Consider the following 56,717-nt stretch of genomic DNA (forward strand, 5'->3'; position numbering starts at 1 on the left):
CTGTTCGGTAAGCCTGCTGACCAACTCCATGGGCGTGGAGGGCACCGCCAGCTCTGCCGAGATCATCAAGGCCGTGCAGGATGCCGGTTACGGTGCCAGCCCCAAGCGTGCAGGCGCGGCGGCTGCCAGCTCCACCAGCGCCGACCTTGACGCGCTGGCCGACCACGAGACCCCCAAGCTCAAGCGGCGGCTCATTGCGTCGCTGGGCTTTCTGCTGGTGCTGATGTACTTCTCCATGGGCCACATGATGTGGGGCTGGCCCCTGCCCCGCTGGTTCGACGGCAACCACATCGCCATGGGCCTTGTGCAGCTGCTGCTGGCGGGCATCGTCATGGTCATCAACCAGAAGTTCTTCATCAACGGCTTCAAGGGGCTCCTCCACGGCTCGCCCAACATGGACACGCTGGTGGCCATGGGTTCCATGGCAAGCTTTGTGTGGAGCACCTACGCCCTGTTCGCCATGACCCGCGCGCAGGTGGACGGCAACAGTGAGCTGGTCATGCACTATATGATGGAGTTCTACTTTGAGTCCGCTGCCATGATCTTGACCCTCATCACGGTGGGCAAGATGCTGGAGGCCCGCTCCAAGGGCAAGACCACCGACGCGCTCAAGAGCCTGATGAAGCTTGCCCCCAAGACCGCCACCCTGCTGCGGGACGGTGCCGAAGTGACCGTGCCCATCGAGCAGGTGCAGAAGGGGGACATCTTTGTGGTGCGCCCGGGCGAGAACATCCCCGTGGACGGCATCGTGCTGGAAGGCACCAGCGCCGTGAACGAGAGCGCCCTGACCGGCGAGAGCATCCCCGTGGACAAGGCTGCGGGCGACAAGGTGAGCGCTGCCACCACCAACCAGTCCGGCTTCCTGCAGTGCCGGGCCACCCGCGTGGGCGAGGACACCACCCTTGCCCAGATCATCCGGATGGTCAGCGATGCCGCCGCCACCAAGGCTCCCATTGCAAAAATCGCCGATACGGTGTCCGGTTTCTTCGTGCCTGCGGTCATTACCATCGCGGTGGTCACCACCATCGTGTGGCTGCTGCTGGGCCGGGAGCTGGGCTATGCGCTGGCCCGCGGCATCTCCGTGCTGGTCATCAGCTGCCCCTGTGCGCTGGGTCTGGCAACGCCGGTGGCCATCATGGTGGGCAACGGGCTGGGTGCAAAGAACGGCATCCTGTTCAAGACCGCCGCTTCGCTGGAAGCTGCAGGCCGCACCCAGATCGTGGCGCTGGACAAGACCGGCACCATCACCAGCGGTGAACCAAAAGTGACCGACATCCTGCCCGCCGAGGGCGTTTCCGAGACGGAGCTGCTCACCCTTGCCGCCGCACTGGAGCGCAAGAGCGAGCACCCGCTGGCAAAGGCCGTGCTGGCCTGCACCGACGCGCAGAAGCTCACCGCCCCCGAGGTATCCGGCTTTGCCGCCCTGCCGGGCAACGGTCTGGCCGCAAAGCTGGACGGTGTGGAGATCTTTGGCGGCAATGCGTCCTTTATCGGCACCAAAGTCACCGTGCCCGCACAGCTGCAGGAGAAGGCCGCAGCCCTTTCCGCACAGGGCAAAACGCCCCTGTTCTTCGGCGGAGCAGGCCGTCTGCTGGGCATCATCGCGGTGGCCGATACCATCAAGGAGGACAGCCCGCAGGCCATCCGGGAGCTGCAGGCCATGGGCATCCGCGTGGTCATGCTCACCGGTGACAACCAGCGCACCGCTGCTGCCATTGGCAGACAGGCCGGTGTGGACGAGGTGATCGCAGGCGTGCTGCCCGACGGCAAGGAAGCGGTCATCCGCCAGCTGCAGGCATCCGGCAAGGTGGCCATGGTGGGCGACGGCATCAACGATGCCCCGGCTCTGACCCGTGCCGACACCGGCATCGCCATCGGCGCAGGCACCGATGTTGCCATCGACGCGGCGGACGTGGTGCTGATGAACTCCAAGCTGTCGGACGTGCCCGCCGCCATCCGCCTGAGCCGCGCTGCCCTGCGCAACATCCACGAAAACCTGTTCTGGGCGTTCATCTACAACATCATCGGCATCCCGCTGGCCGCAGGCGTGTTCATCCCCTTCGGCCTGACGCTGAACCCCATGTTCGGTGCTGCTGCCATGAGCCTTTCCAGCTTCTGCGTGGTAAGCAACGCCCTGCGCCTGAACCTGTTCGACGTGCACAGCACAAAGCACGATCGTGCGGCAAAAAATGCTGCTTCCCTGCCCGCTGTCTCCGCACAGCCCGCAGCGGTTGCAAATAAAGAGAGTACCAAGGAGGACACTGCTATGAAAAAGACCCTGAAGGTGGAAGGCATGATGTGCGGCCACTGCGAAGCCCGCGTGAAGAAGGCTCTGGAAGCCCTGCCCGAGGTGGACGAGGCCGTGGTGAGCCACGAGGCCGGCACCGCCATCGTCACCCTGAACGCCGAGGTCGCCGACGACGTGCTGAAGAAGGCCGTTGAGGATCAGGACTACCCTGTGACCGGCATCCAGTAAACCGCCGCTGAATACGGAAAGGCCGCTGCATGTGAACCGTGCAGCGGCCTTTTGCATTGGGTTATGCTGTTTTCTTCACAGGAACGCTGTTTTCGTACAGCTCATGCGGGGCGATATCCTGCCCCTCTTCCCACTCGATGCCAATACCGCCCGGCAGCAGATGCACGGTAGCAAAGTAACGCTCATCCTGCAGCCTGCCGTACCACGAGCCGGTGGCATAAGGGGCTGCATCAAACAGCTTTACCTCGCCCGTCTCATAATAAAGGCAGAGCTTCAGCGGTTTTACGGGTTCCACCTTTGTCAGCTTCGGCTGTAACATCCAGAATCACTCCTTACTTCAGCGGGTCGATGCGGAAGAATTGTTCACCATTGCTCAGCAGCTTCCAGTTGGCTTCCAGATCCTCATGATGGATCACGATCCATGCCTCCAGCAGTTTCAGCTTGTTCTTCGGAAAGCTGCCTTCCAGAACCGTACCGTCCAGCGCAACCACGATCTCTTCACCGGAATATTCTGCGTGGATATGCGGCATATTATGCTTTCCACCCTGTTCGCGGTACATTCTGACAATGATGCCGTAAAAAATGCTCAGTACCGGCAATTGCACCACTTCCCTTCTCAGTGTCATTTTAACATACAGCAATCAGGTTTTCAAGGCGCATCAACGGCCTTTTTATCGTGTTTACAGGCTTTTAAAATTGATTCAGAATATCATGGTGTCCGATGTCCAACAGCAGAATGATCGTATCACCGTCGTACTGCCAGATGACCCGCACATCCATGTTTACGCTGAACTCGAACAAGTCTACCGTGCCTTGAATACGCTTTGTGCGCAGCGACGGATACAGCGGGTCCATTTCCAGAATTTCCAGCTTCTTTTTCAGCTGCGCCCGCTCCGCTGCGTTCAAACGCTTCAGGTTCTTTATGAATCGTTTGGTGTAGGTGATCTTGTAATTCATTCGTCCGCACCGTCCAGCGCTTCAAACAGTGCGTCCACAGTGTCGAACACCGGCTGCTCCCCTGCCGCAATTTTGGCCTTTGCTTCGTTGATCTCGCTGCGCAGCTCGTCCAGATACTTTTTGGGGTAAACGGCTACCGGCATCAGCTCGATCACGCCATCCTTCTCCACGATCTCCAGCTTGTCGCCCTCACGCAGGCCCATCTTCATTACAATATCCTTTGGAATGGTGATCTGGGATTTTGTCCTCAATTCCGTCAGCATCCTTCATTCTCCTTTGTGCGATTTTCTTACTTTCTCACTTTTATTATACTCTGCTTTTTTCAAAAAGCAACCATGCACCATAAAATTTTACAAAGCGTCGTTTCTGTGGGTTCTTATTGTATTTCGTCAGAAAGTATGTTAAACTAAAAATGCCGCCCCAAAGGGTGGCGTTAAGGTGCTGTCTGCAAGCGCAGGTGGTCATGCTTCCCTCCGGCAAGCGTCCGGGGGACGTAAAAGCTTATTGTTTGTTCCCCCGTTCGCAAACGCGGAAGGGGGGATGCATCATGGTGTTGAACGATGTTCTGCAGCTGTTCGTCATTGTTGGCGGTACAGTTGGGATTACATTTCAGATCGCATGGGCAATCTTCAAAGAGATCCATAACAATAAGAAATGACCGCCCCTGTCTCCAAACGGTAAGCGGTCATTCTTATTGATCCAACCGGAAGGAGCTGACCATTGCGGACAGCACCTTTTCTATTTGTAGTATAGTTATTTTTTGCCGTTTTGTCAAGAGAAGGTGCCCGCCTTCTCTTTTACTTTCCCCATTTTCCTGTGCATTTTCACCCCGGAAGCTGTGGCTTTTTGCGCAAAAACTATTTGTTGACACGTTGTTTTTTCAGAGTTATACTTATAGCAACAACATTTGGTTTTGCTTCCAGTTATAAACCACAGCGAAAGGAGAAATGTATTTTGGGAGTATCCATTCAGGACCGCACAGACTTTCTGAACATGCTGGATGCCTGCAGGACCGAGCAGCAGCTGTTCAGCCGCCTGACCTTTGCGGTAATGTTCCACCAGACCGACCCGGCTGCACGGGAAGACCTGCTGGACGACGTGCGCGGCGCAGCCTGCAACATGCAGCTGCCCGCCGTCAATTACAAGATCGATCAATGGCTCAACACCTGCAAGCAGGCGTGGCAGGCCGACCCCGCAGCCTTTATGGCAGCCGTGAACGCGGACGCAAAGCAGCGCAAGCTTGCGCTGGAGGGCAGCGCGGTGCAGCCCGGCCTGCTGGCCGATGTGCCCATGCAGAGCGTGGCGTGGCTGGTGCCGCAGCTGCTGCCGCTGGGCGAAGTGTCTCTGCTGGGTGCCGACGGCGGCACCGGCAAGGGCATCTGGCAGGCACAGCTCATTGCCTATGTGACGGCGGGCAAGACCTCCGGCTTTTTTCCGCTGCCGCCGCAGCAGACCGGCAAGGTGCTGCTGCTTGCGGGCGAGGACGACCCCGGCAAGGTGCTCAAGGCCCGTCTGCTGGCGGCCGGGGCCGACATGAACCGGGTGCTGGTGCTGACCGCCGACGACTACTTTGGCAAGACCGGCCAGCCCCTTACCCTCAAGGATCAGGCACTGGCGGATTTTGCCGCCAAGGCCGGGCCGCTGCTGCTCATCGTGGACCCGCTGCAGAGCTTTCTGCCCGCCGATGTGGAGATGGCAAGCCGCAACCAGATGCGCAGTGCCCTGCTGCCGCTGCGCGCCATTGCCGCAAAGCAGGGCTGCGCGGTGCTCATCGTGATGCACTCCAACAAAAAGCAGGGCGTTTCCGGCCGCGCACGTCTGGCCGACAGCTCGGATATCTGGGACATGGCCCGCAGCGTGCTGATGATGGGCCGCGCCAAGAACGACGGCAAAATTTATCTCAGCCACGAGAAAAACAGCTACGCCCGCCCCCAGCAGACGGTGCTGCTGCACATCGACGATGTGGAGGTGGAGGGCGTAAAGACCGCGCGGGCCGTGTTTGACGGCTACACCGACAAGAAGGATGCCGACTTCATTGAGGAGCGGCGGGTGCGCACGGCGGAGACCCGGCAGGACACCCGCAGCGCCATCCTGAACGTTCTGTCCGAGAGCCGCCTTGGGTCGATGCCCAGCAACGAGCTGCGCGCCGCCGTCCTGCGGGAGATTGGGTGCAGTGACAGTACATACAACCGTGTGTACAGTGACCTCACGAAGTCCAGCCAAATCGCAAAGCAAGCGATACGTGGAAAAGATGGCAGGAATCGCTGGTATACCTGCTACTGTGGAGAAACATCTGACAAAGTTCCATTTTAAATACTTATCTACGTTATAAATTTGATGTTTGTCAGCTTGACAAAGTTCGGATATTTGACAAAGTTGGAACTTTCTCAGAACAATGGAACTTTCTCACCTTGACAAAGTTACTTTTCAATCGTTGTATCATTTAAAAGTTTAAACTTGCTCAGATAACGCTCCTACAGTAGCACCTGATAAAGTTCCCTGAAACCGCAGGCTGCGTGCTGGCAGCTTTCTCCGCGAACAGCCCGGAACCCACGGTTCCGCCCCTGTGCTTACGCACGGGGCCCCACTTCCCGGACATTCGCTGGAGAAACTCCCAGCCCACAGCCCAGCACGCGGCCCGCACCTTAACTTCTCGCCAGCTCCTCCACCGTGATGCAGCACACGGCAAAGGCCAGCAGGGCGCAGTCCAGCGGGACACGGCGCAGCACCACCACCCGTTCGGTCAGGGTGGTAAAGGTCTGCACGGCCTGCACCGGCACGGTGCTGCCCAGCCAGAACAGCGCCACCGAAAGCGGCAGATGCACCGCCCGCGCTGCCAGCAAAGGCCGCAGCGAGATCTCGGCCGGGCAGATGGTGCGCACCTGCAAAAGTACCGACACCCCCTGCACACTGAGCGCCGCACAGCACAGCGTGCTGGCCCACAGCCCGGTGCGGGCGGCCTGATCGCAGCCGGAACACACTTCCAGCAGCATGGCGGGCAGCGCCGCCCACGGCTGTGGCAGCAATGCCCCGCACCCTGCCGCCAGCAGCCGGAAGTACAGCACAAAGCCGCAGAGCTTCAGGTAGGTCACTGCCGCCTGCGCGATCACCGCGTCCAGTGCGGGCAGCTGAATGGTTTCCCCCTGCGCGGGTGGAGCCTGCCCGGCCCCGCCCTGCATCCTGCACAGCAGCGCCGCCGTGAGGTATCCCGCCAGCAGCTGGGCCGCAAACAGCCGCACCCCCACCGCGCGGCTGCCCAGCATCTGCTGCCCTACCGTGAGGATGACAAAGGACGGCCCGCTGCACACACAGGCGGGCAGCAGCGCCGAGGCCTGCCGGGAGGTGAGCTGACCGGTGCGCACGGCTTCGGACGCAGCCACCGCCGCCGGTGCAAAGCCCCCCAAGGCCCCAATGAGCAGCACGCCGCCCGCGCCCTTTGCCCGGATGCCCATGAGCCGCGCCGCAGGCCGGAACACAAAGCCCAGCCACTGCCCGGCCCCGCAGCCTGCCGCCAGCGCCGATACGATGAGGAACGGAAACAGCGATACCAGCAGCGGCCCGCCGCACAGCCGCAGCCCCGCCTGCAGGGCATCGGCACAGCGCTGCGGCGCGGCAAACACCAGAAACGCCGTGTACCCTGCCAGCGCCAGCAGCACGCCCCGCCGGAAATTCCAGCTTCGATTCATAACTCAGCCCTCCGCATCCATATATATGTAGCAGCGCGCCGCGGGCAGAACTGCGGGATGGGAGGGAATGGGATGTGTGCCAAGCGCAAAAAGCGGCTTTTGCTGCAAAGCTGGCTGGCCCTGCTGTTCCGTCAGCCGCCGCAGGGCTTTTACCACGCCCCTGCCGTCTACCTGAGCGGGGGCCGCATGGAGGTGGAGCACTTTTGCCGCATCCTGACCTACAGCCCCGACCGGCTGTGCCTGCAGATGCCCCATGGCCGGTTGACCATCTACGGCGACGGGCTGAAGATCGTCACCCTTACCGCCAGCCGCCTGACCTTGCGGGGGCGGTTCGTGCGCACGGACTTTGCGGATGACTAGGAGGTGCTCATGGAACCGGTAAGCCTTTGGGCCGCGGTGGAGTTCACCGCATGCAATGGCAGCACCGAAGCCCTGCTTACCGCTGCCGCCCGGGCCGGGCTGCATCCCTACGGGGTAACGGCCCTGCCGGGAGGGTTTGGCGGGCGGTGCGCCGCGTGGCAGTACCCGCGCCTTGCCGCGCTGGCCCGCAAGCACCGGGTGCGGCTGCGCATCCGCCGGAAGCTGGGGCTGTATTTCTGCCTGCGCCCCTTGCTGCGCCGGGCCGGGCTTTGGGCGGGGCTGGCGGTGTTTGTGCCGCTGCTGCTCTTTGCACAGCAATTCGTCTGGTATGCGGACACCTCTTCCCTCACCACCGGACAGGCTGCGCGGGCCTGCGCCGTCCTGCGGGAAGCGGGCCTGCAGCCCGGTGCGGCTGTGACCGAGGCAAAGCTCACCGCCGGGGAGTACGCCCTTTTGCACAGCGGCGAGTTCTCCTGGGCCAGCCTGAATTTTGCCAAAGGGCGGCTGGTGGTGGAAGCCGCCGCGGCCAAGCCCAAGCCGGACATTGCCGCCGGAACGCTGCACGGCATCCGGGCAAAATGCGGCGGCACTGTTCTGCGCACGAACCTTACCAGCGGCACCATGCTGGTGCAGCCGGGCCAGCAGGTGGAAGCCGGGCAGGGCCTCATTGGCACAGCCCGCGCCGAGCGGGACGGCACCCTGATCTTTGCGCCCGCCGCCGGAACGGTGGTTGCGCAGTTTGAGTGGAGCGACACCCGCACCGTGCCCTTGGAAGAGACGGTGCAGCAGTACACCGGCGCGTGCACCCGCACATACCGGGTGACAGCGTTCGGGCACACCTTCTCCCTGCCCGCCGTGCCTGCGCCGGAACATGCGGCGGTGATCCTCCGGCACTTCCAGCCGGAGGTGCCGCTTCTGGGCCTTGCCCTGCCCTGCTCTGTGGAGGAGACCTGCCGCTATGTGCAGCAGCCGGAAACGCTGCACCGCACCGAAGCGCAGGCCGCTGCGCTGGCCCGGCTGCAAAGCCTGCAGGCGCTGTACGCCGCATGGCCGGACGCGGAGCACATCGCCCGCAAAGAGGACTGCACCGTGAACGGCAATGTACTGGACTATACCGTCACCTACACCGTGGCAGCGGACATCTGCGGGTGAAAGGATTCCCATTGTAATTCGCCAAAAAGTATGTTAAACTAAAAATACCGCCTGAAAAGGCGGTGATTAGGTGCTGTCTGCAAGCGCAGGTGGTCATGCTTCCCTCCGGCAAGCGTCCGGGGGACGTAAAAGCTTATTGTTTGTTCCCCCGTTCGCAAACGCGGAAGGGGGGATGCATCATGGTGTTGAACGATGTTCTGCAGCTGTTCGTCATTGTTGGCGGCACAGTTGGGATTACATTTCAGATCGCATGGGCAATCTTCAAAGAGATCCATAACAATAAGAAATGACCGCCCCAATCTCCAAACCGTGGCGGTCATTCTTATTGATCTAACCGGAAGGAGCTGACCATTGCGGACAGCGCCTTTTCTATTTGTAGTATAGTTGTTTTTTAGCGGTTTGTCAAGTCCCCTGCTCTGCAGCGGCACGTTCCGCCGCCTGCGCATCGTACTCGGCAAGCAGGTCGTTGAGGTCGTACTGGTACTTGCTGTGGCAGAAGTGGCACACCACCTCGCAGGCGGGGTCCTCGTCGCGCATCCTCACCAGCTCCTTGCGGCCAAGGCTGAACAGCATCTCCTTGGTGCGCTCGGCGCTGCAGTCGCACTGGTAGTGCACATCGCGCTCGTCCAGCACGTTGGGGTCAAAACCCGCCAGCGCCAGCTGCATCATGTCCTCGGGGGTCTTGCCCTCGTGCAGCAGGGTGGTGACGGACGGCATGGCCGCGATGTTCTTTTCCAGCTGATCGATCTCCGCATCGGTGGCACCGGGCAGCAGCTGCACCATAAAGCCGCCTGCGCACAGGATGGACAGGTCTTTGTCCACCAGCACGCCCAGCGCCATGACGGTGGGCACCTGCTCGCTGTAGGCGTAGTAGGCGGTCAGGTCCTCGGCGATCTCGCCGGAGACCAGCGGCACCTGCCCCACGGTAGGCTCCTTCTGCAGGCGGTTATCCCGGATGACGGTGAGCACACCGTCTTTGCCCACAGCGCCGCCCACGTCCAGGTGACCGTTCGGCTTTGCGGGCAGCTCCACCAAGGGGTGATCGATGCAGCCCTTCACGTTGCCGGTGCCGTCGGTGCAGGCAATGACCACGCCCGCCGGGCCGCCGCCGGACACACGCAGGGTGATCTGGTCACGGTCGTCCTTGAGCATGGAGCCCATCAGGGCCGCGCCGGTGAGCAGACGGCCCAGTGCCGCGCTGCAGGTGGCGCTGGTGGTGTGCAGCTTTTCGGCCTTGCGGACGATCTGGGTGGAATCCACGCCGCAGAACACGACCCCGCCGTTCTCCGACAGGCCGCGGATCAGATTTGCCATAAAGTTATCCCTCCAATTGTGTATACTGCTTGACTGCGCAGAAGAAATAGCGCTGGCTGTCCTCGGTCAGCGGGCCGAAGGTCTCGCCGTCGCAGACGCTTTCCAGCGCAAAGCCGTGCTTTTCCAGCGCGGTGCGGATGGTGTCAAGGTCATAGGTGTACTCGCAGAACTGCTCGTGGAAGTGCTCGCCGGTCTCGTGGTAGTCGATGTCCACGGTGATCTCCACGCGGCGGTTGGCGGCATCGTAGTGGTTGCGCCACACACAGGCGGCATCCTCTTCCTCAAAGGTGAACGCGTTGTCGCCCAGCACGTTCCGGTGCTTGTAGGGCGTGTTCATATCGAACAGGAACACCCCGCCCTTCTCCATGAAAAAGCCCGCGTTGGCAATGGCGGTGTCGAGGTCCGGGATGTGGTTGAAGGTGTCAAAGGTGGACACCGCGCCCCGGATGGTGCCGTACAGATCCAGCTTGAGCAGATCCTGCCGGAGCAGCAGCAGCCTGCCGGATAGGCCCAGCTGTTCGGCCTTATCGCGCACAACGCAGAGCATCTCCTCGGACTGGTCAATGCCGATCATATCATAGCCCGCCTGCGTGAGCATCAACGTCAGCTCACCGGTGCCGCAGCCAAGGTCGGCAAGGATGCCGTCGTGGATGCCGTGCTCCTTGAGCTTTGCATGGATGTGGGCATACAGGGCATCGTAATCGGCCTCGCCGTTGAATTCATCGTAGAAATAGGCAAATTCGTTGTAGGCCATGGTTTACTCCGCTTCCTGTTCCCCGGCCACAGCGGCATTGAGCACCGCCTGCAGCTCCGGGATGCCGTAGCCGTTCTCGCCGCTGGTCAGCACCACCTTCTGGCAGCCATAGGGGCGGCAGAGGTTCTCAAAGTCTTCCAGCGTCTTGGCCAGCTGGCTCTTTTTGAGCTTGTCGGCCTTGGTCAGGGCCACCACGTAGGGGATCTGGTGATAGTGCAGGTAGCGCAGCATCTGCTCATCGTCGGCGCTGGGGGCGTGGCGGCAGTCCAGCAGCTGCACCAGCAGGGTGTGGTGGCGGGGTGCTTCAAAGTAGCTGTTGATGAGGTCGTCCCAGCGCTCACGGTCGGCGTTGCTCACCTTGGCGTAGCCGTAGCCGGGCAGGTCCACAAAGTAGCAGTCGTCCACCGAATAGAAATTGATGGTGGCCGTTTTGCCCGGTGTACTGGACACGCGGGCAAGGTTTTTGCGGCTGCACAGCTTATTGATAAGGCTGGATTTGCCCACGTTGGACCGCCCCGAAAAGCTCAGCTCCGGGCGGTCGCTCTCGGGCAGCTGGCTGGAAATGCCGTAGCTGGCAATGAAATCAGCTTTGTTGTAATTCATGGAGCTTTCCTTTCTTTGATAAGGGGATCGTCACCGGACACTCCGTCCCGCCTGCGCTCGCCAGACCACCAGCGAAGGCAAGCCCTCGCACTTCCCGTCGGGCTTTTCTGTCGATTTTAGTCGCAGCCTGCACTTTAGACATGGCTTCGCGCATCTTGCCGGAGTATCCGGTGCCGATCCCAGCAGGGCGGCAGATAGTTTCTCCAGCGAATGTCCTGGGGGTGGGGCCCCGGCGCGCAAGCGTTGGGGCGGGACTGGAGTCCCGGGCTGTTCGCGGAGAAAGCTATCTGCCGCCCTGCCCTATTCTCAGCACACCGCGCCGGGCTGGGGCTTTTCTGCGGTGGGCGGCACGATGGCGGCGTCTGCCGCCTTTTTCTTTGCGTGGGTGCGGCTGGGAGCCTTGGCCTTCTTTGCGTTCTGGGGCTTGAGCAGGGCCGCGTTCAGCACCTGCGTCAGGCTCTGCATGGGCAGGAAGGTGAGGTTCTTCTTCACCTCGTCGTCCACCTCATACAGGTCGGGTTCGTTGTCCTTGGGGATGAGCACCGTTTTCATGCCCTCGCGGTAGGCCGCCATGCTCTTTTCCCGCAGGCCGCCAATGGGCAGCACGTTGCCGTGCAGGGTGATCTCGCCGGTCATGGCCACATCGCCGCGCACCGGGATGCCGGACAGGCAGGACACCAGCGCCGTGGTCAAGGTGACACCGGCAGAAGGGCCGTCCTTGGGCACTGCGCCCTCCGGGGCGTGGATGTGCAGGTCGCACTTCTTGAGCTTTTCCGGGTCGATGCCGTACTCGGCGGCGTGCACGCGCACCCACGTAACGGCCAGCTGAGCGCTCTCCTTCATCACGTCGCCCAGCGAACCGGTGACGGTGATCTTGCCGCTGCCGTTGTCCATCACCTGCACCTCGATGGGCAGGGTCTCGCCGCCCACGCTGGTCCATGCCAGACCGTTGGCGATGCCCACCGCGTTGGTGCGGTTGAGGAAGTCGGGCTTGACAAAGCGGGGGCCAAGCAGCTGTTCCAGCATGGTGCCGGTAACGGAGACGCTTTCCACCTCGCCTGCGGCGATCTTGCGGGCGCACTTGCGCAGCACGCTGGTGATGGTGCGTTCCAGATTGCGCACACCGGCCTCGCGGGTGTAGCCGTCGATGATGCCGTACAGCGCGCTCTGGCTCAGCGTGACCTTGCCGGTCAGGCCGCAGGCCTTGAGCTGCTTGGGCAGCAGGTGCTTGCGGGCAATGTTGTATTTTTCCACGCGGGTGTAGCTGGGCAGCTCGATCACGTCCATGCGGTCACGCAGCGGGCCGGGGATGCTGCCCAGATCGTTGGCGGTGGTGATAAAGAGCACATGGCTCAAATCGAACGGGATATCGATGAAATGATCGTTGAAGGTGCTGTTCTGCTCCGGGTCCAGCGCTTCCAGCAGGGCTGCGGCCGGGTCGCCGCGGAAGTCGCCTGCCAGCTTGTCGATCTCGTCCAGCAGCATGAGGGGGTTCGCGCTCTTGGCAGAGATCATGGCAGTGATGATCTTGCCGGGCATCGCGCCGATGTAGGTGCGGCGGTGGCCGCGGATCTCGGCTTCATCCCGCACGCCGCCAAGGCTGATACGCACATACTTGCGGCCCAGACTTTCGGCGATGGAGCGTGCAATACTGGTCTTGCCCACGCCCGGAGGGCCTACAAGGCAGATGATCTGTGCCTTCACGTCCGGTGCCAGCTTGCGCACGGCCAGCGTTTCCAGAATGCGGTCCTTCACCTTTTTCAGGCCGTAGTGGTCGCGGTCCAAGATCTGCTGTGCGCGGCTGATATCAAGGTCGTCCACCGTAAAGGTGTTCCACGGCAGGTCAAGGCAGGTGTCCAGATAGGTGCGGATGACCGTTGCCTCCTGATTGGAGCCCTGCATCTTGGCAAGGCGGTCCACTTCCTTGAGCAGCTTCTTCTCGCTGTCCTCGGCAAGGTGCAGCCCGGTGATCCTGCGGCGGTACTCGTCGGCCTCGGCGTGGGTGTCGTCGCCCTCGCCCAGCTCGTCGCTGATGATGTGCAGCTGTTCGTGCAGGTAGTAATCGCGCTGGTTCTTGTCCATGGACTCGTTGACCTTTTCCGCGATCTCCTTTTCAATTTTCATCACCTGACACTCACGGCGCAGCATCTCGATGAGCTTTTTCAGCCGTCCGTTCAGGGTGCCCTCGTCCATCACAGCCTGCTTGTCCTCGTAGCGGAACAGCAGGTTTGCAGGCATGTACTCGCTGAGGAAGGCGGGGTCGTCGCTGGAAACGATGGCAAACACCACGTCCTTGCCAAGGCGCGGGTTCATGCCAAGGTACTCGTCAAACCCGGCCTTGAGGGCGCGCAGCAGCGCTTCGGTCTCCACGGCATCGTCGGCCTTGCCTGCGCGCACCGGGGCCGGGCGCACCTCCGAAAGCAGAAAATCGCCGCTGGCATCCAGTGCACTGAGCTTTGCGCGGTACTTGCCCTCCACCAGGACCTTTACAAGGTCTCCGGAGACGCGCAGCACCTGCTTGACCTCGGCCACCACGCCGTAGCTGAACAGGTCTGCCTGCTGCGGCTCGGTGGTGTCCATGGACTTCTGTGCCACCAGAAACACGTTGGAATTATTTGCCATTGCCCACTCCACGGCGGCAATGCTCTTTTCGCGGCCCACCTCAAAGTGGACGAGATTGTTGGGAAACACCACCAGCCCCCGCAGGGCGATGGTGGGCAGATGCAGCTTTTTGCGCTCCACCTTGATGGTAACTTTTTCACTCATAGTGCAAACACCTCCCGGCTGCCGCGCACTTTCCCACGGCGGCAGCGCTGTATGCAAGAGATTTTATCTTTAAAATAGTAGGTTGTTTCCTTATTATACTGATTTCCGGCCAAAATGCAACTGTGATGCATGGACGGTTGGTTATTCTCCCCGCTTTTCCTGCGTGGAGAAGCCCATTTTGCCAAGAGCGGGCAGCAGGGCCTTGAGGGTGATGGAGGTCAGTGCGCCCATCACAAGGCCCAGCACCAGCATGACCGGCGCATAGTAGAACGAGAGCGACGACGAGATGATCACGCTCGCACCCAGCAGCTGGCCGATGTTGTGGGCCAGTGCGCCGCATACGGAAAGGATGAACCAGGTGGGCCGCACCGGCAGCAGATAGTACAGCACCCACATCACCAAAAGTGACAGCAGGCCGCCGCACAGCGAGAGAAAGCCCGCCGTGAAGCCGGACACCAGAAACACGAACAGCGCCTTGAGCACATCCAGCACCAGTGCCTGCTTTGGCCCCATGAAAAACAGCGCGTACATCACCACGATGTTGGCAAGGCCCAGCTTCATGCCCGGCAAAAGGCCCGGGATGGTGAGCGTGCCCTCAATGAACGAAAGCGCCATGGCCAGCGCAAACAGCAGGCCGGAAAGGGCGATGCGGCGCGTTTTTTCGTAACTGCGTCTGTTTTGGGGCATGCTGCACCCTCCTTTACTCTTCGGTCTGCTGGCTCTGCTCGTAGCTTTCCTGCTCTTCCATGGCAGCTTCCCACGCGGCAAACAGCTCTTCCTGATGGAAGCGCAGGTCGCTCAGCTCGTCGCTCTTCTGGCGCAGCAGGTCGGGGTCGTTGTACACCTCCGGGGAGTTGATCTCGTTGTCCAGCTCCACTTCGCGTGCACCGCAGGCTTCCATCTCGTCCTCGCAGGCCTTGATCTTGGCCCGCAGCTCGGCGCGGCGGCGGCGCTGCTCCCTGCCGTAGCCGGTCTTGGCCGGTTCGGCGGCCTTCTGCACAGCAGGGGCCGGGGCGTTGCGGCCCATCAGGGCGTCGTAGCTGGGGTAGAGGGTGGCCTTGCCGTCCTCAAGGTAGAGGATGGGGCAGGCCAGACTGTTCATCAGGTGGCGGTCATGGGTGACCAGCAGCAGCGTGCCGGTGTAGGCCATGAGGGCCTCGGTAAGGTTTTCGCGGGTGTAGATATCCAGATGGTTGGTGGGCTCGTCCAGAAACAGCAGGTTGGGCCGTTCCAGCACGATCTCCGCAAAGCGCAGGCGGGCCAGCTCGCCGCCGGAAAGCGCCTCGCAGGGCTTGAACACCGTCTCGCCCCGGAAGCCCAGCTTTGCCAGATGGCTGCGCACCTCCAGCTCGGTCATACGGGGGTACTTGTTCCAGATCACATCGATGACCCGGCCCTGCCCCAGACGGTTCTGCTGCTGGGCAAAGATGCTGGGCCGTGCGCCGGTGCCCAGCCGCACCATGCCGCCGGAGGGGCGGCGCTTGCCGTCCAGCACCTGCATCAGGGTGGACTTGCCCGCGCCGTTGGGGCCTGCGATCACCAGCCGCTGGCCGCGGCACACCGTGTAGGTAAAGGGTTCCAGCAGGGTGCGCTCCCCTATTTTGATGGTCAGGTTCTTGAGCAGCACCAGTTCGTTCCACGGTTCTACGTCATATTCAAACCGGAACTTGAGCTGGTTGGTCTCGTCCTTGGGCGCTTCGGTGATCTCCAGCTTTTCCAGCTGCTTGCGGCGGCTCTGGGCCATTTTGGTGGTGGAGGCGCGCACAAGGTTGCGGTCCACGTAGTCCTGCAGCTTTTCGGCCAGTGCCACATCTGCATCGTGCTGCTTCTGGCGCAGGGCGTCGGCGGCTTCCTTCTGGGGCAGGTAGGCCGAGAAGTTGCCCTTGTAGGTGGTCATGGTCTGGTAGGAGACCTCCCAGATCTTCGTACACACGTTATCGAGGAAGTAGCGGTCGTGGCTGACCACCAGCACCGCACCGGAATAGCTTTTGAGGTAGTTTTCCAGCCATTCCATGGTGGCAAAGTCCAGGTGGTTGGTGGGCTCGTCCAGAATGAGCACGTCCGGCTTTTCCAGCAGCAGCTTTGCCAGCCGCAGCCTCGTCAGCTCGCCGCCGGAGAGCACCGCAATGTTCTTCTGCCATGTATCCTGCGCAAAGCCCATGCCGGACAGCACCTTTTTGATGTTCACATCCATGTTGTAGCCGTCGGCGGCATCCACGATGTTCTGCAGCTGGTCGTGCCGGGCCAGCAGCTCCGTGTCGTCCGGCTGCGCGGCCATTTTGCGTTCCAGCACCTGCATCTGGGCCATGGCATCCAGCACAGGGGCAAAGGTGGAGCGCATCTCGCCGTAGAGATCCAGCGTGGCATCCAGCTTTGCGTTCTGTTCCAGATAGCCCAGCGTCACGCCGTGGGTCACGCTGAACTCACCTTCGTAGTCCTGGTACTCGCCGGTCAAAATCTTGAGCAGGGTGGTCTTGCCCGCGCCGTTCTGGCCCACGATGCCGATGCGGTCCTCCCGCTCGACACTGGCGGTCACATCGTGCAGCACGATCTTCTCGCCAAAGCTCTTGCCTAGTTTTTCCAAATGTATCAGCATAGTTTTATGATCCCGTTCTCTATCCGCTTATTGGCTCAGCACTGGTGGCGGCGGTTCTTCAGGCCCACATTGGCCAGCTCTTCCTGCTCCATCACCAGCGGGTACAGCTCTTTCAGGTCTGCGATCTCGTAGGTGGGCACCACCTTGCCGGGGTTCTCGGCGTGGCTGGGGTTATACCAGCAGGTGTCAAGGCCCGCATTCACGCCGCCCTGAATGTCGCTGCTCAGGCCGTCGCCCACCACCAGCACATGCTCGCGGTTCTCCACGCCAAGGGCGCGCAGGGCCGCATCAAAAATTCTGCGGTTCGGCTTTTCGCTGTCCATCTTCTCGGAGACGAACACGTCCTCCATAAAGTTCAGCACACCGCTCTCGGCCAGACGGCGGATCTGCACCTTCTGGAAGCCGTTGGTCACAACGGCCAGCGTTGCCACCTCGGAAAGCTCCCGCAGCACATCCAGCACTTCCGGCCCCATCAGGTCCGGGTGGGTGGAGAGCTGTTCCAGATAGAAGCGGTTCATCTCGGCTCCGTCACCGGCGGCATCAATGGCCTTGAGGAAGCGGGTGAACCGCTCCGCCATGAGCTTTTCCCGCTTGATCTGGCCTTTTTCCAGCTGCCGCCACAGCTCCGAGTTGATGGTGCGGTAGGTCTGCACCGTTTCTGCGTCCGGCTCAATGCCGTAGTTCACCAGCGTTTCGGCCAGTGCCTTGCTTTCGGCTGCGTCAAAGTTCAGCAGGGTGTTGTCTGCATCGAACAGCACGCAATAATATTTTGCCATAAACCTTCCCTCTTTTCCTTCTGCCATGGCCTCAGCTGCCATGCGCTCAACAACAGGCAGAAGCCAGCCCTGCCGTAAACAGAGCTGGCTTCACATCATTCTGTTACAATTTCGTACGGTGGTACGTCCGTCTGCTCCGGGTCGTTGTCCGGGCAGGTGGTTTTGACATCACAGGGGGTGGCAGCACACTTTGCCATTTCCTCTTCCAGCGCGCCGTTGTCCACGTTCTCCCAGTCGGTGCCGTAATCGTCCACGCTGCCGTCGGTCACGTTCTCTTCCCCGGGCAGCGCCGGGATGCGGGGTTCCTCGTAGTACATGCAAACGCCTCCCTTCCTGCCAGCCTATGCGGCACAGCAGGCCGGGGTGACAGCCTCAGGACGCGGAGTCCGTGGATGTGGACTGCTCGTTGGCGGCTTCCTTGCTGGCATTGGATTCCGAAGCCGCATGGGAGCTGCCAGAGCTTGCAGAGCTGCTCTCGCTGCTGGAGCTGCTATGGGAAGCCGAGCTGCTCTCACCAGAGTCCGCGTGGGACGAGCTGGTGCTGTGGGAAGAGCTGGCTGTTCCGTTGGAAGCAGAAGCCGAGCCTGCCGGGGAAGCCGTGCTCTCACTGCTGGAAGAGCTGTGAGATGAGCTGTCGGAAGAGCTGTGAGACGAGCTGCCGGAGGTGGATGTAGCCCCGGAGGATGCCCCGGAGGTGGTGCCGGACGATGCACCGGAAGAACTGGTGCTGCCGGAAGAACTGCTGCCCGACGTGCTGCCAGAGCTGCCGGAGCTGTGAGACGAGCTGCCGGAGCTTACGCCGCTGACCGTCACATTCAGGACGTTGCTGGTAACGGTGCAGCCGTTGTAGCTTGCCACTGCATACACCTTAAAGGTCGCATTGAGCATGGAGGGGTCGATCTCCACCTTGACGGTGGTCTTACCCGCCGCCTGCGGCACTTCCGCACCGTTGGCGTACCAGCGGATGCTGTCGGCAGTGAGGTGCTTGCCGCCCAGCTTTGCGGTAAAGGTGTAGGAATCGCCCAGCACGGCCTTGCCGGTGCTGCTGATATGCACGGAAGCCGCTGCAAACACGGCGGTCACGTCCACGTTCTGCTTGAAGTTCGTATCGGTGCGGGTCTTCTGGGTCACGCCGTCGCTCCACTTGACGAACACATAGCCGTCCTGCGGCACAGCCGTCACGCTGATGGACTGGGCGGCGCTGGTCACTTCATAGGAGAGGGATGTCTTGCCGCTGTCGCTGCCGCTGGAAAGGGTGCCGCCGGTCTTGTCCACCCGGTAGCTGGCCTGATACAGTACACCCTGCTCTTCGGAAGAGCCTGCAGCCTCCGAGCTGCTGGGTGCTGTCACCGCAGAGCTGGGGTTCGGGGTATACTCGGCGCGGGTGGGGATGTTGGCGGTGTCGGGGCGGCGGTCGTCGGTCTGGTAAGCGTGGGTGCGCAGATAGCTCAGCATGGCCTTCAGGCCCACGGGCTTCAGGTGGATATCGCCGGTCTGGTAGTAATCCTCGCGGCCATAGCCGTTGGCATCCTTCAGCGCTTCGGCGCTGTTGAGGAACTTCAGGCCCATCTGCTCACACATGGACAGCAGGGCCATGTTGAAGTCGTCGATCTTGGTCTGGTCCATGTGGGGGTAGTTTGCGTGGTTTGCGGGCACCGGCGGCACCGTGTTCACGATGATGTCGGTGTAGGGGTAGCTTTCCTGAATGGCCTGCACCAGCGCGGTGTAGTTCTTGATGAACTCGTCCACGCTCATGCCGGTATCGTTGGTGCCCAGCATGATGACCACGCGGCGGGGCTTCATTTTGGCCACGGCCTGCGCGATGGTGTAGGTGCTGCTGTCCTTTTTAAAGGTAACGATGCCCTCGTTCAGGGCGGCATGGGTGCCAATGCCCTCCTTGGCGCAGAACTGCTGCAGGCTGATCAGGCCGTTGGCGTACAGGCGCACCGTGTTGGAATCGCCGAGGAACAGCGTTTCCTTCTGGTAGCTCTCGCCCGCGTCGGCGGTCTCCGGCAGCAGGGCGGCAGAGGTCTCGCTGATCTGGTAGTGATCCGAGATATCCTCTTCGCCCGGCACCAGCACCTCGCTGGAGGGCTGTTCCCCCGGGGCTGCAGGGGTCTTGCCGCGCTTGAGCAGCGTCATGGTAATGGCAATGGTCAGAATGGCTGCCAGCGCGCACACACTGCACACCAGCACAGCCTGCTTCTGCATAGGAGTAAGCGATTGCTTTTCCGGTCGTGTATTTCTCATATTTCTCACCATTCACTTAGTTTCCGGCACAGGGCCTTCCGGTCATGCCTGTCCGTTCAGGATCTGGTCTGCAAGGCTGGCGCAGCTTTCGGCCAGCAGCACCGGGTGGAAGGGTTCCAGCTCTTCCCTGCTGCCGTAGCCGTACAGCGCACCGGCGGCATCCAGCCCGCAGTCCGCAGCACCGCGCATGTCGTCGTTGCGGTCGCCCACCATCAGCACCCGCCTGCCCTGCATCATGGGCTGGGCCAGCACATGGCGCACCACGTCGGTCTTGGTGTCGCGGCTCTCGTCCATGGACGCGCCGCCGATAAAATCAAAATAGCCTGCAAGGCCCTTTTCTTCCAGAATGGGCGTGACGACCTGCGTAGGCTTGGAGGTAGCGGTGCACAGCACAAGGCCCGCGTCCTTCAGGCGCTGCAGCATCTCTGCTGCACCGGGGTAGGCGGCGCACTCGTGGCTGCCCTTGACGGCATAGCTGTCGCGGTACAGGTCGGTGGCCTTTTCAATGAGGGCCGGGTCGGTAAAGTGCTCACCAAAGCTCTTGCGCAGCGGCGGGCCAAGGTAGCGGCGCAGGTTCACATTTGTGGTGTCCACGCCCATCCTGGCAAAGACTTCTTTTAATGTATTTATGATACCGGGAGCGGAATCGATCAGGGTCCCGTCCACATCAAACAGGATCGCATCGTAGTTCAGCAATTTGTAAATTTCCTCACTTTCATGGTGATACATTGTATAGTATAGCACAGAATCCCGTTATCAGCAATTCCAACAAATGGTTTTTACAAAAATTATGCATTCAAGCAGAGAAAAGGCCCGCCCGGCATCCGGACAGGCCTTTCCGCATCTTCTTACTTCGCTGCGGCATCCGCAGGCGGATAGTACAGGTTGTTGGAGACGAACTCCAGCTTATCCTTGAGCACCAGCTCCAGGTTTGCCACGGCGTGCACCATGTTGGTGGCCGAATCGTTTACTTCCAGCAGCTTGCACAGGTCCAGACCGTCCAGTTTCATGGCGGCATCCATCTTCCGGCTCTCGGCACACAGGATGTGGCTCAGGGCATTTTCCTGCAGAGCGATGCTCTCCACAAGGTCAATGACCGCCTGCTCCAGCGTCACCTTGGGCAGGCAGGGGCAGGGGCAGCGGGTGGTATCGATACAGTTCTCAGCAGACATGATAAAACCTTCCTTTCGTTCATCCGGTCAGGGGCGGTGTACGCCCCATTCTATGTCTGCCGGGTACGCCGGTGTTACTCCTGCTTTTTAGGGTTCTGGATGCCGCGCACCTTTTCAATGGTCTCGCGGTAGCCGCCGGAGCCGTACTGGATGCAGCGGTTGATGCGGCTGATGGTGGCCGTGCTGATCTCCACCGCCTTCACGATCTGATCGTAGGTTCTGCCGTCCAGCAGCATCTTTGCCGCTTCCAGCCGCTGCGCCATATCCGAGATCTCCTTCACGGTGCACAGGTCTTCAAAGAAGTTGTAGCACTCCTCCCGCGTTTCCAGACTGAGGATGGCATCAAACAGTGCATCGGTGGTCTGGTTTCTTCTGGAATTTTTATCTGCCATGAATGTTCTCCTTGCCGCCGCAGCGGACTGTCCGGTTTTGGGAGCGTTCCCTCTTTTAATTGTTCCGGAAATGTTCAGGTTCTTTCTTGCATCACCACTTTAGCACATCAAAGTGTGAAAGTCAAGCCCTTGGCGTGAACTCTTTTCATTCGTTGACGTGTATAGTTTTCTTCGTTTCACGCATGAACAAAAATCACCTAAAAATTATTGCAGAACGCTTTTCTGAATTAGTGTATCCTCCGAACTTGTTCCAAAGATATTGACAATTTGTGAATTCCGCACTAAAATACGGACAATCATTCGGCAAATGCGATGAACAGGACATGATTCTTTGCAGCACCCTCTCCCAGAGAGCCGCCCATCTGATGCAAGGGCAGCAGTCAGGAGCAAAGCGTTCTCCCCTGCGAGCAGCCTGTGTGAACAAAGGCGCTGACCCCGCCTTCCAGTAATGCATGGCCGTTTTGCCCACGTTACGGGGCTGCGTATGTATGTACGCTGGGAGTGGCTGCCCTGTGCAGCAAACGAAGTGGTATCGCGGAGTATTCCATACACGATGTGCAGTGTATGTGAAGGCCTTCGTCTTCGATGGTTCGTCCCAAATGGAACGAACGCAGGAAGACGGGGCCTTTTTTACACCCTGCCGCCCCCATGCCGCTGACATTTGCCGGATGCCAAAAAAGGAAAGAGGTAAAAACAATGAATACGCTGGTCATCGTATTGATCGCAGCCGTGTGTCTGTTTGGCGCTTATATGCTTTACGGCCGCTGGCTGGCAAACAAGTGGGGCATCGACCCCTCTGCCAAGACCCCGGCAGTTGTCCATGAGGACGGCCGGGACTACGTTCCCACCGACGGCTGGACCGTGTTTGCACACCAGTTCAGCTCCATTGCCGGTGCAGGCCCTGTTACCGGTGCGATCCAGGCTGCTGCTTTCGGCTGGCTGCCGGTGCTGCTGTGGGTGCTGCTGGGCGGCATCTTCTTCGGTGCTGTCACCGACTTCGGCGCTCTGTATGCTTCCGTTAAGAACGACGGCAAGAGCATGGGCATGCTGATCGAAAAGTACATCGGCAAGACCGGCCGCAAGCTGTTCCTGCTGTTCTGCTGGCTGTTCTGCGGCATCGTGATCGCCGCCTTTGCCGACATGGTGGCCGGCACCTTCAATGCCTACGGTGCTGACGGTGCTCTGGTGGAGGCTGCCCAGACCAACGGTGCTGCCGGCATGGTCTCCATCATGTTCATGGTGTTCGCCGTGATCTTTGGCCTGCTGCAGAAGAACCTGCACTTCACCGGCTGGAAAGAGAATGTGATCAGCATCGTATTCATCGTGCTGTCCTTTGTGGTGGGTGCAAACTTCCCCATCATTCTGGGCAAGGCTGCATGGAGCTACATCACCTTTGTGTACATCTTCTTTGCTGCTGTCCTGCCCATGTGGCTGCTGAAGCAGCCCCGTGACCACATGACCACCTTTATGTTCGTGGCCATGATCGTGGGTGCTGTTCTGGGCCTGATCGTCAATCATCCCGTCATGAACCTGCCGGTGTTCACCGGCTTTACCAACGCCAAGCTGGGCACCATGTTCCCCATCCTGTTCGTTACCGTTGCCTGCGGCGCTGTTTCCGGTTTCCACAGTCTGGTGTCTTCCGGCACCTCCTCCAAGACCGTTACCAATGAGAAGGATATGCTGAAGGTCGGCTACGGTGCCATGGTGCTGGAAAGCCTGCTGGCTGTCATCGCCCTGTGCGTGGCCGGTGCTTCTGCTGCTGCAGACGGCACCCCCGCAGACGGCACTCCGTTCCAGGTCTTCAGCCGCGGCGTTGCCAGCTTCTTCGTGGGCTTCGGCCTGGACCAGCACTTTGCCTCTGTGTTTATGACCATGTGCGTTTCCGCACTGGCCCTGACCAGTCTGGATGCTGTGGCCCGTATCGGCCGCATGAGCTTCCAGGAGCTGTTCAGCGTGGACGACATGGAGCATGCTGAGGGCTGGCGCAAGCTGCTGTGCAACGTGTACTTCTCCACCTTCCTGACTCTGGCTTTCGGCTTCCTGCTGACCAAAATCGGCTACGCCAACATCTGGCCCCTGTTCGGTTCTGCAAACCAGCTGCTGAGCGCTCTGGTTCTGGCCACCCTGTGCGTGTTCCTGAAGGTCACCGGCCGCAGCAACAAGATGATCTTCCCTCCGCTGGTCATCATGCTGTGCGTCACCTTCACCGCTCTGGTGCAGCGCCTGATTGCTATGGTCAAGGCCATCAGCAATGCCGCTGCTGTCACCATCCCCGCTGGCGAGACCACTTGGGGTGCTGTGTTCATTGCAAACGGCCTGCAGCTGATCCTTGCCGTGCTGCTGATCGTTCTGGGCCTGAACATCGTGTTCCACTCCTTCAAGGCCTATAAGAATGCTGAGCACAACAGCGAAGCAAAGGTCTGAGTTTCAGATCCTGCTGAACTGAATCTGTAAATGCAAACTGCCGCTGACGGCGTAAAAACCGTCAGCGGCAGTTTTTGTTGCTGTAAGCTTCTATGATTTGAAATGGCCTCCGCGTGCGCTCTGGCCATAAGCAGAGGAAAATTTATTTGATATTGTGGTTTGGAAACGACTGCGGTCGTTTCCAAACCATTTTTTCACAGAAAGAGTCCCAAAGATAAAATGCATAGTCACCACAAAAAATGCAGTGTACGGTCACGACCTTTCCCGTGAAAAAGCAAACCAGCAAAGCCCGCAGGCTTTGCTGGTTTGCAAATATAAAAATAATACTTCCGCTAAAAATAGCCATAGCGCACGCGGCGGCTATTCTAAATCAAAAATCAAAAATTCGTTTCTTCCCACGTTTGAAGGACCGCCATCTGCACCGGGGTATGGAACCAGTGTTCCCCGCCTTCCATGATCGTCAGATGCGCCCCGCTTTCCTGACGGAAGCGCTCGATCATGGTGCGGCTGGTCAGGGCATCTCTGTCACCATACAGCACCTGCGTGCGGCCATGCCAGTGCAGCGGATGTTCCCGCACCCAGCACAGATACGGCCATGAGAGGGTCTCCCCAAGATCCGTGGGGATCTCCCCTGCCCGCTGCAGCTGTTCCTCGGTCACATGGGCATATTGCATCATATTCGTGATGAGCGCTTCCATATCCACCACCGGAGAGACCAGCAGGGTCTGTTCCGGCGCGTCTCCCTGCAGCGCCTGCATGGCAAGCCACGCGCCGATGCTGACCCCATACAGCCGGATATGCGCCCACACCGGCTTCATGCGGGCGTATACGGCTTCTATCTCCGGCACAGCCACCCACGGCAGAAGCCGCTCAGGGCTGTTTTTCCGTGCGCCATGCTCGGGCAGGTCGATAGCCAGCACCTGCCAGCCCGCTTCACAGGCTGTAGCGGCAAAACGTTCTGCTTCTTCCTTGCAGCCGTTCTTGCCGTGGAGATAGAGGTAAACATTCCGGCTCCGGCTGCCGTACAGAATGGCAGGGATGCCCGCAAGAGTCATGGTTTGTTTTTTCATAAGGGATTCTCCTTATCCGATCATGCTCTCCATTCGGAGAGACGTTTTGTTTACACTGCGCATTGCTTTTCGTCCTCCCTTCTTTCCGTTTTCTCTATGATAGCACATCCGCCCGCCAAACACAAACAAAAAGGAGCCGCAGCGCCCTGTTACGGGTACTGCAGCTCCCAATTCAACTTTGGAAGTTAAATTACTTCACCATGCTTGCAACTTCAGCAGCGAAGTCGTCGGCACGCTTCTCCAGGCCTTCGCCCTTCTGGAAGCGGGTGAACTTGACGATCTTGATGTCGCCGCCCAGATCCTTAGCGACCTTAGCGGTGTACTGAGCAACGGTCAGGTCGCTGTCCTTGACGAACTCCTGATCGACCAGGCAGTTCTCCTTGAAGAACTTCTTGATCTTGCCCTCGATCATCTTCTGCTTCACAGCCTCGGGCTTGTTAGCGGTCTTGGGATCGCCAGCCATCTGAGCCAGCATGATCTCCTTCTCCTTGGCCACGACCTCAGCGGGGACAGAAGCCTCATCGACATAGCCGGGGTTAGCAGCTGCGACCTGCATGGCGATGTCCTTGCCGTAGGTAACGAACTCGTCCTTAGCCTCGATGCCGTTGGTGGTCTCGAAGTTGACCAGAATGCCGTGGGTGCCGCCGCCGTGGACGTATGCAGAGCAAACGCCCTCGTAACGAACGAAACGGCGAACCTTGATGTTCTCCTTGATGACCAGGATCAGGTTCTTCAGAGCCTCGTCCACGGTCTCGCCGTTCTCGGTCTTGCAAGCCATCAGAGCCTCAACATCAGCAGGGTTCTGCTTCATGATGACCTGAGTAGCCTCCTTGACGAAAGCAACGAACTTGTCGTTCTTGGCAACGAAGTCGGTCTCAGCGTTGACCTCGATGACAACACCCACCTTGCACTGGGGGCAGTAGTCAGCGTAGACCATGCCCTCGGCAGCGGTACGGCTTGCCTTCTTGGCAGCGGTAGCCAGACCACGCTCACGCAGGATCTCGATTGCCTTCTCGAAGTTGCCGTCAGCCTCAGTCAGAGCCTTCTTGCACTCCATCATGCCGCAGTCGGTCTGCTTGCGCAGTTCCATAACGTCCTTTGCAGAAATAGCCATTTTCGTATTCTCCCTTACACGTTATTTTGTTGTTTGTGGGATGGGAAATCAGGCGTTTGCTGCATCCTCAGCGGGAGCGGCCTCCTGGTTGCCCTGCTTGCCTTCCAGCACAGCGTCAGCCATAGCGCCAGCGATCAGCTTGACAGCGCGGATCGCGTCGTCGTTGCCGGGGATCACGTAATCGATCTCGTCGGGGTTGCAGTTGGTATCAACGATAGCCACGATGGGGATGTTCAGCTTGCGGGCCTCAGCAACAGCGATGCGCTCCTTGTGAGGATCAACGATGAACATAGCCTTCGGCAGGGTCTTCATGTTCTTGACACCGCCCAGGTACTTGTCCAGCTTCTCCATCTCCAGCTCCAGCTTGGCAACTTCCTTCTTGGGCAGCAGCTCGAAGGTGCCGTTCTCCTTCATCTTAGCCAGCTGATCCATACGGTCGATGCGCTTGCGGATGGTGCGGAAGTTGGTCAGCATACCGCCCAGCCAGCGAGCATTGACATAGTGCATGCCGCAGCGCAGAGCCTCGTCACGGATGGACTCCTGAGCCTGCTTCTTGGTGCCGACGAACAGGATGTCGCCGCCCTCAGCTGCAACTTCCTTCACGTAGTTGTAAGCCTCGTCCAGCTTCTTCACGGTCTTCTGCAGATCGATGATATAGATGCCGTTGCGCTCGGTGAAGATGTACTTAGCCATCTTGGGGTTCCAGCGGCGGGTCTGGTGACCGAAGTGCACACCTGCTTCGAGAAGCTGCTTCATAGAAACGACTGCCATAGTAAAAATACCTCCAGATATTGTTTTGCCTCCGCACACCGTGATCCCGGGCCGTATCGGACGGTTCGGGACTGCCCTCCACCCATTTGGGCACAAAAGGGCATAGTGATGCGTGTGTAATGCCTTGTTATAATATCACAAACAAACGCCGGTTGCAAGAGTTTTTCTCTGTTTTTTACAAAGAAATCGTCTGTTTTTCGCTCATTTGCCTGTGTCCACGCCGCTCAGGCCCGCAAGGCCCATGCGCTGCAGCGCATATCCTTTGCCGAACATCAGGTCGTACTGCAAAAGCCAGTGCTCTGCGCACCACCGCTGCTGGAACTCGGTAGGCTCCTGCGTGGTGGTGCCGTCCAGATTCATGGTGGTTCCGCGGGTATTGGTGCGGCTGGCCACACGCAGCTGACGGTTCAGGAACTGGAAGTAGAGCGGCTCTTCCAGACCGTAAATGTCCATCATCACCGGCGAGATATCGTAAGCGGCAATGGTGCCAAGGTCCACCTGCTGCTGGCTGTAGTTGGACCACATCAGCAGCGTGGTCTGGTGCAGGCGGGGGTCTGCGCTGGAATCGCTGGCATAGCCGGTAGTGGTGTAGACATCGTAATTGGAATCGATGGGGTTATAGTGGTCGCCCCAGAACACCAGAATGACCGGCTCGTCCACCTGCGAGAAGTATTCGGTCAGTTTGCCCATCATGGCATCTGCATCCCGGATGCCGGTAGCAAAATCTTCCAGCGCGCCCACGGTGCTGGGCTTGAGGCCCGCCGGGTGGGACAGCACCTTCACCCGCTCGTCGTCCGGGTAGTTGTCCTTGTTATAATTGGTATGGTTCTGCATGGTGACAGCGTGCAGGAAGATGGGCTTGTCCGAGCTAGACTTCATGCTCTCGTACTGCTGGATGATCTGGTCGGCCATGGAATCATCGGTGACAAGGCCGCTGGTCCAGTAGTGCTTGCGCACCTTGGTCACGCCATGCATATCCTCAAGGCTGATAAAATCGTCAAAGCCGAGGTTGGGGTAAGCCTTGTCGCGGCTCCAGTATTTTGCCCAGAAGCAGTGCACGGCTGCGGTCTGGTAGCCCTTGAGCTTGAGGTAATTGGGCATGGCGAACATGGGCTTGGTCACATGCTGCTGGTAGGGCTTGCTGCCGCTGGGCAGGAAGGATACCGAGTAGCCGGTAAGGGCTTCAAACTCCACATCGCAGGTGCCGCCGCCAAAGCTGGGGCTGTAGGCCCGGCCATAGGCGCTGGTCTGCTGCAAGGCGTGCAGGTTCTTGGAGACATCGGTATCAAAGGTGATGCCGTACTGTTCCAGCTCCGAGACATCCCAGTAGGACTCGTCCATCACATAGATGATGGTGGGCTGCTTCACCTGCTCGTCCTTGGGGGTCACGGCGCTGTAGCTGGTGGAGTACAGCGGGCTGGTGGCAAACTTCTGGCTCCCGTCCACATTGTCCAGCAGGGCATCCACCGCTTCCTGCGAGTATTCCTCAGGCTTCGAGATCTCCAGATTGGTGAGGTTGGTCATAAAGCCGGTGATCACGCCGTAGTAGCGGTAGTAGCGGTCCTGCATCCATGCATCCGGCGTAATGCCCAGCACCTGCGTGACCGCGGGCTGCAGGTACACGCCGAACACCAGCAGGCAGAGGGCCGCTATAGTGGCGGCACTGCCCGCCAGCCGGGGCAGCCAGCGCTGTTTGTGACGGCCGCGGAACAGGAAGAAGCTGCCCACCGTCAGTGCCAGCACCACGATGATGGTCACGACCATGCTGGGCTGGATCTTGAGGCCCGCAGCGGATGCCACACCGGCAGCTTCTGACACCTGTGCCAGATCCCATGGCAGGAACGGCTCGCCGCGCAGCTGCAGGGTGTAAAAGTTCACCGCGCAGGGCGCACAGCCCAGCACCGCCATGCCCAGCGTGGACAGCGGCGGACAGCGGAACACCCAGTCCAGCAGCAGCCACACCAGAAACAGCAGCAGCCACGCCAGCAGATAAGCCCCGATGTGCGGGAAGATAAAACTTGCAAAAACATCTGCGCTCAGGCTCCCGCGGGCGATCCCCTCGCCCAGCAGCAGCACGATCAGCGATGCCGCCAGCGGGAATACCATCCGCAGCGCCAAAAGCGGTTTGGGAGTTTTCATAATTCCTGTTCCTTTCCTCATCCGTGAAACCTCAGATCATACGCAAAAGCACATTTCTTTACGCTTTTTGCACAAAGCTTCTGCGATTATTATAGTCACTTTCACAAAAAAGTCCACCCTGTTTTTGCAAAAAATTTACAAACCCAGCTTCACGCGCAGCTTTTGCCACCATTTGAGCTGTTCCGGCTGCGGCGGTGCTTCCGGCAGGGCCGTGTGCACCAGCACCGCATCCGTGCCAATGGTCTCGATCTCCTGCCATGGAATGGTCAGGCTATCGTCCCGGCCAAGCAATCCGAACAGCCTTGGCCGCCCCAGCAGGATCAGGCTCTGCAGCCGGGCGGTGGCAGGGTCAAAGGTCAGGTCGTCGGCCCGGCCAAGGCAGACCCCCTGCTCCAGCTGCACCACCTCTTTTTCACACAGTTCCCGGATGGTCAATGCCCTTCTCCCCTTTCTGCCACAGCTTATGCAGCCACCGGGCACATCATGCAAAAAGCAGTGGAAACCGCATGGCAGATTGTGGTATACTGTGGGCAGAGCATTCCATGAGAAACAGAGGAAATTTTAAATGTATAAAAGCATCGTGTTTGATCTGGGCGGTGTCATGGTGGATTTTGCCCCCCGCGCCTATCTGGTAGACCGCATTTGCAATGAAGAGATCGAAGAGCAGGTGTACGACCTGACCTTTGGCAGCGAGGAGTGGAAGCAGCTGGATGCCGGGCTTGTCTCCCGCTTTGACGGCAATCAGGCCATGCTGCGCAACGCCAAGGCCGCCGGGCGCGAGTTTGAGGTGCAGGGCGTGCTGGACGACTGGCTGCACATCCTGCGCCCGCGCCGCCGGATGCAGGAGCTGGTGCGCCGCCTGAAGAACCATGGCTACAGCGTGTACTATCTCAGCAACATCCCGGAGGACGTGCTGGCCCTGCTCAAGGAGCGCGGCGTGCTGGACCGCTTTGACGGCGGCGTAGCCTCCTGCGAGGTGCACATCAACAAGCCCGACCCCCGCATCTATCAGGCCCTGCTGGATAAATACGGCCTGAAGGCCAGCGAGTGCGTGTTCATCGACGACAATCTGGCCAATGTGCAGGCCGCATTCACGCTGGGCTTCGTGGGCATCCGGATGAAGGAGAGCGTGGGCACCCTGATCCGCAGCCTTGCCACCTGCAATGTGGCCCTGCGCTGACCTCCGTGACCCAAAACAGCTCCTGCCGGAAATGCTCTGGCAGGAGCTGTTTTGCTGCTTTAGGAATTACTTTTTCTCGTAGCTCTGGCAGTAGTGCGGGGTCTCCACCTGCTGCGTATCGCAGGTGCACTGCTCGGTCACTTTGATCTGGGGCAGGTCGCACTTGCAGCCGCTCACATTGTGGCAGCACTCGCAGACATCACAGGTAACGCCGATGTTTTCCATATTTATCACCTCTCTGTCCACAGTATGGCCTGCGGGCAGGGTGTTTATTCTGGAAAACTCAGCCAGCCTTTTTCGCTTCGCGCTTAGACCGGAGTGTGACTGCCGCATGCCGGATGGAAAGCACCGGGTGCACCGGCAGCATCCGCGGGCCTGCCCAGCGCATCACCGCGCGGATCTTCTCCCGCATTTCCGGCTTGTAGCAGTGCACTTTGCAGGCCGAGCAGAAGGTTTTGGTCTCCATGAACGGGCATTTGTCAATGCGGGTCAGGGCGTAATCGTGCAGCTGCCGGCACTCCGGGCACAGGCTGCCTTTGGGTGTTTTGTGCTGCCTGCGGCAGTAAAGAGCGATCATCTCGCTCACCAGCATCTTTTCATCTGCGCGCTTCTGATCCAAGTTCTTCGGGGTATCCTGCATGGGACGGGGCCTCCTGCTGCCTTATTTTTTTCTACGGTCCGACCGCATTGCAGCGCGGCGCACCGCACGGCGCAAAAATGCAAAGCCTACCGTAACACCAATTGCTGCAGCCACTGCCATATACACCGCCTTCTGAAACCAAAGCGGCAGGAGCGCAGACCTTTCCGTCTGCTGTCCCCTGCCGCAGTTTTGATGCATTCTGTACAGAGGCTGCTGCTTTTGCACGAAAGTTAGCATTTACTAACTTTCAGCTTTGCAAAAACACCGTTTTTCGGTGTTCTCATAGTTTATCGCAGCTGTCTCTGTTTGTCAAGAGAAGTTTCTCCTGTTTACCATGCAGCCAGATCTGCACCCAGCTTGCGGCATGCAGCCTGAACATCATCGTCCGGGGCCTCGTTGCAGATCAGGCCCTCACCGTTCAGCACCTGTGCGCCGTCGCCCTGAGCACGCTCCACCCAGTCACGCATCCACTGGCCGTCGCCCCAGCCGTAGGAGCCGAACAGGGCGATCTTCTTGCCGTTCAGAGAACCCTCCAGATCAGAGAACATCGGCTCGAACTCGCTCTCCTCCAGCTGCTCAGCACCCATTGCGGGGCAGCCAAAAGCCACTGCATCAAACTCAGCCAGCTTTGCGGCGTTCATCTCGCTGCAGGGCACGATGGTGCCGTTTGCACCCTCTGCCACGCAGTTTGCCATGGTCTCAGTGTTGCCGGTTGCGCTCCAGAATACGACTGCTACTTTGCTCATAAAGATCGTCCTCTCTCAAATCAATATTAGTTAGATATATCTAACTTTATGTTCCATGAAAATGCGTCCAACCACGCAGACGCATCCCCATTTGGTTAGTATCTTCTAACCACCGATAGAATACCACAGCTTCCCGGCTGTGTCAAGCCTTTTATGCAAAAAGAACTGCCGCGGCTGAAAGTACGCCGTAGATCACCGGCTGGTGCAGCAGATACAGCAAAAGCGAGTGCCGGCCCATCCAGCCCAGCGCCGGGCAGACCGAACGGCGCAGCGGTTCCATCCGCGCCCGGCCCACCACGCCGTGCAGAAAGTACCCTGCCCAGAACAAAAACAGCCACGGCAGCAGGGCAAAATAATCGGTGGAATAAAAATCGAAGGGCAGAAAGCCGAAAAACGCTGTAAAGTAATTCGCGTACCATGCATCCGGCAACGCAAGGCGCAGCCCGCCGAAGCCGAGCCAACGCTCGTCCAGATGATAAGTCAGTGCAAACAGCACCGCCGAAACCGCCAGCCCTGCGGCGGGCGGGATCTTTTTCAGCAGCGGTTCCAGCACACCGGTGAGCAGCATGGCGCTGCCCAGAAAGGTCAGCACGCCAAAAATGACCCGCTCTCCCGGCATGAACACCAGCGTCACCGCCGTTACCAGCGCTCCGGCGGCAAACACGGTAACACCGCGCCGCAGCATATGCCGCCCAAAGGGCGCACAGAAGCCGGACAGCAGAATGAACACCCAGCAGATGGTCTGCTGCCACAGACGCCCCGGCATTCCCGCGTACCAGTCCATCCAGATGCCGAACAGGAACATCATGTCCCAGCAGGCATGGTACAGCATCATGCTGACCAGATCCAGCCCGCGCAGCTCGTCCAGCAGGGCGTAGCGGCCCGCCGGGGTCTTTTGCTGCACTCGTCGTTCGTTTTCCATTTTCCATATTCCCCTTTGCTGTGTTTCGCAATACGATATGACAAATTATAACCCGCCGCCGCTGTGCCTGTCAACGGAATAGTTCCGTAGGTTGAACAAAAAAACCGCTGCACAGCGGCAAAGCCATGCAGCGGTCAGAATGGATAACCGGGGAAACCTTATCAGACTTCGGTGTTGAAGTAGCGCTTCAGCAGGCCCTCAAAGCCGCGGCCGTGACGGGCCTCGTCCTTTGCCATCTCGTGAACGGTGTCGTGGATGGCATCCAGATTCAGGGCCTTTGCCTTCTTGGCCAGATCCATCTTGCCTGCACATGCGCCGCACTCGGCCTCGGCACGCATCATCAGGTTCTTCTTGGTGCTGTCGGTGACAACTTCGCCCAGCAGCTCTGCAAAGCGGGATGCGTGGTCTGCTTCCTCGTAGGCATAACGCTTGTAAGCCTCAGCAATCTCGGGGTAGCCCTCGCGCTCAGCCACACGAGCCATTGCCAGATACATGCCGACCTCGCTGCACTCACCCTCAAAGTTTGCGCGCAGGCCATCCACGATCTCCTGCGGCACGCCCTCGGCCTTGCCGATGCCCACAACATGCTCGGTGACGTAGGTGTTGCCGGTCTTTTCCACAAAAGCGGAAGCAGGAGCCTTGCAGACGGGGCACTGTGCCGGGATCTCGCCTTCAGCAATATAACCACAAACGGTGCAAACGTACTTCTTCATAAGAATAGACCTCCATCATTCTTTTTATATCAGTTAGAAAACAGGCTGGGCGGTGTTGGTACTCACCGGCCCTTGTCATGGCTCTATTATAGCGAATAATTCCTAGTTAGTCAAGGATAATTTTAAGAATAATTCCTATTTATTTTGCCTTACAGATAAATTCCGGCAGGGTCACTAAAAACCATCCTCAAAAACTGTGTGCTTTGCCCTGTGCACCTTAAAAACAGCAAAGCCGCCCTGCACACACAGGACGGCTTCTGCCTTGTTCTTCCTTCTTCTATGGGAGATCAGACCTGCAGGTTGCTGCTGGTAGCGGCTTCGGAGCCGTCGGCAGCATCAAACTCGTAGTCGTTGCCGGGCAGGATAGCGTTCAGCAGGATGCCTGCGATCGCGGCCACAGCCAGACCGGACAGGTTGATGGTGACACCTGCAACGGCAAAGCTGACACCGCCCACAGAGTTGAAGCCCAGTGCGCACACCAGAATGACAGCGGCCACGATCAGGTTGCGGCTGTTGGTAAAGTCCACGCGGTTCTCCACCACATTGCGCACACCGATGGCGGAGATCATGCCATACAGCACAAAGCTGATGCCGCCGATGATGCCGGTGGGGATAGTGTTGATGACAGCCTCAAACTTGGGGCTGAAGCTCAGGATGATGGCCAGGACAGCCGCAATGCGGATGACCAGCGGATCGTAGATCTTGCTCAGAGCCAGCACGCCGGTGTTCTCGCCGTAGGTGGTATTGGCCGGGCCGCCCAGCAGGCCGGCCATGGTGGTTGCAAGGCCGTCGCCCAGCAGGGTACGGTTCAGACCGGGGTCGTTGATATAGTTGTGGCCCACGGTTGCGCTGATGGCGGCGATATCGCCCACATGCTCCATCATGGTTGCCAGTGCAATGGGGATGATGGTGAACAGTGCGCTGATGAACTCCGGGCTGCCGTCGATGGCAAACAGGCCCATGGCCTCCTTGTGCAGAGGGATGCCCACCCATGCAGCCTCAGAAATGCGCTGGAAGTCCACTGCACCGGTCACCAGTGCCACTGCATAGGACACCAGCACGCCGATGAGGATGGGCAGGATCTTGACCATGCCCTTGCCCCAGATGTTGCACACGATCACGACACCCAGTGCCACAAAGGCCAGGATCCAGTTGGACTGGCAGTTTTTGATAGCAGAGGGGGCCAGGATCAGGCCGATGGAAATGATAATGGGGCCAGTGACCACCGGCGGGAAGAACCGCATGATGCGGCGGATGCCGAAGGTGGAGATCAGCAGGCTGGCCACCAGATACACCAGACCGGAAAATGCGACGGCGGCGCAGGCGTAGGGCAGCATCTTGGTGTTGGCAACGGTCAGGTTGCCGTCTGCATCTGCCAGCATGGGGGCCACGATGGAAAAGCCGCCCAGATACGCAAAGGAGGAGCCGAGGAATGCAGGCACCTTCTTTTTGGTAATGAGGTGGAACAGCAGGGTGCCCAGACCTGCGCACAGCAGGGTGGTGGAAACGCTCAGGCCGGTGAGCAGCGGCACCAGCACCGTTGCGCCGAACATGGCAAACATGTGCTGCACGCCCAGAATGAACATGCGGCCTGCGCCCAGCTGGCGCGCGTCGTAAATGCCTTTGGAGTAATCGATCTTTTCACTCATGAAGTTTTCTGCCTCCTACAGAACTCGCAGCCCCAAAAAAAGAGGCACCGCCGTCAGCAAAACGGCAATGCCCCTGAAATTTGGGAACAATGATCCCGCCCGGAAATGAGAAGTGCAATGCAGCGCAGTCGATGATTCTTGTGCAGCATGGTGCGCTCCCCCTTTCATTCAGGCTCTTTCCAAACCGCCGCCAAAAGCCCCGCAAAAGGCCGCAGCGGGCAGTCCTTCAAGAGATTATAGCAGACTTTTTGCCGCCGTGCAACCATTTTGCTTAATTCTCCTGTATTTCCAGCCCGGAAGTTTGCGCCGCTTCTCTTGCAATCCGGCCCAAAGCGCACTATAATATAACCTACCATTGTAATCTGTATTATAAGAGAATTATCAGGAGAGTTTATGATCTATCTGGATTATTCCGCCAATACCCCGGTAGACGAAGCGGTTTTACAGCGCTTTTGCGAGGTGGAGCGCAATTGCCCGGGCAATGCCAATTCCCGCCACGCAGCAGGCACTGCCGCAAAGGCTGCCATCGATGCCGCCACCCAGAGCATTGCCCGCAGCCTGAACGTGCAGCCCGCCGAGATCATCTATACATCCGGTGCCAGCGAGGCCAACAACTTTGCCATCAAGAGCATCGCCCGGCTGGAGCGCCACCATGGCAGTCACATCATTTCCACCCCGCTGGAGCACTCCTCGGTGAGCGGCAGCCTGACCGCCCTGCAGGAGCAGGGATACGAGATCGACCTTGTGGACATCCGGCAGGACGGCACGGTGGACCTTGCCCACCTGAAAGAACTGCTGCGCCCGGACACCATTCTGGTGGCCGTCACTGCCGTGGACAGTGAGCTGGGCGTGGTGCAGCCGGTGGCCGAGATCGCGGAAATGTTGAAGGCCTGCCCCCACTGCCACTTCCATGTGGATGCCACACAGGCCGTGGGCAAGCTGCCGGTCAGCTTTGCGGGCATCGACACCATGAGCCTGACCGCCCACAAGTTCTACGGGCTGAACGGCATCGGTGTGCTGGTCAAGCGGCGCGGCCTTGCGCTGGAGCCGCTCATCCATGGCGGCGAGAGCACCACCCTCTACCGCAGCGGCACCCCCACCGTGGCGCTGGCCTGTTCGCTGGCGCTGGCACTGGAAAAGGCAGTGAGCGAGCTGCCCGCCCGGGTGGAGCACATCCGCGCCCTGAACGCCCGCCTGCGCACCGGGCTTGCCCAATACCCCAAGGTGCGCATCAACAGCCCGGACACCGCCGTGCCGCAGATTTTAAACCTGAGCGTACAGAACGTGAAGGGCACCGTGTTCCAGCGGGAGCTGGATGCCCAGGGCGTATGCGTCTCGGTCAAATCGGCCTGCTCTTCGGACGGCCTGCCCTCCCGCGCCGTGTTTGCCGTGAGCCATGACCGGCGCAACGCGCTGTCCTCGTGGCGCATCAGCCTGAGCCACCTGACCACGGAACAGGAGATCACTGATTTTATGCAGGCGTTCGATGCCTGTTACAACGCCCTGACGCAATAAAAAGGAGTACTATGAAGCAAGATCCCCCCGCCGACCAGCAGCGAGGGGATCTTTTTTACTGTTTTTGAATGCCGAACAGTCTGCGCAGAATGCCGCGCAGCGCCTTGGGGCTTCGGATCACAACTACCTGCATATGCTCCCCGCCTTTCCGTTTTCTGGCCCATCCTATGCAGGCAGGGGCCGGAACGTTCCGGCAAGGGCAGCAGCGCTCAGTCTGCGATGGTCTCCACCACCACCAGCGCACCGCTGCGGGTGGAGATGGTGATGCAGTCCGACCCGGCAGCGTACTCGTTGCTGACGCCCAGCGGGTAGCTGGCGGTCAGCTCCGCATCGGTCAGCTCATAGTAGGAGCCGCGCTCGCACACGCCCTGCGCCCTGCCCTCCATCGGGAAGGCCGAGAAGAAGAAGTACTTCTCCTTCGGGTAGCGGCGGGTCTCGCCGGGCATCACGTAGGTGATGCGGCTGCGCTCATCCAGCAGGGTAGTGCGCACACCGCGCTGTTCCAGCCCAAGGCCGGTGCACAGGTTTGCAAGGGTGTGCTCCACCCGTCTGCCGCCAAGGCCGCCCAGCAGCAGCACCTCGTCAAAGCCCTTTTCCGAGACCAGCTTTGCGGCATACTCGGTGTCGGTATCGTCCTTCACATGGGGCAGCACGATGATATCGTCGTCCTGCTGTTCCGGGCAGGGCGCGGTGTCAAAGTCGCCCACGATGATGTTGGGTCTACGCCCCAGAGGTGCGCAGTTGCGGTAGCCTGCATCACAGGCAATGATAAAGTCGTCCGGCCGCAGGGCCTCTGCCAGCTCCGGAGAAACCGGGCAGGCCGAAATGATCACACAGCGTGACATGAATCTCTTCCTTATCCTTTATACTTTCGGGCGCTGCCAATCCTTCACGTCCTTAACTTCCTCGTACATGGCGCAGTAGCTGTCGTACCGGGTCTGGGAGAGCCTGCCCTCGGCCAGTGCGGCGCGCACGGCACAGCCTTTTTCGCTGCGGTGGGAGCAGCCGGTGAACTGGCACTGGCCCAGATAAGGCCCGAACTCCGGGAACGCATGCTCCAGATTTTCTTTGGGGATGAACCCGGCGCGGTTCGCTTCCAGACTGGCAAAGCCCGGCGTATCCGCAATGCGCCCGCCAAAGGCTTCAAAGATCGTCACCTCACGGGTGGTGTGGCGGCCGCGGCCCAGCTTCTGGCTGATGGCACTGGTCTCGCGCTCTGCTTCCGGCAGCAGGTGGTTCAAAAGGGTGGATTTTCCCACGCCGGAGTTGCCGCAGAACGCACACAGCCTGCCGCTGATCCACTGCTTCACCTCGTCCAGCCCGCCGCCGGTCTCGTAATCGATGCGGATGAACGGCAGGGTCGATTTTTCGTAGGCCTTACGCAGGAATTCCGCCTCGGCCAAGTCGCCCTTGGTGCACACGATCACCGGCTGCACGCCCTTGTCCACCGCAATGGCGGCAAGCTTATCCAGCACCAGCGTGCTGGGCGTGGGCTGGGTGGTGCTGGCCACAAGGAACAGCACATCCAGATTTGCCATCGGAGGCCGCACGAACACATTTTTGCGCGGTGCGATCTCGGCAATGACGGCTGCACCGTTCTCGGTCTCCAGCGTCACCTCATCGCCCGCCACCGGCGTGATCTTCTGTTTGCGGAAAATGCCGCGGGGCTTGCACTCCACAATGCCCTCCGGCGTTTTTACATAGTAAAAGCCGCCGATGCCCTTTGTGATATATCCCTTCATGCATGCCTCCATCAGCTCAGCAGCGAAGACCACCAGTCGGTCAGCGGTTTCTGCGAAGGGTCGCCGCTGCCCGCTGTGCCCTGTTCGGTGCCGGTCTCGGTGCTGGAAGAAGAGGAGCTGCTGCCAAACAGGCCGCTCCACCAGTCGCCGCCGGTGGTGCTGTCGCTGGGTGCTTCCGGTTCCGGTGCAGGCTCCGGCCCTGCGCTTACCACAATGTTCACGCGGCCGTTCAGCTTTGTGGTAGAGCCTGCCGCCGGGTTCTGACTGATGACAGTACCCACCGGCTGGTCGCTGTACTGCTCGGTCTGGCTGCCAAGGCCCAGATGGTTCTGCACCAGCAGGGTGCGGGCATCAGCGGTGCTCATGCCGGTCAGCGAGGGCACCTTGGTGGTGGTTGCCACCTGCGGGCGGCTGATATACATCACCACAGTGCTGCCTGCAGCCACCTGACTGCCCGCCGCCGGGTCGGTGCGGATCACCGCGCCGGATGCCACAGAGGTATCCACAGCCTGCGTTACCAGCACCGAGACACCCAGCTCCTTGAGCTGCTGCTCTGCATCGGCCTGCACATAGTTGGTCAGGTCCGGTACGGTAACGTACTGGGTGCCAAGGCTCACAGTCAGGGTCACATTCTGGCCCTCGCGCACCGTGCGGCCGGACACCGGCGACTGCTTATAGATATAGCCCGCCGCATAGTTACTGTTGTACTCCTGCTCCCAGGTAACGCTGATCTGGCCGGAGACCACCTGCTCGGTGGCAGCAGCCTCGTCCTGCGTCATGCCGATATAATCGCCCAGCGTGATATCGGCCTTGTTGTTCATCAGGTTGGAGGAATCGTTCAGGATCATCCAGCACAGCGCAAGGCACGCCAGTGCAAATGCAATGGTAACGCCGAACAGTGCCGGCAGGAAGATGGTGCGCTTTTTCTTGCGCGGTGCGGCCTTTTTGCCGCGGGGCGCAGGCTTTTCGGCCTGACGGTTTGCACGGTTCTGGTTCATGGTACGTTTCACCACCTTTTCGGGAGCATCTTCTGTAATATACTTGTACTCGAACATCACGGAGGGGTTGTGCACGTAGGTGTCCAGCGCATCCAGCATTTCGCGGGCGGATGCGTAGCGGTTCTGCGGCAGCTTTGCCATGGCCTTTTCGGTGATCTCCACCAGTGCATTCGGCACCTCCGGCGCGATCTCGTGCAAAGACTTCGGCTGATCGGAGATCTGCTTGATGGCAACTTCCACCATGTCGTCTGCATCAAAGGGCAGATGACCGCTGAGCATCTCGTACATCATCACGCCCACCGAGTAGATATCGCTGGTGCAGTCGGTCTCATCGCCCTTGGCCTGCTCCGGGCTGATATAGTGCACGCTGCCCATGGCCTTGCCGCTCAGCAGCTGGTTCTCGGCACGGGAGATGCGCGCAATGCCAAAATCCATCATGCGCAGCTGGCCGTTGTCCAAAAGCATGATGTTCTGGGGCTTGATGTCCCGGTGCACCACACCGTTGGCGTGGGCATGTTCCAGCGCCTTTAAGATCTGGGAGATGAAGTGCACGGTCTCCCGGTTGGTCAGCCTACCGCCGCGCTGGTTAAGGTACTCGCGCAATGTCATGCCGTCCACATATTCCATCACGATATACTGCAGATCATCATTCACCGATACATCGTACACTTTTACGATGTTGGGGTGGTTCAGCAGCGAGATGGCCTTGGATTCATTTTTAAAGCGGCGCACAAGGTCCGGGTCGTGCATATACTCCTGCCGCAGCACCTTTACCGCCACCACGGTACCGGCAGGCACCGGGCCGTTGTGCCCCAGCATGACTGCCTTGTAGACGTTTGCCATGCCGCCGGAACCGATCAGCTCCCGCACCTCATACAGGCCGTCCAGCTTTTTGCCGATCAGGTTGTCCATCAGCGCACCTCCTCCACACACAGCAGCAGCGCGGTGATGTTATCCGGGCCGCCGTTCTCGTTGGCCGTGCGGATCAGAAGGTCCGGCAGGTCGTAGAACCCGCCGGTGCGCAGCAGCTGTTCCAGCTGTTCTCTGGGCACGGCATTGGTCAGGCCGTCCGAGCACAGCAGCAGGATATCCCCTTTCTGCAGCGGTGCGGTGGTGAACTCCGAGTCCAGCCGGTAGTCCACGCCCAGCGCCTTGGTGATGATGTTCTTCTGAGGGTGGTGCTCGGCTTCCTCCACGGTAATGGTGCCGCAGTCCACCAGCTCCTGCACATAGGAGTGGTCGTGGGTGAGCTGGGCAAGCCTGCCGTCCCGGTACAGGTACGCCCGCGAGTCGCCTGCATGACACAGGAACACCTTGCCGCCGCGCACCAGTGCGCACACAGCCGTGGTGCCCATGCCCGCCAGCGATTCCTCACGCAGGGCCTTCTGGAACACAAAGCGGTTGGCGCTGAGCAGGCTCTTTTTCAAAAAGGTCTCCTCTTCGCCGGGCAGGCACTTGGAAGCATACTGCTCCTGAAAGCAGCGCTCGATCACATCGCACGCGCTCTGGCTGGCTTCCCTGCCGCCGCGTGCACCGCCCATGCCGTCGCATACCAGCAGCCATGCGGCATCGCCGGGCAGTTCTCCTGCGCGATAATCGTCCTGATTATCCTGCCGGACCCTGCCGACATCCGTTTTTCCTGCAAGTTTCATAGGCTTCTCCCTTTAATATTTACGCTTTCCCGTTCATTTCGTCACGGCGCAGCTGGCCGCATGCAGCGCTGATCTCGCTGCCAAGGCGGCGGCGCACCGTAGCGTTCACGCCAAGGCTCTCCAGCTTCTGCTGGAAGCGGTGCACGTTGGCTGCATCGGTGGCCGAGTACGGGCTGCCGTCCACCGGGTTGATGGGGATCAGGTTCACATGGGCACCCATGCCCCGGATCAGGTTTGCCAGCTGTCTGGCGCAGGCATCGGAATCATTGACACCGCGCACCATGGAATATTCAAAGCTCACGCGGCGGCCGGTGGTATCCTGATAGCGGCGCACGGCCTGCATCAGCACTTCCACGGGATAGGCATCGTTCACCGGCATCATGCCGCTGCGAATTTCATTGTTGGGTGCGTGCAGCGACACCGAGAGGGTCAGCTGCAGCTTTTTCTCGGCCAGCTGGTCGATCTTGGGCACCAGACCGCAGGTAGAAAGGCTGATGTTGCGCATCCCGATGTTCACGCCCTCGGGCGAGGTGATGTTCTCCAGAAACTTCATCACTTCGTCAAAGTTATCCAGCGGTTCGCCAATGCCCATGAGCACGATGTGGGAAATGCGCTCCCCGATATCCTTCTGGGCGGTGTAGATCTCAGAGCAGATCTCGCCTGCTTCCAGATCGCGCACGCGGCCCGCCTGGGTGGACGCGCAGAAGCGGCAGCCCATGCGGCAGCCCACCTGCGTGGACACACACACCGTGTTGCCGTAGTGGTAGCGCATCACGACGGTCTCGATGCAGTTGCCGTCCGCCATGCGCAGCAGATATTTTACCGTGCCGTCCTTTGCTTCCTGCCTGCGCTCGATCTTGGGCGCGGCAATGTAGAAGCTTTCTTCCAGCTTTGCCAGCAGGGTCTTGGGCTGGTCGGTCATGGCAGAAAACTCGGTGACCAGCTTCTGGTGCACCCAGTGGAAGATCTGCTTTGCCCGGAAGCCCGGCTGACCCATCGCTTTCAGTTCAGCGGTCAGCTCTGCCAGCGTAAAGGAAGAGATACAGCGTTTTTGTTCCATTGTGTTCTCCTATTGTTTTTTACGAACAAGCCGCCTGTTTCATTGCAGCTTTTCCCCGTTTTTCTGCATGGCACACAGGAAAAAACCGTCCATGCCGGTACGGGTGGGCACCGAAAGCGCGCCGTGCTCCCCTGCCGTCATCCCCGCGGGCAGCGCTGCGGCAGGCTCCACCACCGTAAACTCCGGGTGGCGGGCCAGAAATGCCGCGATCTGCTGCTGGTTTTCTGCCGGGTCGATGGTGCAGGTGGAGTACACCAGCCTGCCGCCCGCTTTCAGCAGCTGTGCCGCCGTATCGAGGATGGCCGACTGCGTGGCCAATAATTCAGCTTCGCGGGCCGGTTCCAGCTTTTTGTAGCGCAGATCCGGCTTTTTTGCCAGAATGCCAAGGCCGCTGCAGGGCACATCCGCTAAAATGCGGTCGGCCTGCGGCAGGGCCGGGTTCAGCTTTGTGGCATCGTTGCACAGGGCTTCCACATTAGTCAAGCCCATGCGCTGCACTGCCGTGCGGATCAGGCCCACGCGGTTCTCGGCGGCATCGCAGCTGTAGAGCCTGCCGGTGCTGTGCATCTGCTCGGCCAGCAGGATGGTCTTGCCGCCGGGCGCGGCGCACAGGTCGATGACTGTTTCTCCGGGCTGTGCGTCCACGCAGAGCGCCGCCAGCTGGCTGGCCTGCCCTTCCACATGGAAGTACCCCTGCCGGAACAGCTCATTTTCCGCCGGGCTGCCCTCGAAGCGGGCCAGCACACTGCCGGGCACAATGCCCCGCTTTGCTTCCTTTGCGCCGGAAGCCAGCAGCTTTGCACAAAGCTCATCGGCGCTGCCTTTCAGCGGGTTCGCCCGCAGGCTGGTCATGCCGCCGTCGGCCTTGTAGGTAAGGATATCCAGTGCCTCGTCCGGGTAGTTTTTGTGCAGAAATTCCGCCACATCCCGCCCGGCAGAGCCAAGCACCATGAGCCGCTCCACTTCGTTTTTGAAGCTTGCGGTGCTCAGGTCGTAGCTGCACGCCTTGCGCAGCACGGCGTTGACCAGACCGGATGCGCTGGATTTTTTGAAGGCACGGGTCAGCTTGACGGCCTCGTTCACCGCAGCGGACACCGGCACCTGCATATAGCGGGCCTGCGCCAGCGCCGCGCGCAATATTTCGCGCACCGGTGCATCCAGCTTGGCAAGGCCCTTGGGCAGGAACTGGCACAGGATGTAGTCCAGTGTGCCCCGGTGTTCCAGCACCGTGTAAAAGATGGCGCTGGCAAAAGCTTTATCGCGGCCTTCCAGCTGCTGGCGCTTGAGTTCGGCATCCAGAACAAGGTTGGAAAAGCCATCCTGCTCCTGCCGCACCAGCGCCGCCACTGCCGCCGCGCGGGGATTCGCCGCCATCAGAGGATATCCCCCGTTTTCAGGCGCTGACCGGCCGCAAAGGCGGTGCCGTCCATGGGCTTTTTGCCTTCCGGCACCACATTCAGCAGCTGGACGGCCCCCTCACCGCAAGCCACCGTGAGCGGCTTTGTGGCCAGCACGGTGCCGGGCGCTTCGCCGTGAGCTTCCACGGCACGGCACTCCATCACCTTGAGCTTTTTGCCGCCGGAGGTGACGAACCATGCACCGGGCCACGGGTTCATGCCGCGCACCCAGTTGTGGATGTGGGCAGCCGATTCGGTCAGGCGGAACTCTGCCATCTCCTTGTTCAGCATAGGCGCAAGGCAGGCGTTCTCATGATCCTGCGGCTGGGGTTTCAGCGTTCCGGCGGCGATGGCGGGCACCACCTCGCACAGCACACGGGCACCCACGGCAGTCACGCGGTCAAACAGCTGGCCGCTGGTCTCCTCCGGGTCAATGGCGATCTTCTCGCAGCAGAGCACATCGCCGGTGTCAAGGCCCTCGTCCATCTGCATGATGGAAACGCCGGTCTCGGCATCGCCGTTCAGCACGGCCCACTGCACCGGGGCGCTGCCGCGGTACTTGGGCAGCAGGGAGACATGCAGGTTGATGCAGCCGTACTTCGGCGCTTCCAGCACAGACTTCGGCAGGATGCAGCCATAAGCCACCACCACGATCAGCTCCGGGGCCAGTGCGCGGATGTTCTCGTCCTCGCTGCCGTCCCGCAGGGTGCGGGGCTGGAACACCGGCGTGCCGTGGGCAAGGGCCACTTCCTTGACCGGGGGTGCGGTAAGCACCTGCTTGCGGCCAACCGGCTTGTCCCGCCGGGTGTACACCGCGCAGATGTCATGCCCGGCGGCATACAGGGCTTTGAGGCACTCTGCGGCAATATCCGGCGTGCCCATGAACAAAATGCGCATTACTTGTTTCCTTTCGCTTCGCGGGCAGCTTTTTTGCCCTCTTCGGTATCCTCATAGAAATACTCGCTGGACTGCATGATGGTAATGCCGTCCAGATGGTCGTTCTCGTGCTGGATGCAGCGGCCCAGCAGATTCTCAGCTTCCAGCTCGAACCACTCACCGTGGCGGTCCTGTGCGCGCACCTTGACCGCGGCGGGGCGGGTCACAGCGCCGTTGTGGCCCGGGAAGGACAGACAGCCCTCGTAGGCGGTCTCCTCTTCCTCAGATACAGCCAGGATCTCCGGGTTCACAAAGTCGATAAACTTGTACTCGTAGTTTTCGGGAATTTCTTCCGGGGCATCGGTGGTGTCCCACACCACGAACAGACGGCGCAGCATGCCCACCTGCGGGCCGGCCAGACCCACGCCGTCGGCGGCGATCATGGTCTCGTGCATGTCGTCCAGCAGGGTAGCCAGACGGTCATCAAAGGTGGTGACGGGGCGGCAGACCTTGTTCAGGATGGGATCGCCCTCTTTTACAATGTTACGGATAGCCATTTATGGTACCTCCAAATCAGATGTCACCGTCCGAGTGCAGGTCCACCGCAACGGTGGCCTTGGACGGAAGTTTTTCCTGTTCGTATCTTTCCAGTGTGCTGCGCACGAGGTCGCGGAAGCGGCGGTCGTTGCGGCACTTGATGGTAAGCTTATAGCGATAAGTGTCGTTGATTTTTTCAATACTGCCGGGCGTGGGGCCAAGCACCCGCAGCGGCAGGTCCGGCTGTTTTGCCGCCTGCTGGCCCAGCAGGGCCGCAAAGCGCGCCGCCGCCCGTGCCACCTCAATCTCCTTTGCGCCTGCAAAGCCAATGACGCACAGCCCGCAGAAGGGCGGGTACAGGCCCAGCTTGCGATATGCAATTTCCTGCTCAAAAAAGGCATCGTAGTCCTGCGCGGCGGCAAGGTTCAGCACCGGGTTATCGGGGTCGGTGGTCTGGATGATGGCAAAGCCGGGGTCTCTGGCCCGGCCGCTGCGGCCCACCACCTGCGTGATGAGGCTGAACACGTTCTCATACGCGCGGAAGCCCTGCGCAAACAGCAGCGAGTCGATGCCCAGCACGCCCACAAGGGTCACATCCTCAAAATCCAGTCCCTTGGCCACCATCTGGGTGCCCACCATGATGTCATATTCGTGGTTTGCAAACCTTGCCAGCAGCTTTTCGTGGGCATCCTTTGCGGCAGTGGAATCCTGATCCATGCGCAGCACCCGCGCATCCGGGAACAGCTTTGCCAGCTCTTCCTCGGCTTTCTGGGTGCCGAAGCCCCGGTACTGCAGCTTGCCGCCGCAGGCGGGGCACACAGTGGGCGGTTCCATCTGGCTGCCGCAGTAGTGGCACAATACCTTGTGCGCCGCTTTGTGGTACACCATCGGCACGCTGCATTTTGTGCACTTGAGCACCTCGCGGCAGTCCTCGCACTGGGCCATGGTCTGGTAGCCCCGGCGGTTCAGCAGCAAAATGGTCTGCTTGCCTGCATCCAGATTGCGGCGGATGGCATCTTCCAGTGACAGACTGATCTCCCGCGGGTTGCCTGCCGCCAGCTCTGCGCGCATATCCACGATCTGCACCGTGGGCAGCGGGTTGCCGCCGTAGCGCTGGGTCAGCCGCACCAGCTGGGTGCGGCCATGCTGGGCCGCGTAAAAGCTCTCGGTGCTGGGGGTGGCGCTTGCCAGCAGAAGCAATGCATCGTTTTCCGCCGCGCGCTGCCGGGCCACCTCGTGGGCAGAATAGCGGGGCGCGGATTCCGAGCGGTAGGTGTGCTCCTGCTCCTCATCGATGATGATGAGCCCGATGTTCTCCAGCGGCGAAAAGATGGCGCTGCGGGTACCCACCACGATGTCTGCGCCGCCGTCCTGGATCATCTGCCACTGCAAAAGGCGTTCGGTGTGGTTGAGGGCAGAGTGCTGCACCGCCACCCGGCGGCCAAACTGACTCTTGAGCCGCAGGATCATCTGCGGGGTCAGGCTGATCTCCGGCACCAGCACCAGCGCACGCCTGCCCTGCTCCAGACAGCGGGCAATGAGCTTTAAAAACACCAGCGTCTTGCCGCTGCCGGTCACGCCGTAGAGCAGCGCCGAGTGGGGTGCATCGTCTTCCAGCTTTGGCAGCAGAGCATCGTAAGCCGCCTGCTGCTCCTGCGTGAGGGTGATCGGCTCGTTTTTCAGCGGAATGGACGAATACAGGTCGATGGATTTATTCACCTTGCTGCATTCCAGCACGCCTTTGGCGCACAGGTTATCCAGCACGGCACGGCTGATGCCCTTGTCTTCCAGTTCGTTCAGGGTGCGCGGCCCGCCGCCCAGCAGCGCCACTGCCGCCAATTGCTTGGCTGTCGGCTTCGGCTTTGGCGGCAGCCCACCCACAAGGCGGTAGGAGTTCTCGGTGTGGCGGGTGAGCTGCTTTTGCAGCACCGGCGTTACACCGTCCGCCGCCACGGCAGGCTTGTACTGTGCACCATAGGGAATGACCGCCTTGACCGCTTCATAATAGGTGCAGAAGGTTCGTTCCTTCAGAAAATGCACCAGCCGCAGCAGTTCCGGGGTCAGGCAGGCGGATGCCGGGGCCACGTCGAAAAGATATTTCAGCTTTGCACTTTCCGGCTCGGCATCGCAGGCCAGCACCACGCCCATGCGGGCGCGGCTGCCGCGGCCAAAGGGCACCAGCACCATGCTGCCAAGTTTTACCGCATTCTGCTGGTCCGGCATGACGGCATAGGTATAAAGCTTATCAAAGTGGAAGGTCGCATTGCTGACGGCAACGCCTACCGTTTTGGGCATTCGTCCAGCTCCTTCAAAATGTTATTCTGCGGCACCAATGCGCTGGCAGATGGCCTGATACAGTGCATCAGCGCAGGTATCGACCTGGTCGTTGACCAGCTTCAGGGTGAATTTATCCTGCTGGGCCAGCTCCTTCTGGGCGGTGGCAAGACGTTCCTGAATGCTGTCCTCGGTCTCGGTGCCGCGGCCCCGCAGACGGCGCTCCAGCTCCTCCACCGACGGCGGCAGCAGGAACACGGTGGTCGCGCCCGGGAACATGCGGCGGATGTTCGCTGCGCCGTGCACATCGATGACCAGAACGACCACCTTCCGGGCTGCAAGGCGCTTGTCCACTTCCTCGCGCAGGGTACCGTAGTAGTTGCCGTTGTAGAAGTTGTGCTCCACCACCTGATCGTTCTCGATCAGCTGCTGGAACTGCTCCCGGGTGCGGTAATAATAATCCACGCCCTCCTGCTCACCGGGACGCGGTGCGCGGGTGGTGGCGGAAACAGTCTTTTCGATCTCCGGGTGTGCTTCGCGCAGTGCCTTCACCACGCTGTCCTTGCCGGTACCGGCCGCGCCGGAGACCACAAACAAATATTTATCGTTCGCCATGGGTCTGTTCCTCCTCTGCTGGTGTTTTGCCCTCCTGCCCTGCCGCACGGTTGGCCACCGTTTCCGGCTGAAGCGCCGAGAGCACCACATGATCGGAGTCCATGATAAGCACTGCACGGGTGCTGCGGCCATAGGATGCATCGATCAGCATTCCGCGCTCCCGCGCTTCCTTTACAAGGCGCTTGACCGGGGCGGAATCCGGGCTGACCACTGCCACCACACGGCCTGCACTGACCATATTGCCAAACCCGATGTTGATGAGCTTCATAAACCCCTCCGAATTTTCTGTATCACTCCAGATTCTGGATCTGTTCGCGGATCTTTTCGATCTCCGCCTTCATATCCACCACGATGCGGGTGATATCCAGATCCTGACACTTGGAGCCGATGGTATTGGTCTCGCGGTTCAGCTCCTGCGTCAAAAAGTCCAACTTGCGGCCCACCGGCTCGTCCAGCTTGAGGATATCGCGGTACTGCGCAATGTGGCTGCGCAGGCGCACCGTCTCTTCATCCACAGCGGTCTTATCGCCAAAAATAGCGGCCTCGGTCAGCACGCGGGCATCGTCGATATCGCGGTCCTCCAGAATGACCTTGAGCTTCTCGTACAGGCGGTTGGTGTAGGCTTCCACGCGGCCTGCGCTCAAAGTCTCCACCCTGCCCACGCACTCCTCGAGGAAGTTCAGGCGGTTTTCCACGTCTGCCTTCATCTTGGCACCCTCGGCGGCGCGCATCTCCACAAAGCGGTCCAGCGCCTGTGCGGTAACGGCAGAAACATCTTCCCACAGCTGTTCCTCGTCCACATCCGCGTGGCGGGTGGTGAGCACATCCGGGAAGCGGGTCAGCACACCCGCAGAGATATCGTTCTTGACACCCAGCTGTTCCGAAATATCCCGCATGGCCTGCTGGTAGCTGCGTGCCAGCTCCATGTTGACGGCCACCACCGTATCGGCAGCGTCCACATTCTGCACGGTCATGCTCAGCTCCACCTTGCCGCGGGAAATGCGCTCGTTGAGCTGCTTTTTCAGGCGGCTGTCCAGATAGCTGCAGGTGCGCGGGATGCGCGAAGAATACTCAAAGTAGCGGGAATTCACGCTGCGCAGCTCCACCGTGATCTCACGGCCATTGCGCACAGCAGTCCCCCGGCCAAAGCCGGTCATGCTTAAGATCATAACGCTCTCCTGTTCTTACATTTTCAGTGTTTCAGCTTACAAGTTTCGGTATACGTATCCGCCTTTGGGTACACAAACCCATGTTACGATACATATAGTTTCATTTTACTATTCTTCGGCCCAAAATTCAAGGTGCACTGTTGCGTGCCGCCGCCAAAACCGGCCGCAATACACGGTGCAAAGCAAAAAAGCTCTGATACAAAATCTTCCGATCCTGTATCAGAGCCTGTTTCAGTTGGTTTTATATACGCAGGTCACGCTGTTCTGCAGCAGATTTGCGTTCAGCAGTGCGCGCTCCACCCAGTGGATATTGTCCGCAATGGTATCGCGGGAGACACCGTATTCTGCCGCAATGTTCTCCATGCTGCGGTACTCGCGGCGGTAGAGCAAAGTCAGCACCAGCTTATCCTGCATTGTGATCTTGGTAAAATGCGGCCTGCGCCGGTGCTCCTTGCAATAAGCCGCATTCAGTGCTTCCAGCATCTGGGCAAATTCCTTCCGGGTGATGCCGAAGGTAAATTCATAATCCTGCTCTGTAAATTCCGCAAGGCGCTGTGCCGTGATGCTTCTCATGCAGATCACCTCTTCTTTTTCCGGGGATGCCCGGGTGTCGGCTGCATCCATTTTGATTCATTATAAAATGGATGGATTTTCATGTCAATGAGCCGCCGCCCATTTTTGGGGCCAGATCCGGTGCAAAACACAAAAAGGAGCCTCCCGCCGCAAAAGCGGGAAGCCCCTGAATCCGTTATGAAAGATCAGACGGGATGAGACTGATTGGTGTAGTCCACATGGTCGCCGTCCACGCCCTGCTTCTTGGCATTGCGCTTTTCAAAGAACTTGGGTGCCACCTGCGGGAACATTGCGTAGGTCAGCACATCCTCTTCCTGCGTTGCCCACTTGGCAGCTTCTGCCTTCAGCTTGTCCATCTCAGGAGCCAGAGTATCAGCAAAGCGGCAGGTAATGGGCTGCTCGTCGCCCAGGATCTTCTTGGTGAACTCGGGCTTGATGGGAGCGGGAGTCTTGCCGTAATCACCGTGGACCAGACCCTTGAACTCCTTGGTGACCATCTTGTAGCGCTCGCCCAGGATCACATTGAACACAGCCTGCGTACCAACGATCTGGCTGGTGGGGGTGACCAGCGGCGGATAGCCTGCATCCTCGCGGACGCGGGGGATCTCTGCCAGCACTTCGTCCAGCTTATCTTCCTTGCCGGCATCCTTCAGCTGTTTGAGCATGTTGGAGAACATGCCGCCCGGCACCTGATACAGCAGGGTGTTTGCATCCACGCCGAGGCTCTTCGGGCTGATCTGGCCGTTGGCAATGTACTTCTCGCGCAGCTTTGCAAAGTATGCGCGCACAACGTTCAGCTGCTTCAGATCCAGACCGGTGTCGTAATCGGTGCCCTGCAGGGCAGCGACCAGACTCTCGGTGGGCATGTGGCTGGTGCCCAGGCTCAGGGGGCTCATGGCGGTATCGATGATGTCGGCGCCTGCCTCGATGCCCTTCAGGATGGACATGGAAGCCAGACCTGCGGTGTAGTGGCTGTGGATGTCAACAGGGATGCTGACGGTCTCCTTCAGCTTCTTCACCAGATCGTAGCAGGTATAGGGGGTCAGCAGACCGGCCATATCCTTGATGCAGATGGAGTTTGCGCCCATCTCCTCCAGGGTCTTGGCGTAGGCTGCAAAGTACTCGTTGTTGTGCACGGGGCTGAGGGTGTAGCTGATGCAGCCCTGCACATGAGCGCCTTCCTTGTTGGCTGCCTTGATAGCAGTCTGCAGGTTGCGCGGATCGTTCAGTGCATCGAAAATACGGATCACATCGATGCCGTTTGCAACAGACTTCTGCACAAAGTACTCAACGGCATCGTCTGCGTAGGGGCGGTAGCCCAGCATGTTCTGGCCGCGGAACAGCATCTGCAGCTTCTGGTGGGGCAGCTCTTTGCGCAGGATGCGCAGGCGCTCCCACGGGTCTTCGTCCAGAAAGCGGATGCAGCTGTCGAACGTAGCGCCGCCCCAGCACTCCACGGAGAAGTAGTTGATCTTATCCATTTCCGGCAGGATGGGACGCATCTCATCCATGGTCATGCGGGTGGCCAGCAGAGACTGGTGGGCATCGCGCAGGACGACCTCAGTAACCTTGATCGGCTTTTTGGCCATGATTGTCACCTCTCCCTTAGTTCATGGAAACCAGAACGTCACCGGAGTTGACGGTGTCGCCCTTGTTGACGTTGATGGAAGCCACAGTGCCATCCTGCGGAGCAACGATCTCGTTCTCCATCTTCATGGCCTCCAGGATCACCAGCACGTCGCCAGCCTTCACGGATGCACCGGCCTTGACCTTGACATCCAGAATGTTGCCGGGCATGGGAGCCTTGACGGCAACGGCACCAGCAGCGCCTGCAGCAGCCTTGGGAGCAGCAGCGGGAGCCGGAGCAGCCTTAGGAGCAGCGGGTGCGGCAGGAGCTGCAGCAGCAACCGGAGCAGCACCAGCGGCAGTCTCCTCCACGGAGACGCTGTAAGCAACGCCATTGACGGTAATATTGTAGTACTTCATGGAAGGATCCTCCAAATCAAAATCGTATCAAAAAGATTTATACAGACGATTACAGAGCCATGTTGCCGTGCTTCTTGGGCAGGCGGGCAGCACGCTTGGTGCTCAGCAGTTCCAGTGCGGCAACAACGCTTGCACGCACATTGGCTGCATCGCAGGTCAGGTCCGCAGCGCCGCAGGCAACTGCATTTGCTGCGCTGCACACCTCGGCGGTGTAAGCAGCAGCCTTTGCGTTGGTGGCTGCAATGATGTTGTCGGAAGCATCGATCTCTTCCTTGTACAGGACGCTGACCGCTGCGCTGGGTTCCAGTGCGCTGACGGTGCAGCCAGCCACGGCAATGCGCAGATCGGCAGCAGCCAGAGCGGTGTAAACAGGGCCGACGGCCTTGCCAGCCAGCACAGCCACCTTTGCGGTGGTAGCGTCGGCATAGGTAGCAGCCAGACGGGCAGCCTCACGGATGCCGCCTGCAATGTCATCGGTCGCGCTGGGCACAAAGCCCTCGGTATCCACAATGGTGATCACCGGCACGCTGAAGGCATCGCACAGGCGCACAAAGCGGGAAGCCTTGGCCACGCAGTTGTGGCACAGGGTCTTGCCGGTGGCCACAACGCCCACGGCGTTGCCGCCCACGGTGGCAAATGCGGTGTAAACAGACTTGCCAAAGCCTGCATACAGCTCCACAGCGCTGTCCTTATCGACCACGGCAGCAGCAGCCTTTGCAGGCTCTGCACCGGCAGCCAGAGCAGCAGTGGGCTGCTCGAACTCAAAGATCGCAGGGCCGGTCAGGTTGTTGGCCGGCAGCAGGCCCACGATGTGAGCAGCCTTCTCGGCAGCTTCCTCAGCAGTGGGTGCCACAATGGCGGCCACGCCAGCCTTTGCAGCGGCGGCTGCGGTGCCGGCATCGGCCACCTTGTCGCCCTTGGCAGCAGAGGTGAACGGAGCGGTGAAGAACAGCTCTGCGCCCTCAGCCATGATGCAGACATCTGCATTGGCAGCGCTCAGTGCGCTGGTGCCGCCGCAGACACCCAGAACAACAGCCACCTGCGGGATCACGCCGGAAACCTTTGCGATCTGCGCATTCAGCTTTGCGCTGGCGGTCAGCACGTCCAGACCCTCAGCCAGCTTTGCGCCAACGGAGTTGTAGAAGGTGACGACCGGGCAGCCAGTCTGAGCTGCCATCTCCAGAACCTTGATGTTCTTTTCAACATCCTTTACGGTAACAGCTTCGCCGTTCTGGTAAACAGCGTAAGCCTGCTGACCTGCCGCATAGCCGCAGGCAGCGCTCACTGCACCGTCAGCAAACAGTGCAGTGTATTCCCCGTCATCAAAAAACTTGGCGAGGATTTCTCCCTTATTGATCTTTGAAGCCATGGTAAGACCTCCTGGTTGTCTGTGTGAGCTTTCAAAATTAGTTTTATTATACTGAATTTTCCATAAAAATGCAAGAGATTCTATAAAAGTCCATGCGAATCAACATCTGTCGGCAAAGTTCTACAATTTTTTAACGATTCATCGTTTCTCCGCTTTCTCGCCTTTTTGCGGGCATTTTGCGCCGCATACTCAGCTGCCAAAAATTCTCTTTCAATTTTGTGGATTCTGTCTGTCCCTGCTGCATTTTATTTTATAAGAAGTTATGTTACACTATATTTAATATGTAAATTTTTTTCGCAGAACAGCCCGCCGGGAAGCTTCGGGGCGGGTCATTTTGCAGAATATAAAAGGAAGGCCATGTCAAATTGAAAGATCTGCTCACTTCATTCCGCGCCTCCAACGAAACCTACAACTCCATGAAGCACTCCGCCCGGGCTGTCATCCGCCGCGCCGAGATCCCCCTGCTCGCGGTCATCGTCCTGTATAAGGCTGCAACGAACCTGCTGTTCGTCCCCCTGATGCAGCAGCTCTGGTCGCTCACGCTGCGGTTCGCACCCATGCACTACCTGAGCAACAACAATGCTTCCGATATCTTTTCCTCCCCTGCGATCATCCTGTGCATCACGCTCATTGCCATCCTGACCGCGTTCTGGGCGCTGTATGAGTTTTCCGTCCTGCTGCATGGGCTGGATCTTGCCCGCAAAGGCGAAACGATCCGCCTGCCTGCCCTGCTGCGCACCTCTCTTGCAGATATCCGCCACGCATTCCTGCCGCAGAACTGGCTCGTTCTGGTCTACAGTGCCGTGCTGATCCCGTTCACCAATTTTTTCCTCGCCTATAACTATATCACGCAGCTTGCCGTGCCGGAATACATCATGGGTGTCATCCGGGCAAACAGCCGGTATTACCTGCTCTATCTGGCTGCCGGTGCCGCCTTGCTGTTCCTCTGTGTCAGCTGGGTGCTGGTGCTGCCGCTGTTCGTGCTGGAGCGCAAAAGCCTGTGGCAGTCGGTAAAGGAAAGCTTTTGCTGCATCCGCAGGCGCGTCTTCCGTGCTTTTCTTTTGCTGCTGCGCTGGAACCTCTCGGTCGTCCTGCGTTCCCTGCTGCTGACGGCAGCGGTTGCCGTGCCGCTGTACGGCATCATCATCGCGGTCGGGCTGCAGAGCACACAGGCCATGTTTGCACTGTCCCGCGCGGCGCTGGCCATTGAGATGCCTTTCTTCCAGTTCCTGATCGACTGCGCCATCACCATGGCGCAGTGCACGATCCTCACCATGCTGCACTGCCGCCTGCGGGAATTTCTCCCCTTTGAGCCGGAGCCGGTCCAGAGCGGAAAGCATCACCGTTCCACCGGCAGGCTGCTTCTGGGTGCATCGGTTGCGGGTGCTACTCTGCTCACCTTTGCGCTGGCATTCTGTTACCTTGCCCTGCCCAGAGACGACGAGCTGCTCTCCATGCTGGGCGGCGTTGCGCCGGTAGTCACCGCGCACCGCGGCTACTCCGCTGCCGCACCGGAAAACACCCTGCCCGCTTTCCAGCTGGCCATCGATCAGGGCTGCGAGTGGGCCGAGCTGGATGTGCAGATGACCAGGGACGGCGTGGTCATGGTGACCCACGATACCAGCCTGCGCCGCTGCACCGGCCGCAACGAGAACATCTACGACCTGACCTGTAACGAGGTTCGCAAGCTGGATGCCGGGCGCTGGTTCGGCCAGAAGTACACTGGTGCCAAAGTTCCCACACTGGAAGAAGTGCTGGACCTGTGCAAAGGTAAGATCCAGCTGAACATTGAGATCAAGCCCAATGCCGCCACCCCGGAGCTGGAAGCGGAAACCATCCGCATCATCCGCGAAAAAGGCTTTGCGCAGGACTGCACCATCACCTCGCAGAGTTATGAAACCCTCTGCAAGGTCAAGGAGCTGGCACCGGAGATCCGGACCGGCTATATCCTTGCACTGGGCGTGGGCAGTTATTACGATCTGCCTGCCGCAGATTTCTTCAGCGTACAGTCCACCTTTATCACCTCCGGTATGGTGCAGCAGATCCATAAGCGCAGCAAGACGATCTCCGCATGGACCGTCAACCGCGAAGAGGATGCCAGCGAACTGCTGAGCATCGGCGTGGACGACCTGATCACCGATAAGCCGGATATGATCCAGCAGCTGCTGAGCGAGGATGCCGACCTTGACAACAGCCTCGTCCTCCTGCGCGACTTCATCCGTGACCTGTTCGCTCCGTCCGATGTCGATGAACCCACTCCTGAGGAAGAGACCATCGAAGAAGCCATCGAGGACCCGGACGAATTGCTGGATGCGTCGTAATCGCGGCAAAGATCAAGTATTCTGTTAAACTACCCGTACACACATAAAAAGCCCCCTGCCAGTTCATCACCGGCAGGGGGCTTACAAGTTTACCTGATCCAGTTTTATCAAGAAAGATCATTCCAATTCGGTAAGCTTGGATCTTTACGAAGCAATTTATTTCATAAATCGGTACTGTGAACAAATCACTTACATTCCTTCTTCATAGCAGAATAACCGATGAGAACGGTCCACACATAGGCACAGGTCTTGGGGATCATCAGCATACCGATCATGGGGACGGTATTGGCCCAAAGAACAACGGGAATGTAGAACCCGAAGCTCAGCACGATGGTCATCCACATCCAGCGAAAAGCCGAGTCGTCATGCTCCTTGGCACTGCGGTAGAACAACACGATGATCAGCAGGCCCATCAGTGCAAAAGGAATGTTACGGTAAATGCCCCAGGACAGCGGGGATTCGGCGCTCAGCCACTGGTTCTGCGGCATCATGCACAGGATAACACGCACGGCAGCCAGACCGTAGATGGCGGCAGTCAGGCCATTGTTGCCCTTGACCCGGTAGCGCTCACGCCATACATAGTACAGCAGCACATAAAAGACAGTCATTGTCACAGAGGTGATCCACTTACCCAGACCCAGGGGGACGGTAAAGTTTTCAAAGCCCGTGGTGCATAGAGCCAGAGCACGGGGAATCAGATGGAACGAGTCGCCGGCACCCAGAACGACAGCCATCAGACCGAACAGCTTGAACTGGTGGTTGCCCTTGCAGCCACAAATCATCAGGATACCGATGGTGATGACGGATACCAGATACACCGCATCAAAAACAGTTTCTACGATTGCTTGCATAGTTGATTGCTCCTTGTTGATAGATCAAATTGATTGTAACACTGCATTTTTTGCAGGGTTGGCTTAGTTTTTACGGTCATCAATGGCTTGTTTGGCAAAGTTGCATCCAAAGCGCAGGATGTTGAAGCTTGCATTCCTCCACACAAGACAGGCGAGCAGCAACAGGATATTGCGATGAACTTTCCTATGAGTGTCTCTCTTGAGTGAACACTGTTCATTTTGGACATTATAAAATTCCCACAGCAGTGTGGGAAGAAAATGCAGTCAATATAAAGTTCTGCGCACGATTTCCAGCACAGCGGCGGGGTCGTAGTCCTGCCGCAGCAAGGCAGACAGCATCAGCGAAAATAGAACATCGGCAAATTTTTCAACGGTGAATTGCGCGTTAAAAGCGTCCGGACGGATTTTGGTATCCTGTTGCAGCACCGTACACAGACCATTTAAGATATGGTGCCAGATTTGCTGCATGTGCCGTTTGCCATCGGCCTTGTCCTCCTGCATAAAGCCGAGAGAGTGCAGTGTGAAGAATCCAGGATACTGCTCACAGCCGTAGGCCATACGCTCATACATCCATTTGACACAGGTCTGCACGTCCTGAAATACGGCCTCGTCCTGCGGACGGTGGAAAATTTCGCACCAGACGCTCTCGACCGTGGCGCTGATAAGCTCAGCCTTGGAGTCATAATAATTGTAGATCGAGCCGACCGAGACCCCGCATGCCGAGGCGACAGAACGGATACTGACCGCCGCCCAGCCCTTTTCCCGGATAAGCTCACGGCTGTTTTTTAAGATATCTTCCTTGGAGGTTACGATTGTATTCATGTGGTCACCTTCAATATGAACAACGTTCATTTTCATTATACTGCCCGTTCTCACTTTGTCAAGAGGATTTCATAAAAGATTTATATTTTTGTGGTTCTCCCTTTGAGCCATGTTCACGAATGGAAAATATGAATCAGCTGAAAGTTTACAAACCAAACACAGGTTTTTGCATTGGCTATGAGGTCACAGACACCACCGACCCAGATTTCCCGGAAAAGCACATGGCAGTCAGCTTCCGCTATCGCCTGCTGGATGAGTTCTTAAAGGAGTGGCAACTCCGCAAGAAGCAGCTCCGGGAGGGCGAGATCACCAAGGAAGAGTATCTGGAATGGAAGCTC

55 protein-coding genes (2 of these 55 only partly in view) are annotated in these 56,717 nt (G+C 59.3%); 9 read left to right on the forward strand and 46 right to left on the reverse strand.

The genetic code is table 11. The features are described from left to right. Positions 1-2,476, forward strand: partial view of a heavy metal translocating P-type ATPase gene (locus J3348_RS02400; RefSeq protein ID WP_207698225.1) — the 3' portion only. It extends 89 nt beyond the left edge of the window; only the last 2,476 of its 2,565 coding nucleotides appear in the window; its start codon lies off the left edge, out of view; the stop codon is at positions 2,474-2,476. 61 nt (positions 2,477-2,537) lie between these two features. Here J3348_RS02400 and J3348_RS02405 read toward each other — a convergent pair whose 3' ends face one another. From J3348_RS02405 to J3348_RS02420, 4 genes are all read right to left on the reverse strand, one after another. Then, complete coding sequence (locus tag J3348_RS02405) at positions 2,538-2,795, reverse strand: DUF2442 domain-containing protein (RefSeq protein ID WP_097777914.1); 258 nt, start codon at positions 2,793-2,795, stop codon at positions 2,538-2,540. Positions 2,796-2,808: 13 nt separating this feature from the next. After that, complete coding sequence (locus J3348_RS02410) at positions 2,809-3,075, reverse strand: DUF4160 domain-containing protein (protein WP_097777915.1); 267 nt, start codon at positions 3,073-3,075, stop codon at positions 2,809-2,811. A gap of 91 nt (positions 3,076-3,166) precedes the next feature. Further along, positions 3,167-3,433 (reverse strand): type II toxin-antitoxin system mRNA interferase toxin, RelE/StbE family, encoded by a 267-nt coding sequence (locus tag J3348_RS02415; RefSeq protein WP_097774883.1) that lies wholly within the window; start codon positions 3,431-3,433, stop codon positions 3,167-3,169. After that, a complete protein-coding gene (locus tag J3348_RS02420) occupies positions 3,430-3,696 on the reverse strand; it encodes an AbrB/MazE/SpoVT family DNA-binding domain-containing protein (RefSeq protein WP_097774882.1) in 267 nt (88 codons plus the stop codon). Before J3348_RS02420 ends, J3348_RS02415 begins: the two co-directional genes overlap by 4 nt. 691 nt (positions 3,697-4,387) lie before the next feature. Here J3348_RS02420 and J3348_RS02425 point away from each other — a divergent pair. Then, complete coding sequence (locus tag J3348_RS02425; protein ID WP_207698226.1) at positions 4,388-5,746, forward strand: AAA family ATPase; 1,359 nt, start codon at positions 4,388-4,390, stop codon at positions 5,744-5,746. Positions 5,747-6,078: 332 nt separating this feature from the next. Here J3348_RS02425 and J3348_RS02430 read toward each other — a convergent pair whose 3' ends face one another. After that, positions 6,079-7,119 carry a hypothetical protein gene (locus J3348_RS02430; RefSeq protein ID WP_097777917.1) on the reverse strand — a complete coding sequence of 347 codons (1,041 nt, stop codon included), beginning with the start codon at positions 7,117-7,119 and terminating at the stop codon, positions 6,079-6,081. A 72-nt stretch (positions 7,120-7,191) separates the two neighbouring features. Between J3348_RS02430 and J3348_RS02435 the strand changes: the two genes are divergently transcribed. Both J3348_RS02435 and J3348_RS02440 read left to right on the forward strand, forming a co-directional pair. After that, a complete protein-coding gene (locus tag J3348_RS02435; protein ID WP_242702835.1) occupies positions 7,192-7,479 on the forward strand; it encodes a YabP/YqfC family sporulation protein in 288 nt (95 codons plus the stop codon). Between the two features lie 9 nt (positions 7,480-7,488). Continuing rightward, a complete protein-coding gene (locus J3348_RS02440; protein WP_207698227.1) occupies positions 7,489-8,631 on the forward strand; it encodes a sporulation protein YqfD in 1,143 nt (380 codons plus the stop codon). A gap of 402 nt (positions 8,632-9,033) precedes the next feature. On the opposite strand, the gene hslO is transcribed toward J3348_RS02440, so the two are convergent. The 12 genes from hslO to J3348_RS02505 all read right to left on the reverse strand — a co-directional run bounded on the left by hslO (position 9,034) and on the right by J3348_RS02505 (position 21,254). Continuing rightward, the gene (gene hslO, locus J3348_RS02450; RefSeq protein WP_097777920.1) at positions 9,034-9,945 is read right to left on the reverse strand and encodes an Hsp33 family molecular chaperone HslO; all 912 of its coding nucleotides are present in this window, start codon (positions 9,943-9,945) and stop codon (positions 9,034-9,036) included. A 4-nt stretch (positions 9,946-9,949) separates the two neighbouring features. Continuing rightward, positions 9,950-10,699 (reverse strand): class I SAM-dependent methyltransferase, encoded by a 750-nt coding sequence (locus tag J3348_RS02455; RefSeq protein ID WP_005940360.1) that lies wholly within the window; start codon positions 10,697-10,699, stop codon positions 9,950-9,952. 3 nt (positions 10,700-10,702) lie between these two features. Continuing rightward, positions 10,703-11,302 carry a ribosome biogenesis GTP-binding protein YihA/YsxC gene (yihA, locus tag J3348_RS02460; RefSeq protein ID WP_005940358.1) on the reverse strand — a complete coding sequence of 200 codons (600 nt, stop codon included), beginning with the start codon at positions 11,300-11,302 and terminating at the stop codon, positions 10,703-10,705. A gap of 306 nt (positions 11,303-11,608) precedes the next feature. Then, positions 11,609-14,068 (reverse strand): endopeptidase La, encoded by a 2,460-nt coding sequence (gene lon, locus J3348_RS02465; RefSeq protein ID WP_005940355.1) that lies wholly within the window; start codon positions 14,066-14,068, stop codon positions 11,609-11,611. 141 nt (positions 14,069-14,209) lie between these two features. Beyond that, positions 14,210-14,755, reverse strand: coding sequence for a Gx transporter family protein (locus J3348_RS02470; protein ID WP_207698228.1), 546 nt, complete (start codon positions 14,753-14,755; stop codon positions 14,210-14,212). Between the two features lie 13 nt (positions 14,756-14,768). Further along, a complete protein-coding gene (locus J3348_RS02475) occupies positions 14,769-16,664 on the reverse strand; it encodes an ABC-F family ATP-binding cassette domain-containing protein (protein WP_207698229.1) in 1,896 nt (631 codons plus the stop codon). Positions 16,665-16,699: 35 nt separating this feature from the next. Next, a complete protein-coding gene (locus J3348_RS02480; RefSeq protein ID WP_044953456.1) occupies positions 16,700-17,440 on the reverse strand; it encodes a YjjG family noncanonical pyrimidine nucleotidase in 741 nt (246 codons plus the stop codon). Positions 17,441-17,535: 95 nt separating this feature from the next. Beyond that, positions 17,536-17,757 (reverse strand): hypothetical protein, encoded by a 222-nt coding sequence (locus J3348_RS02485; protein WP_118527866.1) that lies wholly within the window; start codon positions 17,755-17,757, stop codon positions 17,536-17,538. A 55-nt stretch (positions 17,758-17,812) separates the two neighbouring features. Then, on the reverse strand, positions 17,813-19,690 hold the full coding sequence (locus tag J3348_RS02490) for an SGNH/GDSL hydrolase family protein (protein WP_242702836.1): 1,878 nt from the start codon (positions 19,688-19,690) through the stop codon (positions 17,813-17,815). A 42-nt stretch (positions 19,691-19,732) separates the two neighbouring features. Then, positions 19,733-20,386, reverse strand: a complete 654-nt coding sequence (locus J3348_RS02495; protein ID WP_242702837.1) for an HAD-IA family hydrolase — start codon at positions 20,384-20,386, stop codon at positions 19,733-19,735. Positions 20,387-20,538: 152 nt separating this feature from the next. Then, positions 20,539-20,862 carry a hypothetical protein gene (locus J3348_RS02500; protein WP_097781897.1) on the reverse strand — a complete coding sequence of 108 codons (324 nt, stop codon included), beginning with the start codon at positions 20,860-20,862 and terminating at the stop codon, positions 20,539-20,541. A gap of 74 nt (positions 20,863-20,936) precedes the next feature. Beyond that, positions 20,937-21,254 carry a YerC/YecD family TrpR-related protein gene (locus J3348_RS02505; RefSeq protein ID WP_120079555.1) on the reverse strand — a complete coding sequence of 106 codons (318 nt, stop codon included), beginning with the start codon at positions 21,252-21,254 and terminating at the stop codon, positions 20,937-20,939. 696 nt (positions 21,255-21,950) lie between these two features. On the opposite strand from J3348_RS02505, the gene J3348_RS02510 reads away from it, so the two are divergent. Next, positions 21,951-23,678, forward strand: a complete 1,728-nt coding sequence (locus J3348_RS02510) for a carbon starvation CstA family protein (RefSeq protein ID WP_097777928.1) — start codon at positions 21,951-21,953, stop codon at positions 23,676-23,678. 377 nt (positions 23,679-24,055) lie between these two features. Here the strand turns inward: J3348_RS02510 and J3348_RS02515 are convergent, their stop codons facing one another. From J3348_RS02515 to J3348_RS02535, 5 genes are all read right to left on the reverse strand, one after another. Next, positions 24,056-24,748, reverse strand: coding sequence for an alpha/beta hydrolase (locus tag J3348_RS02515; protein ID WP_207698230.1), 693 nt, complete (start codon positions 24,746-24,748; stop codon positions 24,056-24,058). A 190-nt stretch (positions 24,749-24,938) separates the two neighbouring features. Then, the gene (gene tsf, locus J3348_RS02520; RefSeq protein WP_005940319.1) at positions 24,939-25,862 is read right to left on the reverse strand and encodes a translation elongation factor Ts; all 924 of its coding nucleotides are present in this window, start codon (positions 25,860-25,862) and stop codon (positions 24,939-24,941) included. 48 nt (positions 25,863-25,910) lie between these two features. Beyond that, on the reverse strand, positions 25,911-26,633 hold the full coding sequence (gene rpsB / locus J3348_RS02525) for a 30S ribosomal protein S2 (RefSeq protein ID WP_005940316.1): 723 nt from the start codon (positions 26,631-26,633) through the stop codon (positions 25,911-25,913). Between the two features lie 201 nt (positions 26,634-26,834). Then, positions 26,835-28,772, reverse strand: coding sequence for a sulfatase-like hydrolase/transferase (locus J3348_RS02530; RefSeq protein WP_207698231.1), 1,938 nt, complete (start codon positions 28,770-28,772; stop codon positions 26,835-26,837). A 135-nt stretch (positions 28,773-28,907) separates the two neighbouring features. Beyond that, entirely contained in the window at positions 28,908-29,207 is a 300-nt protein-coding gene (locus J3348_RS02535) for a YlmC/YmxH family sporulation protein (protein ID WP_097774865.1), read from the reverse strand. Between the two features lie 130 nt (positions 29,208-29,337). Here J3348_RS02535 and J3348_RS02540 point away from each other — a divergent pair, with 130 nt between their 5' ends. Next, entirely contained in the window at positions 29,338-29,952 is a 615-nt protein-coding gene (locus J3348_RS02540; RefSeq protein WP_005940304.1) for an HAD family phosphatase, read from the forward strand. A gap of 66 nt (positions 29,953-30,018) precedes the next feature. Here the strand turns inward: J3348_RS02540 and J3348_RS02545 are convergent, their stop codons facing one another. The 6 genes from J3348_RS02545 to J3348_RS02570 all read right to left on the reverse strand — a co-directional run bounded on the left by J3348_RS02545 (position 30,019) and on the right by J3348_RS02570 (position 34,622). After that, the gene (locus tag J3348_RS02545; protein ID WP_097777933.1) at positions 30,019-30,177 is read right to left on the reverse strand and encodes a DUF1540 domain-containing protein; all 159 of its coding nucleotides are present in this window, start codon (positions 30,175-30,177) and stop codon (positions 30,019-30,021) included. Between the two features lie 58 nt (positions 30,178-30,235). Continuing rightward, the gene (locus J3348_RS02550; protein WP_005940299.1) at positions 30,236-30,592 is read right to left on the reverse strand and encodes a nitrous oxide-stimulated promoter family protein; all 357 of its coding nucleotides are present in this window, start codon (positions 30,590-30,592) and stop codon (positions 30,236-30,238) included. A gap of 329 nt (positions 30,593-30,921) precedes the next feature. Beyond that, positions 30,922-31,338, reverse strand: a complete 417-nt coding sequence (locus J3348_RS02555; RefSeq protein ID WP_005940293.1) for a flavodoxin — start codon at positions 31,336-31,338, stop codon at positions 30,922-30,924. Between the two features lie 151 nt (positions 31,339-31,489). Then, on the reverse strand, positions 31,490-32,260 hold the full coding sequence (locus J3348_RS02560; RefSeq protein ID WP_207698232.1) for a heparan-alpha-glucosaminide N-acetyltransferase: 771 nt from the start codon (positions 32,258-32,260) through the stop codon (positions 31,490-31,492). 161 nt (positions 32,261-32,421) lie between these two features. Continuing rightward, entirely contained in the window at positions 32,422-32,973 is a 552-nt protein-coding gene (locus J3348_RS02565; RefSeq protein WP_005926148.1) for an NADH peroxidase, read from the reverse strand. A gap of 287 nt (positions 32,974-33,260) precedes the next feature. Beyond that, positions 33,261-34,622: a uracil-xanthine permease family protein gene (locus tag J3348_RS02570; RefSeq protein ID WP_005940287.1), complete on the reverse strand. Its 1,362-nt coding sequence runs from the start codon at positions 34,620-34,622 to the stop codon at positions 33,261-33,263. Between the two features lie 393 nt (positions 34,623-35,015). Here J3348_RS02570 and J3348_RS02575 point away from each other — a divergent pair, with 393 nt between their 5' ends. Continuing rightward, positions 35,016-36,137, forward strand: a complete 1,122-nt coding sequence (locus tag J3348_RS02575; protein WP_207698233.1) for a cysteine desulfurase family protein — start codon at positions 35,016-35,018, stop codon at positions 36,135-36,137. 209 nt (positions 36,138-36,346) lie between these two features. On the opposite strand, the gene J3348_RS02580 is transcribed toward J3348_RS02575, so the two are convergent. From J3348_RS02580 to J3348_RS02655, 16 genes are all read right to left on the reverse strand, one after another. After that, on the reverse strand, positions 36,347-36,982 hold the full coding sequence (locus tag J3348_RS02580; protein WP_044953453.1) for a thiamine diphosphokinase: 636 nt from the start codon (positions 36,980-36,982) through the stop codon (positions 36,347-36,349). An 18-nt stretch (positions 36,983-37,000) separates the two neighbouring features. Then, positions 37,001-37,879: a ribosome small subunit-dependent GTPase A gene (rsgA, locus tag J3348_RS02585; protein WP_207698234.1), complete on the reverse strand. Its 879-nt coding sequence runs from the start codon at positions 37,877-37,879 to the stop codon at positions 37,001-37,003. An 11-nt stretch (positions 37,880-37,890) separates the two neighbouring features. Further along, positions 37,891-39,789 carry a Stk1 family PASTA domain-containing Ser/Thr kinase gene (gene pknB / locus J3348_RS02590; protein WP_097781908.1) on the reverse strand — a complete coding sequence of 633 codons (1,899 nt, stop codon included), beginning with the start codon at positions 39,787-39,789 and terminating at the stop codon, positions 37,891-37,893. Further along, a complete protein-coding gene (locus J3348_RS02595; protein ID WP_005940264.1) occupies positions 39,789-40,529 on the reverse strand; it encodes a Stp1/IreP family PP2C-type Ser/Thr phosphatase in 741 nt (246 codons plus the stop codon). Before J3348_RS02595 ends, pknB begins: the two co-directional genes overlap by 1 nt. 19 nt (positions 40,530-40,548) lie before the next feature. After that, positions 40,549-41,589, reverse strand: a complete 1,041-nt coding sequence (gene rlmN, locus J3348_RS02600) for a 23S rRNA (adenine(2503)-C(2))-methyltransferase RlmN (protein ID WP_005940261.1) — start codon at positions 41,587-41,589, stop codon at positions 40,549-40,551. Positions 41,590-41,628: 39 nt separating this feature from the next. Beyond that, positions 41,629-42,963 (reverse strand): 16S rRNA (cytosine(967)-C(5))-methyltransferase RsmB, encoded by a 1,335-nt coding sequence (rsmB, locus tag J3348_RS02605; protein WP_207698235.1) that lies wholly within the window; start codon positions 42,961-42,963, stop codon positions 41,629-41,631. Further along, a complete protein-coding gene (gene fmt, locus J3348_RS02610) occupies positions 42,963-43,883 on the reverse strand; it encodes a methionyl-tRNA formyltransferase (protein WP_005940255.1) in 921 nt (306 codons plus the stop codon). The genes rsmB and fmt overlap by 1 nt, the downstream gene beginning before the upstream one ends. Further along, complete coding sequence (def, locus tag J3348_RS02615; protein ID WP_097774854.1) at positions 43,883-44,419, reverse strand: peptide deformylase; 537 nt, start codon at positions 44,417-44,419, stop codon at positions 43,883-43,885. The genes fmt and def overlap by 1 nt, the downstream gene beginning before the upstream one ends. Positions 44,420-44,435: 16 nt before the next feature. Beyond that, complete coding sequence (priA, locus tag J3348_RS02620; protein WP_097774853.1) at positions 44,436-46,694, reverse strand: primosomal protein N'; 2,259 nt, start codon at positions 46,692-46,694, stop codon at positions 44,436-44,438. Positions 46,695-46,715: 21 nt separating this feature from the next. After that, positions 46,716-47,288 (reverse strand): guanylate kinase, encoded by a 573-nt coding sequence (gene gmk, locus J3348_RS02625; protein ID WP_097774852.1) that lies wholly within the window; start codon positions 47,286-47,288, stop codon positions 46,716-46,718. Next, a complete protein-coding gene (locus tag J3348_RS02630) occupies positions 47,275-47,556 on the reverse strand; it encodes a DUF370 domain-containing protein (RefSeq protein WP_005940246.1) in 282 nt (93 codons plus the stop codon). The genes gmk and J3348_RS02630 overlap by 14 nt, the downstream gene beginning before the upstream one ends. Before the next feature lie 22 nt (positions 47,557-47,578). Continuing rightward, positions 47,579-48,457 (reverse strand): YicC/YloC family endoribonuclease, encoded by an 879-nt coding sequence (locus J3348_RS02635; protein WP_097774851.1) that lies wholly within the window; start codon positions 48,455-48,457, stop codon positions 47,579-47,581. Between the two features lie 231 nt (positions 48,458-48,688). Beyond that, positions 48,689-49,030: a transposase family protein gene (locus J3348_RS02640; protein WP_044953484.1), complete on the reverse strand. Its 342-nt coding sequence runs from the start codon at positions 49,028-49,030 to the stop codon at positions 48,689-48,691. Between the two features lie 185 nt (positions 49,031-49,215). After that, positions 49,216-50,619, reverse strand: coding sequence for an oxaloacetate decarboxylase subunit alpha (locus J3348_RS02645; protein WP_005940236.1), 1,404 nt, complete (start codon positions 50,617-50,619; stop codon positions 49,216-49,218). A gap of 16 nt (positions 50,620-50,635) precedes the next feature. Next, positions 50,636-51,016, reverse strand: coding sequence for a biotin/lipoyl-containing protein (locus J3348_RS02650; protein WP_005940233.1), 381 nt, complete (start codon positions 51,014-51,016; stop codon positions 50,636-50,638). Positions 51,017-51,065: 49 nt separating this feature from the next. Continuing rightward, complete coding sequence (locus tag J3348_RS02655) at positions 51,066-52,385, reverse strand: carboxyl transferase domain-containing protein (RefSeq protein WP_005940230.1); 1,320 nt, start codon at positions 52,383-52,385, stop codon at positions 51,066-51,068. 365 nt (positions 52,386-52,750) lie between these two features. Here J3348_RS02655 and J3348_RS02660 point away from each other — a divergent pair, with 365 nt between their 5' ends. Then, positions 52,751-54,706: a glycerophosphodiester phosphodiesterase family protein gene (locus J3348_RS02660; RefSeq protein ID WP_242702838.1), complete on the forward strand. Its 1,956-nt coding sequence runs from the start codon at positions 52,751-52,753 to the stop codon at positions 54,704-54,706. 185 nt (positions 54,707-54,891) lie between these two features. Here the strand turns inward: J3348_RS02660 and J3348_RS02665 are convergent, their stop codons facing one another. Further along, the gene (locus tag J3348_RS02665; protein WP_207698236.1) at positions 54,892-55,557 is read right to left on the reverse strand and encodes a hypothetical protein; all 666 of its coding nucleotides are present in this window, start codon (positions 55,555-55,557) and stop codon (positions 54,892-54,894) included. 264 nt (positions 55,558-55,821) lie between these two features. Continuing rightward, positions 55,822-56,379, reverse strand: a complete 558-nt coding sequence (locus J3348_RS02670; protein WP_097781913.1) for a TetR/AcrR family transcriptional regulator — start codon at positions 56,377-56,379, stop codon at positions 55,822-55,824. A gap of 128 nt (positions 56,380-56,507) precedes the next feature. On the opposite strand from J3348_RS02670, the gene J3348_RS14450 reads away from it, so the two are divergent. Further along, positions 56,508-56,717, forward strand: the 5' portion of a protein-coding gene (locus J3348_RS14450; protein ID WP_207698237.1) for a hypothetical protein. 66 nt of this gene lie beyond the right edge of the window; only the first 210 of its 276 coding nucleotides appear in the window; its start codon is at positions 56,508-56,510; its stop codon lies off the right edge, out of view.

It is taken from the genome of Faecalibacterium sp. Marseille-Q4896 (assembly GCF_017377615.1).
In the GTDB taxonomy this organism is placed as follows: Bacteria; Bacillota; Clostridia; order Oscillospirales; family Ruminococcaceae; genus Faecalibacterium; species Faecalibacterium taiwanense.

Bases quoted from the DNA above. Each gene is read 5' to 3' on its own strand.
- J3348_RS02455 (WP_005940360.1), bottom strand. From the start codon at position 10,699: ATGGCCTACAACGAATTTGCCTATTTCTACGATGAATTCAACGGCGAG.
- J3348_RS02480 (WP_044953456.1), bottom strand. From the start codon at position 17,440: ATGGCAAAATATTATTGCGTGCTGTTCGATGCAGACAACACCCTGCTG.
- def (WP_097774854.1), bottom strand. From the start codon at position 44,419: ATGGCTATCCGTAACATTGTAAAAGAGGGCGATCCCATCCTGAACAAG.
- J3348_RS02440 (WP_207698227.1), top strand. From the start codon at position 7,489: ATGGAACCGGTAAGCCTTTGGGCCGCGGTGGAGTTCACCGCATGCAAT.
- J3348_RS02665 (WP_207698236.1), bottom strand. From the start codon at position 55,557: ATGCAAGCAATCGTAGAAACTGTTTTTGATGCGGTGTATCTGGTATCC.
- J3348_RS02540 (WP_005940304.1), top strand. From the start codon at position 29,338: ATGTATAAAAGCATCGTGTTTGATCTGGGCGGTGTCATGGTGGATTTT.
- rsgA (WP_207698234.1), bottom strand. From the start codon at position 37,879: ATGAAGGGATATATCACAAAGGGCATCGGCGGCTTTTACTATGTAAAA.
- J3348_RS02415 (WP_097774883.1), bottom strand. From the start codon at position 3,433: ATGAATTACAAGATCACCTACACCAAACGATTCATAAAGAACCTGAAG.
- pknB (WP_097781908.1), bottom strand. From the start codon at position 39,789: ATGGACAACCTGATCGGCAAAAAGCTGGACGGCCTGTATGAGGTGCGG.
- tsf (WP_005940319.1), bottom strand. From the start codon at position 25,862: ATGGCTATTTCTGCAAAGGACGTTATGGAACTGCGCAAGCAGACCGAC.
- J3348_RS02505 (WP_120079555.1), bottom strand. From the start codon at position 21,254: ATGGCAGATAAAAATTCCAGAAGAAACCAGACCACCGATGCACTGTTT.
- J3348_RS02530 (WP_207698231.1), bottom strand. From the start codon at position 28,772: ATGAAAACTCCCAAACCGCTTTTGGCGCTGCGGATGGTATTCCCGCTG.
- rpsB (WP_005940316.1), bottom strand. From the start codon at position 26,633: ATGGCAGTCGTTTCTATGAAGCAGCTTCTCGAAGCAGGTGTGCACTTC.
- J3348_RS02580 (WP_044953453.1), bottom strand. From the start codon at position 36,982: ATGTCACGCTGTGTGATCATTTCGGCCTGCCCGGTTTCTCCGGAGCTG.
- rlmN (WP_005940261.1), bottom strand. From the start codon at position 41,589: ATGGAACAAAAACGCTGTATCTCTTCCTTTACGCTGGCAGAGCTGACC.
- J3348_RS02565 (WP_005926148.1), bottom strand. From the start codon at position 32,973: ATGAAGAAGTACGTTTGCACCGTTTGTGGTTATATTGCTGAAGGCGAG.
- J3348_RS02420 (WP_097774882.1), bottom strand. From the start codon at position 3,696: ATGCTGACGGAATTGAGGACAAAATCCCAGATCACCATTCCAAAGGAT.
- J3348_RS02550 (WP_005940299.1), bottom strand. From the start codon at position 30,592: ATGCAGGATACCCCGAAGAACTTGGATCAGAAGCGCGCAGATGAAAAG.
- J3348_RS02435 (WP_242702835.1), top strand. From the start codon at position 7,192: ATGTGTGCCAAGCGCAAAAAGCGGCTTTTGCTGCAAAGCTGGCTGGCC.
- priA (WP_097774853.1), bottom strand. From the start codon at position 46,694: ATGCCCAAAACGGTAGGCGTTGCCGTCAGCAATGCGACCTTCCACTTT.
- J3348_RS02635 (WP_097774851.1), bottom strand. From the start codon at position 48,457: ATGATCTTAAGCATGACCGGCTTTGGCCGGGGGACTGCTGTGCGCAAT.
- J3348_RS02555 (WP_005940293.1), bottom strand. From the start codon at position 31,338: ATGAGCAAAGTAGCAGTCGTATTCTGGAGCGCAACCGGCAACACTGAG.
- J3348_RS02640 (WP_044953484.1), bottom strand. From the start codon at position 49,030: ATGAGAAGCATCACGGCACAGCGCCTTGCGGAATTTACAGAGCAGGAT.
- J3348_RS02575 (WP_207698233.1), top strand. From the start codon at position 35,016: ATGATCTATCTGGATTATTCCGCCAATACCCCGGTAGACGAAGCGGTT.
- lon (WP_005940355.1), bottom strand. From the start codon at position 14,068: ATGAGTGAAAAAGTTACCATCAAGGTGGAGCGCAAAAAGCTGCATCTG.
- J3348_RS02490 (WP_242702836.1), bottom strand. From the start codon at position 19,690: ATGAGAAATACACGACCGGAAAAGCAATCGCTTACTCCTATGCAGAAG.
- J3348_RS02560 (WP_207698232.1), bottom strand. From the start codon at position 32,260: ATGGAAAACGAACGACGAGTGCAGCAAAAGACCCCGGCGGGCCGCTAC.
- J3348_RS02670 (WP_097781913.1), bottom strand. From the start codon at position 56,379: ATGAATACAATCGTAACCTCCAAGGAAGATATCTTAAAAAACAGCCGT.
- J3348_RS02510 (WP_097777928.1), top strand. From the start codon at position 21,951: ATGAATACGCTGGTCATCGTATTGATCGCAGCCGTGTGTCTGTTTGGC.
- J3348_RS02650 (WP_005940233.1), bottom strand. From the start codon at position 51,016: ATGAAGTACTACAATATTACCGTCAATGGCGTTGCTTACAGCGTCTCC.
- J3348_RS02405 (WP_097777914.1), bottom strand. From the start codon at position 2,795: ATGTTACAGCCGAAGCTGACAAAGGTGGAACCCGTAAAACCGCTGAAG.
- J3348_RS02470 (WP_207698228.1), bottom strand. From the start codon at position 14,755: ATGCCCCAAAACAGACGCAGTTACGAAAAAACGCGCCGCATCGCCCTT.
- hslO (WP_097777920.1), bottom strand. From the start codon at position 9,945: ATGGCAAATCTGATCCGCGGCCTGTCGGAGAACGGCGGGGTCGTGTTC.
- J3348_RS02475 (WP_207698229.1), bottom strand. From the start codon at position 16,664: ATGCTGATACATTTGGAAAAACTAGGCAAGAGCTTTGGCGAGAAGATC.
- J3348_RS02485 (WP_118527866.1), bottom strand. From the start codon at position 17,757: ATGTACTACGAGGAACCCCGCATCCCGGCGCTGCCCGGGGAAGAGAAC.
- J3348_RS02570 (WP_005940287.1), bottom strand. From the start codon at position 34,622: ATGAGTGAAAAGATCGATTACTCCAAAGGCATTTACGACGCGCGCCAG.
- J3348_RS02645 (WP_005940236.1), bottom strand. From the start codon at position 50,619: ATGGCCAAAAAGCCGATCAAGGTTACTGAGGTCGTCCTGCGCGATGCC.
- J3348_RS02430 (WP_097777917.1), bottom strand. From the start codon at position 7,119: ATGAATCGAAGCTGGAATTTCCGGCGGGGCGTGCTGCTGGCGCTGGCA.
- yihA (WP_005940358.1), bottom strand. From the start codon at position 11,302: ATGAATTACAACAAAGCTGATTTCATTGCCAGCTACGGCATTTCCAGC.
- rsmB (WP_207698235.1), bottom strand. From the start codon at position 42,963: ATGGCGGCGAATCCCCGCGCGGCGGCAGTGGCGGCGCTGGTGCGGCAG.
- J3348_RS02595 (WP_005940264.1), bottom strand. From the start codon at position 40,529: ATGAAACTTGCAGGAAAAACGGATGTCGGCAGGGTCCGGCAGGATAAT.
- J3348_RS02655 (WP_005940230.1), bottom strand. From the start codon at position 52,385: ATGGCTTCAAAGATCAATAAGGGAGAAATCCTCGCCAAGTTTTTTGAT.
- J3348_RS02500 (WP_097781897.1), bottom strand. From the start codon at position 20,862: ATGTCTGCTGAGAACTGTATCGATACCACCCGCTGCCCCTGCCCCTGC.
- J3348_RS02545 (WP_097777933.1), bottom strand. From the start codon at position 30,177: ATGGAAAACATCGGCGTTACCTGTGATGTCTGCGAGTGCTGCCACAAT.
- fmt (WP_005940255.1), bottom strand. From the start codon at position 43,883: ATGCGCATTTTGTTCATGGGCACGCCGGATATTGCCGCAGAGTGCCTC.
- J3348_RS02515 (WP_207698230.1), bottom strand. From the start codon at position 24,748: ATGAAAAAACAAACCATGACTCTTGCGGGCATCCCTGCCATTCTGTAC.
- gmk (WP_097774852.1), bottom strand. From the start codon at position 47,288: ATGGCGAACGATAAATATTTGTTTGTGGTCTCCGGCGCGGCCGGTACC.
- J3348_RS02630 (WP_005940246.1), bottom strand. From the start codon at position 47,556: ATGAAGCTCATCAACATCGGGTTTGGCAATATGGTCAGTGCAGGCCGT.